Annotated in this window: 60 protein-coding genes, 3 tRNA genes and 1 riboswitch (2 of these 64 running past the window's edge); of the genes, 32 read left to right on the top strand and 31 right to left on the bottom strand. The window is 60.6% G+C overall.

Annotated features, from left to right (window positions below; translation table 11 throughout):
• The 19 genes in view from pduV to pduA are tightly spaced (at most 19 nt apart) and all read right to left on the bottom strand, a layout consistent with a single transcriptional unit that may run on beyond the window.
• A protein-coding gene (gene pduV, locus ACOI7D_RS12735; RefSeq protein WP_109546972.1) for a propanediol utilization protein PduV crosses the window boundary here: on the bottom strand, positions 1–67 show its 5' portion. It extends 374 nt beyond the left edge of the window; the window shows 67 of its 441 coding nt (coding positions 1–67); its start codon is at positions 65–67; the stop codon falls past the left edge of the window.
• Positions 68–71: 4 nt separating this feature from the next.
• Positions 72–422, bottom strand: coding sequence for a propanediol utilization microcompartment protein PduU (gene pduU / locus ACOI7D_RS12730; RefSeq protein ID WP_109546973.1), 351 nt, complete (start codon positions 420–422; stop codon positions 72–74).
• Positions 422–976 carry a propanediol utilization microcompartment protein PduT gene (gene pduT / locus ACOI7D_RS12725; RefSeq protein ID WP_060592022.1) on the bottom strand — a complete coding sequence of 185 codons (555 nt, stop codon included), beginning with the start codon at positions 974–976 and terminating at the stop codon, positions 422–424. Before pduT ends, pduU begins: the two co-directional genes overlap by 1 nt.
• 2 nt (positions 977–978) lie before the next feature.
• Positions 979–2,334, bottom strand: coding sequence for a cobalamin reductase PduS (gene pduS / locus ACOI7D_RS12720; protein ID WP_109546974.1), 1,356 nt, complete (start codon positions 2,332–2,334; stop codon positions 979–981).
• Positions 2,331–3,443 (bottom strand): 1-propanol dehydrogenase PduQ, encoded by a 1,113-nt coding sequence (pduQ, locus tag ACOI7D_RS12715; RefSeq protein WP_117140784.1) that lies wholly within the window; start codon positions 3,441–3,443, stop codon positions 2,331–2,333. The genes pduS and pduQ overlap by 4 nt, the downstream gene beginning before the upstream one ends.
• Positions 3,444–3,454: 11 nt before the next feature.
• Positions 3,455–4,846: a CoA-acylating propionaldehyde dehydrogenase PduP gene (gene pduP / locus ACOI7D_RS12710; protein ID WP_101976250.1), complete on the bottom strand. Its 1,392-nt coding sequence runs from the start codon at positions 4,844–4,846 to the stop codon at positions 3,455–3,457.
• On the bottom strand, positions 4,843–5,853 hold the full coding sequence (gene pduO, locus ACOI7D_RS12705; RefSeq protein ID WP_109546976.1) for a two-domain cob(I)yrinic acid a,c-diamide adenosyltransferase PduO: 1,011 nt from the start codon (positions 5,851–5,853) through the stop codon (positions 4,843–4,845). The genes pduP and pduO overlap by 4 nt, the downstream gene beginning before the upstream one ends.
• Before the next feature lie 9 nt (positions 5,854–5,862).
• On the bottom strand, positions 5,863–6,138 hold the full coding sequence (gene pduN / locus ACOI7D_RS12700) for a propanediol utilization microcompartment protein PduN (protein ID WP_000549823.1): 276 nt from the start codon (positions 6,136–6,138) through the stop codon (positions 5,863–5,865).
• A 3-nt stretch (positions 6,139–6,141) separates the two neighbouring features.
• On the bottom strand, positions 6,142–6,633 hold the full coding sequence (pduM, locus tag ACOI7D_RS12695) for a microcompartment protein PduM (protein WP_087849646.1): 492 nt from the start codon (positions 6,631–6,633) through the stop codon (positions 6,142–6,144).
• A complete protein-coding gene (locus tag ACOI7D_RS12690; RefSeq protein ID WP_087826576.1) occupies positions 6,630–7,262 on the bottom strand; it encodes a phosphate propanoyltransferase in 633 nt (210 codons plus the stop codon). The genes pduM and ACOI7D_RS12690 overlap by 4 nt, the downstream gene beginning before the upstream one ends.
• Complete coding sequence (locus tag ACOI7D_RS12685; protein WP_087775372.1) at positions 7,262–7,744, bottom strand: BMC domain-containing protein; 483 nt, start codon at positions 7,742–7,744, stop codon at positions 7,262–7,264. The genes ACOI7D_RS12690 and ACOI7D_RS12685 overlap by 1 nt, the downstream gene beginning before the upstream one ends.
• Positions 7,745–7,747: 3 nt before the next feature.
• A complete protein-coding gene (pduJ, locus tag ACOI7D_RS12680) occupies positions 7,748–8,023 on the bottom strand; it encodes a propanediol utilization microcompartment protein PduJ (RefSeq protein ID WP_001057755.1) in 276 nt (91 codons plus the stop codon).
• A 19-nt stretch (positions 8,024–8,042) separates the two neighbouring features.
• Positions 8,043–8,393: a propanediol dehydratase reactivase beta subunit PduH gene (gene pduH / locus ACOI7D_RS12675; protein ID WP_050533537.1), complete on the bottom strand. Its 351-nt coding sequence runs from the start codon at positions 8,391–8,393 to the stop codon at positions 8,043–8,045.
• Complete coding sequence (gene pduG / locus ACOI7D_RS12670; RefSeq protein WP_101976248.1) at positions 8,383–10,215, bottom strand: propanediol dehydratase reactivase alpha subunit PduG; 1,833 nt, start codon at positions 10,213–10,215, stop codon at positions 8,383–8,385. Before pduG ends, pduH begins: the two co-directional genes overlap by 11 nt.
• 9 nt (positions 10,216–10,224) lie before the next feature.
• Positions 10,225–10,746 (bottom strand): propanediol dehydratase small subunit PduE, encoded by a 522-nt coding sequence (pduE, locus tag ACOI7D_RS12665; protein WP_032453956.1) that lies wholly within the window; start codon positions 10,744–10,746, stop codon positions 10,225–10,227.
• A gap of 14 nt (positions 10,747–10,760) precedes the next feature.
• The gene (gene pduD / locus ACOI7D_RS12660; RefSeq protein WP_023290878.1) at positions 10,761–11,435 is read right to left on the bottom strand and encodes a propanediol dehydratase medium subunit PduD; all 675 of its coding nucleotides are present in this window, start codon (positions 11,433–11,435) and stop codon (positions 10,761–10,763) included.
• A 10-nt stretch (positions 11,436–11,445) separates the two neighbouring features.
• Positions 11,446–13,110 carry a propanediol dehydratase large subunit PduC gene (pduC, locus tag ACOI7D_RS12655; protein WP_004105132.1) on the bottom strand — a complete coding sequence of 555 codons (1,665 nt, stop codon included), beginning with the start codon at positions 13,108–13,110 and terminating at the stop codon, positions 11,446–11,448.
• Positions 13,111–13,128: 18 nt separating this feature from the next.
• Positions 13,129–13,941, bottom strand: coding sequence for a propanediol utilization microcompartment protein PduB (gene pduB, locus ACOI7D_RS12650; protein WP_281166484.1), 813 nt, complete (start codon positions 13,939–13,941; stop codon positions 13,129–13,131).
• On the bottom strand, positions 13,938–14,222 hold the full coding sequence (pduA, locus tag ACOI7D_RS12645; RefSeq protein WP_001183618.1) for a propanediol utilization microcompartment protein PduA: 285 nt from the start codon (positions 14,220–14,222) through the stop codon (positions 13,938–13,940). The genes pduB and pduA overlap by 4 nt, the downstream gene beginning before the upstream one ends.
• A 525-nt stretch (positions 14,223–14,747) precedes the next feature.
• Between pduA and pduF the strand changes: the two genes are divergently transcribed.
• The 21 genes from pduF (at position 14,748) to cobT (ending at position 33,119) form a co-directional block, all read left to right on the top strand.
• Positions 14,748–15,548, top strand: coding sequence for a propanediol diffusion facilitator PduF (gene pduF, locus ACOI7D_RS12640; protein WP_004105118.1), 801 nt, complete (start codon positions 14,748–14,750; stop codon positions 15,546–15,548).
• A 188-nt stretch (positions 15,549–15,736) separates the two neighbouring features.
• Positions 15,737–16,648, top strand: a complete 912-nt coding sequence (gene pocR, locus ACOI7D_RS12635; protein WP_023290877.1) for a transcriptional regulator PocR — start codon at positions 15,737–15,739, stop codon at positions 16,646–16,648.
• A gap of 301 nt (positions 16,649–16,949) precedes the next feature.
• Positions 16,950–17,241: riboswitch (cobalamin riboswitch) on the top strand.
• Between the two features lie 87 nt (positions 17,242–17,328).
• Positions 17,329–18,708 carry a cobyrinate a,c-diamide synthase gene (locus ACOI7D_RS12630; protein WP_109546977.1) on the top strand — a complete coding sequence of 460 codons (1,380 nt, stop codon included), beginning with the start codon at positions 17,329–17,331 and terminating at the stop codon, positions 18,706–18,708.
• Positions 18,705–19,664, top strand: coding sequence for an adenosylcobinamide-phosphate synthase CbiB (gene cbiB / locus ACOI7D_RS12625; RefSeq protein WP_109546978.1), 960 nt, complete (start codon positions 18,705–18,707; stop codon positions 19,662–19,664). The genes ACOI7D_RS12630 and cbiB overlap by 4 nt, the downstream gene beginning before the upstream one ends.
• A 10-nt stretch (positions 19,665–19,674) precedes the next feature.
• The gene (locus tag ACOI7D_RS12620; protein WP_004105109.1) at positions 19,675–20,307 is read left to right on the top strand and encodes a cobalt-precorrin-8 methylmutase; all 633 of its coding nucleotides are present in this window, start codon (positions 19,675–19,677) and stop codon (positions 20,305–20,307) included.
• A complete protein-coding gene (gene cbiD / locus ACOI7D_RS12615; RefSeq protein WP_050533543.1) occupies positions 20,304–21,443 on the top strand; it encodes a cobalt-precorrin-5B (C(1))-methyltransferase CbiD in 1,140 nt (379 codons plus the stop codon). The genes ACOI7D_RS12620 and cbiD overlap by 4 nt, the downstream gene beginning before the upstream one ends.
• Positions 21,437–22,042 carry a cobalt-precorrin-7 (C(5))-methyltransferase gene (locus tag ACOI7D_RS12610; RefSeq protein ID WP_050533544.1) on the top strand — a complete coding sequence of 202 codons (606 nt, stop codon included), beginning with the start codon at positions 21,437–21,439 and terminating at the stop codon, positions 22,040–22,042. Before cbiD ends, ACOI7D_RS12610 begins: the two co-directional genes overlap by 7 nt.
• Positions 22,032–22,601 carry a decarboxylating cobalt-precorrin-6B (C(15))-methyltransferase gene (locus tag ACOI7D_RS12605; protein ID WP_109546979.1) on the top strand — a complete coding sequence of 190 codons (570 nt, stop codon included), beginning with the start codon at positions 22,032–22,034 and terminating at the stop codon, positions 22,599–22,601. Before ACOI7D_RS12610 ends, ACOI7D_RS12605 begins: the two co-directional genes overlap by 11 nt.
• Positions 22,594–23,367 (top strand): cobalt-precorrin-4 methyltransferase, encoded by a 774-nt coding sequence (locus ACOI7D_RS12600; protein ID WP_109546980.1) that lies wholly within the window; start codon positions 22,594–22,596, stop codon positions 23,365–23,367. The genes ACOI7D_RS12605 and ACOI7D_RS12600 overlap by 8 nt, the downstream gene beginning before the upstream one ends.
• A complete protein-coding gene (cbiG, locus tag ACOI7D_RS12595; protein WP_109546981.1) occupies positions 23,348–24,403 on the top strand; it encodes a cobalt-precorrin 5A hydrolase in 1,056 nt (351 codons plus the stop codon). The genes ACOI7D_RS12600 and cbiG overlap by 20 nt, the downstream gene beginning before the upstream one ends.
• Complete coding sequence (locus ACOI7D_RS12590; RefSeq protein WP_004105101.1) at positions 24,403–25,128, top strand: precorrin-3B C(17)-methyltransferase; 726 nt, start codon at positions 24,403–24,405, stop codon at positions 25,126–25,128. Before cbiG ends, ACOI7D_RS12590 begins: the two co-directional genes overlap by 1 nt.
• Positions 25,125–25,910 carry a cobalt-precorrin-6A reductase gene (locus ACOI7D_RS12585; RefSeq protein ID WP_101995788.1) on the top strand — a complete coding sequence of 262 codons (786 nt, stop codon included), beginning with the start codon at positions 25,125–25,127 and terminating at the stop codon, positions 25,908–25,910. Before ACOI7D_RS12590 ends, ACOI7D_RS12585 begins: the two co-directional genes overlap by 4 nt.
• Positions 25,911–25,920: 10 nt before the next feature.
• The gene (cbiK, locus tag ACOI7D_RS12580; protein WP_109546982.1) at positions 25,921–26,715 is read left to right on the top strand and encodes a sirohydrochlorin cobaltochelatase; all 795 of its coding nucleotides are present in this window, start codon (positions 25,921–25,923) and stop codon (positions 26,713–26,715) included.
• Positions 26,712–27,425: a cobalt-factor II C(20)-methyltransferase gene (locus ACOI7D_RS12575; RefSeq protein ID WP_109546983.1), complete on the top strand. Its 714-nt coding sequence runs from the start codon at positions 26,712–26,714 to the stop codon at positions 27,423–27,425. The genes cbiK and ACOI7D_RS12575 overlap by 4 nt, the downstream gene beginning before the upstream one ends.
• Positions 27,422–28,159, top strand: coding sequence for a cobalt ECF transporter S component CbiM (gene cbiM / locus ACOI7D_RS12570; RefSeq protein ID WP_109546984.1), 738 nt, complete (start codon positions 27,422–27,424; stop codon positions 28,157–28,159). Before ACOI7D_RS12575 ends, cbiM begins: the two co-directional genes overlap by 4 nt.
• A gap of 1 nt (position 28,160) precedes the next feature.
• A complete protein-coding gene (locus tag ACOI7D_RS12565; protein ID WP_004105092.1) occupies positions 28,161–28,442 on the top strand; it encodes an energy-coupling factor ABC transporter substrate-binding protein in 282 nt (93 codons plus the stop codon).
• On the top strand, positions 28,429–29,106 hold the full coding sequence (locus ACOI7D_RS12560; RefSeq protein ID WP_109546985.1) for an energy-coupling factor ABC transporter transmembrane protein: 678 nt from the start codon (positions 28,429–28,431) through the stop codon (positions 29,104–29,106). Before ACOI7D_RS12565 ends, ACOI7D_RS12560 begins: the two co-directional genes overlap by 14 nt.
• An 8-nt stretch (positions 29,107–29,114) precedes the next feature.
• Positions 29,115–29,930, top strand: coding sequence for an energy-coupling factor ABC transporter ATP-binding protein (locus tag ACOI7D_RS12555; RefSeq protein ID WP_109546986.1), 816 nt, complete (start codon positions 29,115–29,117; stop codon positions 29,928–29,930).
• Positions 29,927–31,450, top strand: coding sequence for a cobyric acid synthase (locus ACOI7D_RS12550; RefSeq protein WP_109546987.1), 1,524 nt, complete (start codon positions 29,927–29,929; stop codon positions 31,448–31,450). Before ACOI7D_RS12555 ends, ACOI7D_RS12550 begins: the two co-directional genes overlap by 4 nt.
• Positions 31,444–31,989 carry a bifunctional adenosylcobinamide kinase/adenosylcobinamide-phosphate guanylyltransferase gene (gene cobU / locus ACOI7D_RS12545; protein WP_044524577.1) on the top strand — a complete coding sequence of 182 codons (546 nt, stop codon included), beginning with the start codon at positions 31,444–31,446 and terminating at the stop codon, positions 31,987–31,989. The genes ACOI7D_RS12550 and cobU overlap by 7 nt, the downstream gene beginning before the upstream one ends.
• A gap of 74 nt (positions 31,990–32,063) precedes the next feature.
• Positions 32,064–33,119, top strand: coding sequence for a nicotinate-nucleotide--dimethylbenzimidazole phosphoribosyltransferase (gene cobT, locus ACOI7D_RS12540; RefSeq protein WP_109546988.1), 1,056 nt, complete (start codon positions 32,064–32,066; stop codon positions 33,117–33,119).
• Positions 33,120–33,215: 96 nt separating this feature from the next.
• Here cobT and ACOI7D_RS12535 read toward each other — a convergent pair.
• The 3 genes from ACOI7D_RS12535 to ACOI7D_RS12525 form a co-directional block, all read right to left on the bottom strand.
• Positions 33,216–33,292, bottom strand: a tRNA-Met gene (locus ACOI7D_RS12535).
• Between the two features lie 32 nt (positions 33,293–33,324).
• Positions 33,325–33,401 (bottom strand) — tRNA-Met (locus tag ACOI7D_RS12530).
• Between the two features lie 33 nt (positions 33,402–33,434).
• A tRNA-Met gene (locus ACOI7D_RS12525) sits at positions 33,435–33,511 on the bottom strand.
• Between the two features lie 210 nt (positions 33,512–33,721).
• Between ACOI7D_RS12525 and mltA the strand changes: the two genes are divergently transcribed.
• Together mltA and tcdA are read left to right on the top strand one after the other, a co-directional pair.
• Positions 33,722–34,819: a murein transglycosylase A gene (mltA, locus tag ACOI7D_RS12520; RefSeq protein WP_008806279.1), complete on the top strand. Its 1,098-nt coding sequence runs from the start codon at positions 33,722–33,724 to the stop codon at positions 34,817–34,819.
• A gap of 100 nt (positions 34,820–34,919) precedes the next feature.
• Positions 34,920–35,729, top strand: coding sequence for a tRNA cyclic N6-threonylcarbamoyladenosine(37) synthase TcdA (gene tcdA, locus ACOI7D_RS12515; RefSeq protein ID WP_109546989.1), 810 nt, complete (start codon positions 34,920–34,922; stop codon positions 35,727–35,729).
• Between the two features lie 131 nt (positions 35,730–35,860).
• On the opposite strand, the gene csdE is transcribed toward tcdA, so the two are convergent.
• Positions 35,861–36,298: a cysteine desulfurase sulfur acceptor subunit CsdE gene (gene csdE / locus ACOI7D_RS12510; protein WP_023290863.1), complete on the bottom strand. Its 438-nt coding sequence runs from the start codon at positions 36,296–36,298 to the stop codon at positions 35,861–35,863.
• Complete coding sequence (csdA, locus tag ACOI7D_RS12505; RefSeq protein WP_109546990.1) at positions 36,298–37,503, bottom strand: cysteine desulfurase CsdA; 1,206 nt, start codon at positions 37,501–37,503, stop codon at positions 36,298–36,300. Before csdA ends, csdE begins: the two co-directional genes overlap by 1 nt.
• Before the next feature lie 197 nt (positions 37,504–37,700).
• On the opposite strand from csdA, the gene ACOI7D_RS12500 reads away from it, so the two are divergent.
• The 4 genes from ACOI7D_RS12500 (at position 37,701) to rlmM (ending at position 40,702) form a co-directional block, all read left to right on the top strand.
• Entirely contained in the window at positions 37,701–37,925 is a 225-nt protein-coding gene (locus ACOI7D_RS12500; protein ID WP_002915549.1) for a YgdI/YgdR family lipoprotein, read from the top strand.
• Positions 37,926–38,276: 351 nt separating this feature from the next.
• Positions 38,277–39,194: a glycine cleavage system transcriptional regulator GcvA gene (gcvA, locus tag ACOI7D_RS12495; RefSeq protein ID WP_002915545.1), complete on the top strand. Its 918-nt coding sequence runs from the start codon at positions 38,277–38,279 to the stop codon at positions 39,192–39,194.
• A gap of 19 nt (positions 39,195–39,213) precedes the next feature.
• Positions 39,214–39,609, top strand: coding sequence for a DUF423 domain-containing protein (locus ACOI7D_RS12490; RefSeq protein ID WP_002915543.1), 396 nt, complete (start codon positions 39,214–39,216; stop codon positions 39,607–39,609).
• On the top strand, positions 39,602–40,702 hold the full coding sequence (rlmM, locus tag ACOI7D_RS12485; RefSeq protein WP_023290861.1) for a 23S rRNA (cytidine(2498)-2'-O)-methyltransferase RlmM: 1,101 nt from the start codon (positions 39,602–39,604) through the stop codon (positions 40,700–40,702). Before ACOI7D_RS12490 ends, rlmM begins: the two co-directional genes overlap by 8 nt.
• A gap of 54 nt (positions 40,703–40,756) precedes the next feature.
• Here the strand turns inward: rlmM and fucR are convergent, their stop codons facing one another.
• The 5 genes from fucR to fucP all read right to left on the bottom strand — a co-directional run bounded on the left by fucR (position 40,757) and on the right by fucP (position 46,593).
• Positions 40,757–41,467, bottom strand: coding sequence for an L-fucose operon activator (gene fucR, locus ACOI7D_RS12480; protein WP_023290860.1), 711 nt, complete (start codon positions 41,465–41,467; stop codon positions 40,757–40,759).
• A gap of 58 nt (positions 41,468–41,525) precedes the next feature.
• Positions 41,526–41,948, bottom strand: coding sequence for an L-fucose mutarotase (gene fucU / locus ACOI7D_RS12475; RefSeq protein WP_023290859.1), 423 nt, complete (start codon positions 41,946–41,948; stop codon positions 41,526–41,528).
• Position 41,949: 1 nt separating this feature from the next.
• On the bottom strand, positions 41,950–43,368 hold the full coding sequence (gene fucK, locus ACOI7D_RS12470; RefSeq protein WP_109546991.1) for an L-fuculokinase: 1,419 nt from the start codon (positions 43,366–43,368) through the stop codon (positions 41,950–41,952).
• A 106-nt stretch (positions 43,369–43,474) separates the two neighbouring features.
• On the bottom strand, positions 43,475–45,250 hold the full coding sequence (gene fucI / locus ACOI7D_RS12465) for an L-fucose isomerase (protein ID WP_023290857.1): 1,776 nt from the start codon (positions 45,248–45,250) through the stop codon (positions 43,475–43,477).
• A 32-nt stretch (positions 45,251–45,282) separates the two neighbouring features.
• Positions 45,283–46,593, bottom strand: a complete 1,311-nt coding sequence (fucP, locus tag ACOI7D_RS12460; RefSeq protein ID WP_085551559.1) for an L-fucose:H+ symporter permease — start codon at positions 46,591–46,593, stop codon at positions 45,283–45,285.
• Positions 46,594–47,159: 566 nt separating this feature from the next.
• On the opposite strand from fucP, the gene fucA reads away from it, so the two are divergent.
• The gene (gene fucA, locus ACOI7D_RS12455) at positions 47,160–47,807 is read left to right on the top strand and encodes an L-fuculose-phosphate aldolase (RefSeq protein ID WP_109546992.1); all 648 of its coding nucleotides are present in this window, start codon (positions 47,160–47,162) and stop codon (positions 47,805–47,807) included.
• Between the two features lie 27 nt (positions 47,808–47,834).
• Positions 47,835–48,983 (top strand): lactaldehyde reductase, encoded by a 1,149-nt coding sequence (fucO, locus tag ACOI7D_RS12450; RefSeq protein ID WP_044524556.1) that lies wholly within the window; start codon positions 47,835–47,837, stop codon positions 48,981–48,983.
• A 58-nt stretch (positions 48,984–49,041) separates the two neighbouring features.
• On the opposite strand, the gene xni is transcribed toward fucO, so the two are convergent.
• On the bottom strand, positions 49,042–49,797 hold the full coding sequence (xni, locus tag ACOI7D_RS12445; RefSeq protein ID WP_044524555.1) for a flap endonuclease Xni: 756 nt from the start codon (positions 49,795–49,797) through the stop codon (positions 49,042–49,044).
• Between the two features lie 96 nt (positions 49,798–49,893).
• Positions 49,894–51,837, bottom strand: a complete 1,944-nt coding sequence (locus ACOI7D_RS12440) for a sigma-54-dependent Fis family transcriptional regulator (protein ID WP_109546993.1) — start codon at positions 51,835–51,837, stop codon at positions 49,894–49,896.
• 77 nt (positions 51,838–51,914) lie between these two features.
• Here ACOI7D_RS12440 and ACOI7D_RS12435 point away from each other — a divergent pair, with 77 nt between their 5' ends.
• The 3 genes from ACOI7D_RS12435 to ACOI7D_RS12425 form a co-directional block, all read left to right on the top strand.
• Positions 51,915–52,031 carry a hypothetical protein gene (locus ACOI7D_RS12435; RefSeq protein WP_032428970.1) on the top strand — a complete coding sequence of 39 codons (117 nt, stop codon included), beginning with the start codon at positions 51,915–51,917 and terminating at the stop codon, positions 52,029–52,031.
• A 77-nt stretch (positions 52,032–52,108) separates the two neighbouring features.
• Positions 52,109–53,281: an FMNH2-dependent alkanesulfonate monooxygenase gene (gene ssuD, locus ACOI7D_RS12430; RefSeq protein WP_023290851.1), complete on the top strand. Its 1,173-nt coding sequence runs from the start codon at positions 52,109–52,111 to the stop codon at positions 53,279–53,281.
• Positions 53,282–53,327: 46 nt separating this feature from the next.
• Positions 53,328–54,544, top strand: the 5' portion of a protein-coding gene (locus tag ACOI7D_RS12425) for an FAD/NAD(P)-binding protein (RefSeq protein ID WP_109546994.1). The gene runs 181 nt beyond the window's last position; the window shows 1,217 of its 1,398 coding nt (coding positions 1–1,217); the start codon lies at positions 53,328–53,330; its stop codon lies off the right edge, out of view.

The raw sequence follows: 54,544 nt of genomic DNA, 5'->3' as shown, positions 1-54,544 counted from the left end.
CGCGCAGACCCTGGGTAAGCGAGGTTTTCCCGCACTGGCTGGGGCCGATAAGCATCAGACGTTTCATTGCGCTACGTCCGGGTGATCGTGCAGGTAGTGAACTGCATCATTTCGCCCAGCGTGCGCGTCACCTGCCTGAGGGCATACTCGACGGCGGAAACGTCGCCGGTCAGCACCACAGCGCCGGTAAAGCGGTCAAGAAAACCAATCTCTACCGCGCCGGATTTGGTGGCGATATCGCAGGCGATAATCGACGCTTCGCTGGGCGTAATGGTGAGGATGCCAATGGCGGATACCGCATCCTGCAGGCCCAGCTTCTTAAAGAGATCTTTCCCTGGATTGGCAATCAGGTGCGCGAGGGTCACCTGTTTTCCGGGAACATATTCCTGAATCATGCGATCCGTTGTTGGCTGCCTTTCCATTATCCCTCCACCATCTGTCGCCACATCGCTTCATGCGGGCGCGGGATCACCGAACGATAAACCAGCAGCCCTTTTTCACCCGCGCTTTCGCTGGCTACCGTAACCGCGTTGTTGACGTCGGAAACGTCGCCCGCCACCACCATGTAGCATTTACCGCCGATGCCGAAGGCCATATGCACCCGTACCAGGGTGACGTTGGAGCCTTTCACCGCCCGGTCCGCGGCGCTGATGCAGGCCGCAACGCTCCAGGTTTCAACGATGCCGACCGCCTGGCGTCGGTCTACGCTGTTCAGGCCGCTGATGGCCGGGAGTACGCTGGGATGGATATTCGCCAGCACCAGGCTGTCGACGAGCATTTCGCCGGCCTGCGAAGTGCCGGTTTCAATGGCCTGCTGGATAGCGCCAATATCCCCGCCGAGCATCAGTAAAAACTTACCCGGGCAGATAGTTTTGCTGACCAGCAGATTGACGTTGGCGCTTTTCAGCATCGCATCGCCGAGTTCCATTCCTTTGGCAATGCTGGTGAGTTCTAAAATTCCTATAGCCTGAGACATGGTTAACCTCTTACCACCGTGATGGCCTGTTCGCTGATGGCCGCAACCACGCCGTCGATGCTGGCGTGAACCGGCGCGCCTAATGCGCCTGCCGGGATATCGGCAACGCATTGCCCGCGGGTAACGCGGTCGCCCACTGCAACGTTCGCTACCGCGCTGGCGCCGATATGCTGGCGCAATTGCAAAGTCACTGTTTCTACTGCCGGTTCGTCTTCCACCAGCGGCGCCTCCTGATACCAGGGGCTCAGCCCCAGTTTGGCGATCAGTCGCTTCACCGGCACGAGGCGATATTTCGCCATTTCGTCGGCCGGATAGAGCGGCCCTTCATAGCGCTGGTTTTGCGCGCGCAGCTCGCGTTTCAGCATGCGGTTGATGCGCATCGGCGAGATCCCCACCGGACAGGCCACGCTTTCGCAGACGTTGCATTCCGAGCAGGTGAGGGCGCTCAGCAGCAGCTGGGGCGTGGCGGCCTGATGAAAGTTCACCGCCCGCACCAGCAGGTGCGGGGAGAGTTCGTGGCCGATCAGATGCCGTGGGCAGAGATCGGTACACAGTCGGCACTGCTCGCAGACGGTACGGGCCACGGAAAGCACCGTGCGCTCGTCCTGCATCCGCCGCTGGATAAGCGGATGGCTTTTGGGCAGCACCAGCAGGCCGCCGGTAGTTTTGGTTACCGGGCTATCGAGAGCAGTCATCAGGCCGCCCATCATCGGGCCACCGTTAATAAAACCGGGGTCGTCGACCGTCGCGCCGCCCGCCAGCGCCAGCACTTCGCGCAGCGACATGCCGATGGGGACGGTGACGGTCAGCGGTCGGGCGACCGCGCCGTTAACGGTTAGCGTGCGGCGGGTCACCGGAAACTGCTTCTCAACCGCACGGGCAATATTGAGCACCGTTTGTACGTTATTCACCACGACCCCAACGCTGGCCGGCAGCGCGGCGGGTGCGACCCGGCGACCGGTAGCTAACCAGATAGTCAGCACCTCATCGCCTGCGGGATAGACATCCGGCAGAATATGCAGGCGAATACCGGCAGGCAGCAGCGGGGTGAGGGCGTCGATAGCCCGGCGGTACTTCTCTTTCAGGGCAATCACCCCTTCGCGCGCGCCGGTTGCCGTCATCGCGTACTGCACGCCGCGGACCAGACGTGCAGCCTGCTGCCACATCAGCTGCTGATCGACCTTGAGCATCGGTTCGCACTCGGCGGCGTTAACCAGAAAGATCTCCACCTGCGCCTGCAGCTTCACGTGGGCGGGAAAACCCGCTCCACCCGCGCCGACTACGCCCGCAGCGCGCACGCGCTCGCGGATCTCCTCGGCGCTTCTGGCCATTTCAACAGCGTTGACGGCGGTACTCATAGCAGTTCCTCCAGCAGTTCCTGAATTTCCCCGGCGCTGGCCGGGCGAGGATTCGTACGCAAGGTCACGTCAGCCAGTGCGGCCTGCACCATGGCCGGAATGCGCGCTGAGTACGCGGCACGTCCCTCTTTCAGCGCGACCGCCAGTGACGGCAGCGCACAGCGCTGCTTGAGCCGTTCGATTTGCTGGATCAGCGCATTGATCGCCGTACTATCGCTGGCGTCTGCCGGACAAAAGCCGCAGGCTTTGGCCAGCCGCGCGTAGCGTTTTCCGGCGCGCGGATGACCGGCGTTAAAGCGGATAACCGCGGTTAACAGCAGCGCGTTGGCCAGCCCGTGCGGCAGATGAAACTGCCCGCCAAGCTGGTGGGCGATAGCATGGTTAAGCCCCAGCCCCGCCTGGCTGAACGCCATCCCGGCAAGCGTTGAGGCATTGTGCATTTTCCCGCGCGTCGCCACGCAGTCGCCTTTTTCCACCGCCGTGGGCAGATACTGGAACACCAGCCTGGCGGCTTTTTCCGCCAGCGCGTCGGTAAAGTCGCTGGCGTGCGGAGAGACCCACGCCTCCAGCGCGTGGGTCAGCACGTCCATGCCGGTGTTGGCCGTAATCTGCGGCGGCACGCTGACCACCAGATCCGGGTCAAGGATCGCCATATCGGGATAGAGCGCATTGTCGAACAGCGGATACTTGATGCCTTTATCCGGGTCGCTAATCACGCAGGCGCTGGTCACTTCCGAACCGGTACCGCTGGTGGTTGGTATCGCCACGCAGGTTTCGATATTGATGCCGCTCTGCTGACTGAACCAGACGATGGCTTTCGCCGCGTCCATCGCCGATCCGCCGCCGAAGCCGATGACCACCTGCGGTTGCAGGGCCTGCATTTGCGCAATGCCCTGCACCACGGTATGGATAGTGGGGTCCGGGGTTATCTCGCTAAAGACGCTAATGTGGTTATCTGCGGGCAATGCATTACGCAGGGTTTCCAGCAGTGGCGAGCGCGCCAGAAAGCCATCGCAGATAATCCAGATGTGCTTGTTGGTAAAGCGCTTGAGCACCGCCAGGCTACCCTGACCGCTGTACAACCGCGTTTGTAGTGAGAAAGTCTTCATCGCGACCTCGGTTAGCGAATGGAAAAGCCGTTGGTCAGCACGCAGCGACGGGAGCGGGCAAACGTGCGCGCCGAGGTTGTCCCTTCACCGGTCGGCGTGGCGATAGTAAAGGTGGTAAAGCCTTCGCCGCCGACGCCGATCCCGGCATAAGAGGGGCCGTTCTTGACGAATATCGAGGTTTGCAGGGTGCGGGCCGCGAGGTTCAGGCGCGACACGTTCTGCGAGTGCATAATGGCGGTATGATGCAGTCCCTCTTCAACCTTCAGCGCCAGGGCCAGCGCGCTATCGAAATCGATAACTTTCACTATCGGCAGCATCGGCATCAGCTGCTCGCTGGTAACCCACGGATCGTCGGCGTTAACCAGCGCTATCAGTAGACGCGGCGCTTTCGCCGGAACGGCGATCCCGGCCGCTTCGAGCATGGCCGATGGGCTTTTTCCGACCAGCTTCTTATTGGCCTGGCCTTCCGGCAGGCAGGCGGCGCGGAGCTTGTCGGTATCGGCCGGGCTCAGCAGCAGCGCGCCGAAGGTTTGCATTTGCTGTACCAGACGTTCAGCGACGCTCTCCACCACAATCAGGCTCTTCTCGGCAATGCAGGGCAGGTTGTAATCGAACGAGGCGCCGTTGATGATATCTTCCGCCGCTTTAACCAGATCCGCCGTTTCATCAACGATGCAGGGCGGGTTACCCGCACCGGCGCCAATGACTTTCTTACCGCTCTTCATGCCCATCGCCACAATGCCCGGGCCGCCGGTGATAGCGAGGACCGCAATGCGCGGATGGGCCATCATCTGCTGGGTGGCTTCGAAAGTGGGTTCTGCTACGGTAACCACCAGATTGCGGATGCCGCAGCAGCGGAAAACAATCTCTTCAATCATGCTAATCAGCTTCAGTGAGACCTTTTTTGCTCCCGGATGCGGGCTGAAGTAGACGCTATTACCCGCCGCCAGCATGCTGATGCTGTTATTAATGATGGTTTCCGTCGGGTTGGTGCTCGGTGCGACCGACCCGATAACGCCAAATGGCGAATACTCAAACAGCACCATGCCGCCGTCGCCGGTCAGCGCCGTGGTGGTGAGATCTTCCACGCCCGGCGTGTTGTCCAGCGCAGCTTTGTTTTTCAAAAATTTATCTTCTTTGTTGCCCATCCCCGTTTCATTGGCGCTCTCTTCCGCCAGGGCGGCCAGATGCGGCGTCAGCTCCTGACGCATTGCGCTAATGATGGCGCTGCGGGTTTTTAGCGGGCACTGCTGATAACGTAAGAACGCCTGATGCGCGGCATCAATGGCCTCGCTCACGGACTGAAAAATCCCTTTGCCCTGCGCCGGGTTTGGCGTTTGGGCTGGGGTTAACTGTTCGCTAAGAATGGTGCGAATAAGCGTTTCGAGTTCAGAAGTATTCATTGATGAGTTCCCACGTTAATGGCCGCGATGGCGGTCTGTGCGATATCCATGTCCTGTTCAACGCTGCCGCCGCTGATGCCAAGACCCCCAATTAATGAGCCGTCGCGCCACAGGGCGTAACCGCCGCCAAAGGTCACCACTTTTCCCTGCAAATGCGTTTCGAGGCCATAAAGCGCGGCGCCCGGCTGAACGGCCTCGCTCAGCTCATGGGTCGCCGTTTTCATCGCCACCGCGGTCCAGGCTTTTTTCGGCGCCAGTTCGCTGCTGACCAGCAGGGCGTCCGGCATCCGCCAGGTCACGGTTTCGGTGCCGTGTGCGTCAACGATGCTGATCACCACCGGCACCTGAAGCTGCTGCGCGCGCTCAACGGCGGCGCGGGTGAGCTGGTGCAGATCGTGGAATGAGAGGGCCACGGGCGTCTTCTCCTTGCTGCGGCTCGGCAGAGTGGCGACCAGATAGCGCCGGCTCACTTCACGAATGATGTTGTTCTGGTGCGCATCGCTATCTTCCGCGCGCGCCAGGGCGTACAGGCAGTCTGACAAGCGATTGATGTAGCGCATCAGCACCTGGCGCACGCTGACTTCCGCCGCCAGCTCAACCAGTCGCCGTTCGGCCCGGCGGGCCAGCGTGCGGGCAAAATGCAGGCGGCTCGCGGCTTCGCAACGGCCGGGTAAAATAAAACTGTGCAGCGGTTCGACGCGGGCCATGGCCCGATCGATGGCGGCTTCCAGAGCGGAAATCTCTTCGCTGCTGATGTAGCGCTGTTTCGGCGACGGCCGTTCGCTGTCGCTGGCCAGTTCTGCGCTAAACCAAAAAAGCTGCTGCTGGATGGCCTCAAGTAAGGCGCGGTGATTTTCATCCGCGGCGGCGCAGGCGCACAGGCTCAGCGAGGCGTTCAGCTCATCCAGCGTGCCGTAGGCTTCAACCCGCGGGTGGGTTTTACTCACCCGCTGGCCGGTAAAGAGTGAGGTGGTGCCAGCGTCGCCCGTTCGGGTATAAATCGCCATATTCGCTCCTTAACGTGAAAGCGTATCGACAATGCCGACAACGGCGAGGTCGATGGCCTCGTTTGGCCCGGAAAAAACGTGCCTGGCGCTGGAGCCGCCGCTGAGCAGAACCAGCTCGCCGATCCCCGCGCCGACGGAATCCACGGCGACTTCATCACCGGAGGTCGGCGAGGCGGGAAGCTCGCCATCGGCGCTGACCCGCCGCACCAGCAGCAGCTTTTTGCCGATCAGGGAAGGCGATTTTTGCGTGGAGACAACCGCGCCCGTGACTCGTGCCAGATGCATGATTTACTCCTGCTTAATTAATTGAACATGCCGCGCCTGTGCCGCTTCGCGCGCCAGCGCGGTCACGATGCATTTGCGGTGGATAACCAGGCGACCCTGACCCAGCTGCGCGACGTCGCGATAGCTCAGCACCGATCCTGCGTGCAGGATCAGCGGCAGCCCGCGCTCGTCGGTGAAGATCGCCGGCAGGCGCGCCAGTTTTTTGACCGGGATAACCGGCAGCAGCTGGCTGTGCAGGGTGAGCTGCACGCGGATGCCGAAAGCCAGCGCGTCGTGAATTTTCCGGGCCGCAGGATCGTCGGTTTCCGCCTCCGTCAGCTGGCCCAGCAGCGGCAGGTCGACAAGCAGGATGCGCAGCGAGGCGTGCTGGCTGAACAGCACGGGGCAGTCGGCATCGCGCAGCTGCGCCACGCTCAGCGTCGCCGTGCTATGGGCGCGACGCTGCAGCCTGGAGACGATTTCCTCCACGATGCGCTGCAGAACTTCGCCGTTCATCGCGGGCCTACCAGCCGGGCAAAGGCCTGCGGATTATCGGCGCCGGCGGCGTTGGCTTCATCGGTATCAATGTGCATTTCGAGACGCATATCCGGTGAAACGCGAATCGCCACGTTGTTGAAAATCAGCCCGCGCTCGTCGCCTTCAATGGCCACGGAGACCCTATCGCCGTGGGAAACCCGCAGGATCAGCGCATCGAGCGGCGACATATGAATATGCCGCTGCGCGACGATAACCCCTGACGAGAGCGTCAGTTCGCCATAGGGGCTGACCAGACGGATGCCCGGCGTCCCTTTCAGATCGCCGGACATTCTTAGCGGCGCCGCAACCCCCAGGGTTCGGGCATCGGTACGCGATATTTCCACCTGGCTTACCGAACGCAGTGGGCCGAGCAGGCGCACATTTTTAAGCTGCCCCTTCGGCCCTACCAGGGTGACGGTTTGCTCCGCAGCGTACTGTCCCGGCTGCAGCAGCGCTTTTTTCTCGCTGATGGGATGGCCAGGAAACAGGCGTTCATAATCCGACGCCGACAGGTGGATATGACGATTTGAAACCCCCAGCGGAATGGGCCGCACACGCATCTCGTCGAGGACTTTACTGACCGTTGATTCGAGAAGCTGTTTATCCATTACGCTTCACCTCGCTTGCCGGGATGAATGCAAAGGGTGCGCGGCTCGCCCTTCTGGCGCGGACATTTGGGATCCAGGCACAGGTTGCAGCTGACCACGCCTTGTTGCTGGAGGGGCTCTTCTGCTGGCGCTTCAGAAACGACATTAGCCGTCTCTGACTCTTCAGGCTCAGGTTCCATAACGGAGGGTGGGGGAGCCTCTGCGGGCAGGATCCCTTCTCCGGGTCTGGCGATGACTTTATGAGCCACCAGACCGTTTCGCTGTTCGGCAAACAGTGCACCGGTGGTGATGGCCGCCTGTACTGAGGCCACATCACCGGTAATTTTAATGACCGTCCAGCCTGAACCATTGGTCTTTTCGAGGGCGACCAGCGTGATAGAAGCGGATTTCGCCATGATATCGGCGCAGCTAATAGCCAGTGCCAGACCACAAACTTCAAGTAATCCCAGTGATTGCTTCACGCGGTGCTCCTTATTCGCCATCAATCAGGCTGATTTCGGTAAAATGGCCTCAACGTCGCTGTGCGGACGCGGGATCACGTGGCAGGATTTCACTTCGCCTACGACGCTTGCCGCCGCGCTGCCCGCATCTACCGCCGCTTTGACCGCGCCGACATCGCCGCGAACCATGACGGTCACCAGACCCGAGCCAATTTTTTCGTAGCCGACCAGCTGCACGTTGGCCGATTTCACCATCGCATCGGCGGCCTCAATGGCGCCTACTAACCCTTTTGTTTCAACCAGTCCCAGTGCGTTATTCATACTGCTGTTCTCCTGTTGCTTAGCTATTCAGATCCCGGAACGGGATCCCTTTGACCAGCCGTGCCGCGTTATTACCGGTGTTACGTTGGGCCTGACTGTCCTGATGATGCATCAGCGTAAAAAGCGGCGCCGATGCGGGTAAATTCTTGTAGTGCACGACCAGCGTATGGCGGTCGCAGGCGATGCCCACCAGTAGCGGCGAGCTGCGCGCCGCCTGCCAGGCGCTGTCCACGACATCCCCGGCCGGGTGATGCTGGAGCAGGAAAGGAATGCCTTCCTCTTCGATACCCAGCAGCACGTCGCGCCACAGGCCGTCGCAGCCGTCGATGGCGGCGATCACAATAGCCGGGGCGCTGTGATTACTGTCCATGCGCGAACTCCTTATGCCAGGAGAGAATCAGGCCGGTGGCCACCGCGTTTCTGGGACCCTCGCTGCCGCGAATATTTCCCCGCCCGGCAACCAGGCGGTAGTGCGCCAGCGCATCGGTGACCAGCTGCGGGACCTCGAAATCCAGCGACGAACCGCCGACCAGCACCACGAACGGAATATCGCGAATGTTGCCGGTGGGGCTGACCTGACGCAGTGCGCGCAGGGCGTTGGTGACAAAGACTCGCTCTTTGGCGCTGCGGCGAATGGCGCGCACTTTTTCCAGCGCTAAGTCGCCGGGTAGCGGCACCAGTTCGTCCGGTTTCACCACGCAGACGCGGGCGAATACGGCGGGGGGCAGCGGCGTGGAGAAGAACTGCACGCTGCCGTCCTCGTGGCGTAAATGGAACAGACTTTCCACCTTGGCCAGCGGATACTTCTTGATCTCTTCCGCCAGATAGCGGTCTTCCAGCCCCAGCTCGCGGGCAATAATCATCGTCACCATATCGCCAGCTCCGGCGAGGTGAGTGGCGATGATGTCGCCTTTGGGGTTGATGATGGAGGCATCGGTGGAGCCTGCGCCGAGGTCGAGGATCGCCAGCGGTCGGGTGGTACCCGGCGTTGTCAGCGCGCCCAGAATGGCGGCTTCGGCCTCGGCGCCGCCGATCTGCACGTCGATATTGAGCTTCTGCTCGATTTCGCGGGCAATCATCGCCATCTGCAAACGATCCGATTTCACCATTGAGGCGATGCCCACTGCCTGCTCCAGCGAGAACTCCCCGGCAAGACCGCCTGTGACGCTCACCGGCACCGAGGTATCGACGGCCAGCAGGTCCTGAATGAATATTTCGCTGCTGGGCTTGTTGGTCAGCTCGGCCATGGTCTGGCGCACGTGTTCCAGCATGCCGCCGATATTGGTCCCCGACTCGCCGGTGACGTTATCGAGCTTGCCGCAGCCATCGACCGCTTTCATGATGGCTTCGGCGCCAGCGGCAACGTCTACGCGTACGCTCCGGCCCTGGGCCAGCAGCTCAAGGTTACCGGCGGGTATCGCACGCGCTTTGACGTCACCGGATGGCGTTTTGACCACCACGGCGGAACGGTTGCCAATCAGCGCGCGAGCCATCGGGACGATGTTTTTCGTCTCCTCGGCGTTGAGGTGGAATACGGTGGCGATGCCGTAGGGGTTAGAGAGCGTTTCGATGACCTTCCCCGGGACGGCGACCTCAATTGCCGCCAGCATTCCCAGCGGAATGCGGTCGATGTACAGCACTTCGTCAACAATCGGCAGCGGTTTTTCCAGCCGGTTGCTGACCAGCACGCCATCGTCACGTTGCAAAATGACGCCGGTAATCTGATATCCGGCGCGCAGGGAAGCGTTAATCACGCTGGCGATATCGGCAAAATCGAACGCCGACGACACCACCAGGATATAGGGCGCGTCCGCCGGGCGGGTTAACAGCTCCTGCGGCGTAATGGTGATGCCCACGCCAAGCCCCGCGCCGCCGGGCGTTTTCGGGTTATGGCCGATCATGGTCGATTCGGTGATGATGGTCTCGGTAATGGTTTCCATCGCCACATCGCCAATCACCGGCGTGGCTTCGTTAATGCGGATGAGCGAGATATCGCTGACATTGATCCCCGCGCGCTTTGCGACGAGGGCGAGCGCCTCCTGAATACCGAACACGTTACGCAACGTGCCTTTGATCCCGGTGGTTTCCGCCAGCGCGCTGTGGGTGATTGTCAGCGCGCCAGCCTCATTCAGAGTCGCCAGGGCGACTTCCGTCGATGAGTTGCCGATATCAATGCCAGCTATATATCGCATACGAAATCCTTAATCGTCGCCTTTGAGTTTTTTACGCTCGACGTACAGCGTTGCCGCTTCGCGAACGAAAGCGGCGCAAATCTTCGCCTGATAGCGGCTTTCGAGATCGTCGGCGATCGCCAGCAGCTCCTCTTTCGTCGAGCGATAGGGGCGGAGGGCGTTGTAGATTTCAAGAATGCGATCGTCCGGTACCGCGGTCAGTTCGGCGGCGCGTTCGAAGTTCATCGCCAGCCGGTCGCGGCCCGCGTCCCTGGCGATAGAAGCCTGTAAGCGCAGGGTTTCCGGGGTGATACGCATATCCTGGGCGGTGACTTTATTGCTCAGCACGTTTTCCAGCGTAAAGTCGTCCAGCGTTTTATTGGTGGCGGTTTTCACCCATTCCGGGTGCTTGTTCGCCAGCGGGTAGTCGCTGACCTTTGCGCTACGGGACGCGCCGCCTGCCGCCGGAGCCGCCGTCGGCGCCTCGCCCTGCAGGCTGTTCATGCGGCTTAATACGTCGCGCACCATCGATTCAATTGCGTCGGTATTCATGGAGTTATCCTTTATCAAAGCGCCACGCGCAGTTCCTGCGGGTTTTTGCCCGTCACCACGTACTTGGTCTCTTTAATGTGCAAAATGGCCGATTTCGCCTGGTACTTCGGGCGCGCCATCTGGTCGTTCAGCGTCGGGACCGGCTGCGGCGATTCGCGTTTCGCATAGCGGGCGGCGTTTTTACCAATCTGGCGATAGGTTTCCAGGGTCAGCAGTGGCGCCTGGGGGAACAGTTCCAGGTTAGAGAGCGGCGGCAGCCCCTGCTGGTGGATCACCGTGGTGCCTTTTGACTGGATGCCGATAGAGATGCCGGAACCGCTCAGGCGATTGCCTTCAACGGCGACGAAGGCCACGTCGGAGGATTTAAAGCAGCGAATCACGCGCGCCTTAATGCCTTCTTCTTCAATACCGGCAATGACTTCGCGCAAAATGCTCTTATGCGGTATGCCGACGATATTGACGGTCTGCGCCAGGCCGAAAGCCGGGCCGACGGCGATAATCACTTCGTCCTGCTGGGTTCCCTGACGCGCTTCGCCCACTTCCGTCAGGAAGCCGTCGCCGGCGGGCGGCGTGGCCTGGGGCGCTGCGGAGGCCGCTGGCGCAGTAAACGAGACGGGTTTATCGCTGCCCTTCATCTCGCTGAGCACGTCTTCAATTATCTGGCGCAGCAATTTTTCATTAATTTCCATTTCTCACCCCTTAATCAATCTCGTTGGGATCAAGAGCGCCAGGGATGTTTTTAATCTCTTCCCAGCGTTCGCCCTGCAGGCGATAGCCCGTTGCCGGACCGGCATAGTCGTTAACATCGTTGACGGCTGACAGCACCTGCCCATCGCCGACGATAATTGCGGAGGTATGCAGATAGTCTCCGGTCAGCTTGGCTTTCTGGATGTTGAGCATGTCCTGGGCCACGTCGGTGAACCCGCCCTGCGCCAGCGCTTTCACTACTTCCAGGCCGTTGCGGTTTTTATTGATGATTTCCTGGGCGAACTTGATGTCTTCGACGATGTTGCGCTCCGGCATATCTTTCGAACCGTGGGCGTAGGTCGCGGCTTCAACTTCTTCATCGGTAATCGGCGGCAGCCCCATTCCGGCAAAAACGGCCTGCAGCGCGCGGGCAGCCTTATTACGGATGGCAATAACATCTTCTTCGCGAACCGGACGCAGACCGCCGTCCACCTTCAGGTCGCGCTGGATGACGTTGTAGTCGTCAAAGTCTTCGGCATCTTCGTTGGAACCGGCGAACATGTTGTCGTAGTTCGGCACCGCGGAATAACCGGAAGAGATAAAGTCGGTCCCCGGCAGAAACTGCATCAGCAGGCGCGCGGTACGACGCATATCGGAGTGGGTGAAGGTCTGGTCGTTACTGGAGGCGCACTCCAGATCCAGCGACGAACAGATCAGGTTTTCCGCCAGCACCGCGCGAATGCCGGAAGGCACCGCAGACGGCACGCCGATGCAGCTAACGGAGCCGTTTTGCAGCCCCTGTACGCCCGCGGCTTTGGTGATGTAGATGCAGCGCGCTTCCAGGTAAAGCATGGATTTGCCTTCGGCGTAGCCCATCTGCACTTCGGAGCCGGAGCCGGAGGTGAAGCGCATTTTCAGACCGCGAGAGGCGTAGGAGGAGGCTAAGAAACCCTTCGACCACGGCGTGTCGTCGCCGTCGGTAAAGACCGGTTCGGTACCGTAGACGGAGATGGTTTCGGCGTAGCAGGTGTGGCCCAGCATGCCGAGCTTCAGCTCGGTGGCTTCTTCCAGCGAGCACTGAGTCAGTACGCCCGGACGGCCTACCTGCGAGCCGACCAGCAGCGCGATGGCGTTGAACGGCGCGTAGCGCGCTACCGCAACGGTGGTTTCCTGTTCGTCAAATCCGCGCCATGCGCCTTCGGCGGCGTCGGCGGCAATCTGTACCGGGTTATCTTTGACGTTGGTGACGTGCGCCTGCTGGGATGGGGTGCGGCGGGCGCGCATTTTCTGCATCGCCATCATCATCTCAACGACGTTCATATGCGAAACCACTTCGACAATTTTTGCCGGCGTCATCGCGGTGGTCAGCGGGACGATTTCGCTGCGTTTAACGTTCGGATCGCACAGCATGTTGGCCAGCTTAACCGAATCCATCGCCATCACTTCTTCGGCGCGATTCAGGTTGATACCGTAGCGGGCGATAAAGTGGTCGATCAGGTCAAAATCGCTCACCGGTTTCCCGTCCAGCTCGGTCACCGCGCCGTTAACGATTTTTATCGACGGTTTCGGATCGTTCGGGCTTTCCATCGCGATAAAGCCTTCTTCGATCCACTCCTTAACGAAGCCGTCCTGATTCACAGGGCGTTTCGCCAGTGCTTCAAATCTTTTCGATCTCATGAATCAGCCTCGTGGGTATCAGATGTAGGACGGGCGATCGTTTTTCGGTTCAGAACCGAGGGTCGCAAGGACGGTTTTACCGATTTCGCGCGCGGAGGTGACTGCCTGGCGGACCGCGCCGGAGTCGCCGGAAATCACCAGGATGGCTTCGTTACTGAAGCTGGTGCCGTGCGCCGGAGAGCTATACGCCACGACTTCCACGTTGGCTGACTTCAGGGCGGTATCGGCCATCAGCACGCCAACGGAGGCCGGTGCGCCGACGATAATGCCGCAGGCGCGGCCAATCGGCGTGCCGAAGGCTTTTTCCAGGGCGTAGCTGGCGCGGGCGGTGTACTGCAGCTCGATATGTCCGGCTTCATTGCCGTAAACATCGCCGAAGGTGCGGTCGAGCTCTTTCAGCGCCACTTCAATCCCGCGCTTAACGTCGGAAACGTCGTTGCCGCCTAAAATAATCAGCGAACCGTGGCCCGCGCCGCCTTTGGTATCGCGCGGAAGCTCAATGCTGACCACTTCGGTGTTGGTGGCTTTCACCGCTTCGTCCGCCGCCATAATGTGCGGGCCAGCGCCGGTGCGGGCGCCGAGAATGCCGATGGAGCGATAGCGCTTTTCAAGCTTCATCGCGTCCAGCAGGGCGGTATCGACGTTGGCGATAACCAGACCCAGGGTGTCGCCAATGGCGGTCCCGACAAATTCCGTTAAACTGCAGCTTTTTTCTGCCATAGCCGTCTCTCGTATTGGATGGTTTTCAGTAGGGATGGCCTGCTGTTCCGGCGTTGCCACGCGGGCAATCACCTGAGCCATGATCTGTTCAACCAGCTCATTGCTGCTCATTGGCTAATTCCCTTCGGTAAGATTTTTTCTACATCGGTGTGAGGGCGTGGGATGACGTGTACGGCTTTCACTTCACCCACGTTACGTGCGGCGGCGGCGCCCGCATCGGTGGCCGCTTTTACCGCGCCAACATCGCCGCGCACGATGACGGTTACCAGCCCGGAGCCAATCTTTTCATAGCCCACTAACATCACATTGGCTGACTTAACCATTGCATCAGCGGCCTCTATGGCTGCGGTTAAGCCTTTGGTTTCTACCATTCCTAGTGCTTCTTGTTGCATAAAGACCTCGCATGGAGTGTTCCGATAGTGGGGACTATAAGAAGATGCGAGGAAAAAGAATGGCTGACTTCAATTTGATGGTGAAAAAATAGTGGGTATTGGATAATATAAAATTGTCGTTTATTTATTTAACTGTTTGATGTTATTTGTTATTTTTATTTGTTCTGATGTGATTATCTTGTTTTGTATATTCCATATTTACAAATTTGTTCATGACGGTTTTAATTTAATCTGCTATGCGCGAGAAACTAATTTGTGATGTTTGTTGGAAAACGTTGAACTGGTTTTAGCAATATTTTTGCATGCCATGGCGGTGGCATAATGGCGAAAGCCGCGCGTGAGCAATGCAATTCTGCGTTATTTAATGACAATAATTTGTTATTGATGCCCGAATTTTCCGGAGGCTGCCGTCAGCAGGTTGCCAACAATTTGCGGACGGGAGTTCATATAGTGGTGCCCGTTGTACTCTACTGCCAGCAGGAGGTTGGCTGGTCAGGACACGAACTCTGCTAAGAAGGTGTCACCATGAATGATTCGTTAAAAGCGCAATGTACCGCCGAGTTTCTGGGCACCGGGCTGTTTTTGTTTTTCGGCATCGGCTGCCTGAGCGCGTTAAAGGTGGCGGGCGCCAGCCTCGGACTGTGGGAGATATGCATTATCTGGGGGTTGGGGATCTCGCTTGCCGTCTATCTGACGTCGGGGATCTCCGGCGGGCATCTTAACCCGGCGGTGACCGTCGCGTTATGGCTGTTTGCCTGCTTTCCCGGCCGAAAAGTTTTCCCCTATATCGTTTCACAGGTTGCCGGCGCCTTCGGCGGCGCGGTGCTGGCCTATGTGCTGTACAGCACGATGTTTACCGAGTTTGAATCCGCCCACCATATCGCGCGCGGCAGCGTAGAGAGCCTGCAGCTGGCGAGTATTTTCAGCACCTACCCGGCGGCATCGCTGAGCATCTGGCATGCGGCGCTGGTTGAAGTGGTGATCACCTCCATGCTGATGGGGATGATTATGGCGCTGACCGACGACGGCAACGGCGTACCGAAAGGACCGTTGGCCCCGCTGCTGATCGGCCTGCTGGTGGCGGTCATTGGCGCTTCAACCGGGCCGCTGACCGGCTTTGCGATGAATCCGGCGCGTGATTTTGGGCCGAAGCTGTTTACGTGGATGGCGGGTTGGGGCGATATCGCGATGACCGGCGGAAGGGATATTCCGTACTTTATTGTGCCGATTATTGCGCCACTGATCGGCGCTTGTCTCGGCGCGGCCATCTATCGTTATCTGATTGGTAATAATCTACCGTGTAATACCTGTAAATTAGAGGATTAAGGTCACGGCTGAAATAGCCAAAAATTTTCATGAACCGGTATCACGAACTGGCCAAAAACGTCTCCCACGGATGGGAGACTTTTGCTATCGTATTATTCTTTTATCGTTGGCGGCAATGGATGATGAAAGGAAGTAAATATTAAAGAAATGTTTTATTTATAACAAAAAATTAACTGAGAGGTTTTATCATGATTTCTGCGAGCACACTGAACTCAGAACTCATTAATAAAATCGCACAGGATTTTGCGCAGGCCACCAGTCTGGCGGTGGTGGTCGTCAATATTCATGGTGATGAAATATCTGAACTGTTTAACTTCACACCTTTTTGCCAGCTGATGCGCCAGCATCCCCAGCACAGCACCCGCTGTCGAATGAGCGACCGCTGCGGCGGGCTTGAGGCGTCTAAAACCGATCAGCTCTGTATCTACCGCTGCCACGCCGGGTTAACCGATTTCTCCATTCCTCTGGTCATTGCCGGTCACCTTGTGGGCTTTGTGCTTTGCGGCCAGGTGCGCTTAAGCAACGATGTTGAACTGGTCGATATCCTCAACGTGGATGACCGCTGGCAGGCCGACCCCGAGCTGCTTAAAGCGTTTCGCGACGTGCCGGAAATGGACTACGCCAGAGTGATTGCTTCTGCTGATTTACTGAAGCTTATCGTCGAAAACTGCCTGAAAAAACAGCTCAACTTTGTGGTGATTAAAGATAATCCCCAGCAGCCGGAACCTGCGCGCGCCAGCCGGGTCGCCAGCCCTCATGACAGCAAAATGAAGAAGGCGCTGCGCTACATTGACGCCCATTTATCCGACGAGCTTCGCCTGGAAGACGTCGCCGCTCACGTTTATCTCAGCCCCTATTACTTCAGTAAGCTGTTCAAAAAATATCAGGGTATCGGCTTTAATGCCTGGGTGAACCATCAGCGGATGGTGAGCGCCAAAGAGCTGCTATGCCACAGCGACTGGAGCATCGCCAGCATTGCGCGGAATTTAGGATTTTCGCAAACCAGCTATTTTTGCAAAGTTTTTCGCCAGGCCTATCAGGTGACTCCGCAGGCCTATCGTCAGCAAATTAACGCCAGATCACAAACTGAGTCAGTTTAAATGACAATAATTTGTTATCGCCGGTTTTTGTTATACCCGCGTATCCTGCTCATTCTAAAATGAAAATATCTCATTCACAGCAATAAATTGTCATAGCGCAACAAAATAATAATGAGAGAACGATAAACTGCACCAGTTTTTATTTATTTGATGGGATAGAGTGATATCCGAAATGGCTTTCAGCGCGCCATCGGCGTAATGAAACGGCTTTGGTAATTAAAAATTAAACACGACGGGAGCCATCCAGCTTCCGTAAAATGTTCCGGGAATCATTCGAGTGGGTTTCATCCCCCTCGAATCATGACGGACTAAACCGACAGGCGCCAGGGAAGGGGGTGTGAATCCCCCGCAGCCCCCGCTGCTGTGATGCTGACGAACCCATATATACGCTAAATAATTCGCGTTGTAGGAAGGCGGCAAGCGAGTGAATCCCCAGGAGCTTACACAGGTAAGTGACTGGGGTGAACAAGTTAAGCCAACGCACATACAACGTGAAGTATGACGGGTATGACCACTGATCTGCTTAGCGGATTGGGAAGGATGGGGAAGGACGACGCTAAGCCAGAAGACCTGCCTGTCGGTAATAATCAACAACTTCGGTGGGAAGTGGGTTGCTCAGATGCGTACAGTCGAAAGACTGGGAATGCACGCAGCCCTACCACCCGGCACAGGATCGGGGTATGGCAGCCAGGCAGCACGCATTTATTCTCGCAGGTACCGGCAGCGGTTGTGGTAAAACTACGGTCACGCTTGGCCTGCTCAGCCTGTTGAAGCAGCGCGGCATGCGGGTTCAGCCCTGCAAAGTCGGCCCGGACTACCTCGACACCGGCTGGCACACCGCCGTCAGCGGCGTCGCTTCCCGCAACCTCGACAGCTTTATGCTCCCGGAACCGGTGCTTAACGCGCTATTTTGCGAACAGATGCAGCGGGCGGATATCGCGGTCATTGAGGGCGTGATGGGGCTGTATGACGGCTTCGGTACCGACCCTGGCTACTGCAGCACCGCCGCGATGGCTAAACAGCTCGGCTGTCCGGTCATTTTGCTGGTAGATGGCAAAGCGGTTTCCACCTCCATCGCCGCCACGGTGATGGGATTTCAACACTTCGACCCCAGCCTCAACATTGCCGGCGTTATCGTCAACCGCGTCAACAGCGAATCCCATTATCAGCTTCTCAAAGGCGCCATTGAACGCTATTGCGGGCTGCCGGTGCTCGGCTACGTACCGCGAATGGAAGGGGTGTCGTTACCCGAACGCCATCTGGGGCTGGTTACCGCTCGCGAGTCGCTGGTTAACCAGCAGCCGTGGCGCGATTTTGCCCACACGCTGGCGCAAACGCTGGATATTGAACGGCTTCTTACCCTCAGCCAGCTCTCCATTCTGCCCACCGGGGAGTGGCCGGCGCTGCCGTCCCCTGATGCTGGCGCGGGCCTGACGCTGGCGCTGGCCGACGACGAGGCCTTCAACTTTTACTACCCGGATAACCTCTCGCTGCTTGAACGCTGCGGAGTGAATATCGTGCGCTTCAGCCCGCTGCGCGATAGCGAGCTGCCACCGTGCCAGATGATTTGGCTCGGCGGCGGCTATCCGGAAATTCATGCTGCCGCGCTGGCGGCCAATACGCCGATGCTGGCGCAGCTGCGGGAGGCGCACCGGCGCGGGGTGGCGATTTACGCCGAGTGCGGCGGTTTGATGTATCTCGGCAGCTCCCTGGAAGACGCCAGCGGCGACATCTATCCGATGGCCAACCTGATCCCCGGCCACAGCAAGATGGGCAAACGGCTTACCCGCTTTGGCTACTGCGAGGCGCGGGCGATGCGGCAAACGCTGCTGGCGGCGCCCGGCGAAACCCTGCGCGGGCATGAATTTCACTACTCGGATTTTACTCCCGAGTCCCCGGCGGTTCTGGCCTGCCGCAAGGTCCGCGACGGTATGACCCTTCAGCAGTGGTCCGGCGGCTGGCAGGTGGGCAACACGTTCGCCAGCTATCTGCACCTGCACTTTGCGCAGCGCCCCACCATGCTCAACCACTGGCTGGCTGCGGCAAGGAGCGCGCTATGACGCTGCTGGCATGGGGCGTTGCCTGGCTCCTCGATTTTATCATCGGCGATCCGCAGAGCTGGCCGCATCCGGTGCGCTGGATTGGCAGCCTGATCGCCGCCGTTCAGCGCGGCGTGCGCCGCTATTGCCGCAGCGATGTCGCCCTGCGCGTCGGCGGCGGGGTGATGTGGCTGGTGGTGGTCGGGCTAACGTGGAGCATCTGCTGGGGCGTGCTGACGCTGGCGCAGAGGATTCATCCGTGGCTTGGCTGGCTGGCTGAGGTCTGGATGATTTTCACCGTGCTGGCCGGACGCTGCCTGGCGCAGTCGGCGCGGGACGTCGAGCGACCGCTGCGCGCGGGGGATCTGGCGGAAAGCCGCGTCAAACTCTCATGGATTGTCGGCCGCGACACGACGCAGCTTGCGCCGCAGCAGATTAATCGCGCGGTTGTTGAGACGGTGGCGGAGAACACCGTTGACGGGATTATCGCGCCGCTCTTCTTCCTGCTGCTCGGCGGCGCGCCGCTGGCGATGGCCTATAAAGCGGTCAACACCCTGGATTCGATGGTCGGCTATAAGCACGAAAAATACCGGGCCATCGGCATGGTCAGCGCCCGCCTTGATGATGTCGCCAACTTTATCCCCGCTCGCCTGAGCTGGCTGCTTATCATCCTCGCCGCGCTCCTCTGCGGTGAAGCGAGTGGCCGCGCGCTGCGCATCGGCTGGCGCGATCGCTACAACCACAGCAGCCCAAACTGCGGATGGTCGGAGGCCGCCGTCGCCGGGGCGCTCGGCATCCGGCTTGGCGGCCCTAACGATTACTTTGGTCAGCGCGTGGAGAAGCCGTGGATTGGCGAGGCGACGCGCGATATTTCCGTAGACGATATTTCCCGAACGATTCGACTGATGTGGGTGTCTTCGACCCTGGCGCTGGCGCTGTTTATGGCGGTCCGGTTCTGGCTGGTCGGCGCAGCCTGAGGACAAATGAATGCACTATATCCAGCAACCGCAGGCGATTGAGGCGAAAAGCTTCGACATTATTGGCGACATTATTGCGCAGACCCGCCCGGACTACCGCTTTGCCAGCCCGCTACACGAAGCCATTATCAAGCGGGTGATCCACACCACCGCCGATTTTGACTGGCTGGATATCCTGTGGTTTTCGCCCGACGTGCTTCCTCGCTTAAGCGCCGCCCTGAGCCAGCCCTGCACGCTTTATACCGATACCACCATGGCCCTTTCCGGGATCAATAAAACTCTGCTGGCGAAATTCGGCGGCGAGTGCCGCTGCTATATCAGCGATCCGCGGGTGGTGGCGGAGGCCAAAGCGCAGGGGATGACCCGCTCGATGGCGGCGGTCGATATTGCGGTTGCCGAAGAGGGCGAGAAGGTGTTTGTTTTCGGCAATGCGCCCACCGCGCTGTTTCGTCTGCTGGAGCATGATGTCGCGGTCAACGGCGTGATTGGCGTGCCGGTCGGCTTCGTCGGCGCGGCGGAGTCGAAAGACGCCCTGACGCAGAGCGGCCTGCCGGGCATTGCCGCGCTGGGTCGTAAAGGCGGCAGCAACGTCGCCGCCGCTATCGTCAACGCCATTCTGTACCACTTACAGGGGGCGAGATGAGCGAGCAATCCTTCGACGCCCCGGTATGGCACAACGGCAAGGCGCTGCGTAAAGGCTATACCACCGGATCCTGCGCCACGGCGGCGGCAAAGGTCGCGGCGCTGATGGTGATGCGCCAGCACCTCATTCATCAGGTCTCCATCGTGACTCCTTCCGGCGTCACCCTGTGTCTTAACGTCGAATCGCCGCACGTCGAAGGGCAGCAGGCGATCGCCGCGATTCGTAAAGACGGCGGCGATGACGTTGACGCCACCCACGGCATGCTGATTTTCGCCCGCGTGACGCTCGACGACTCCGGCGAGATAACCCTGCGCGGCGGCGAAGGTATTGGCACAGTCACCCGCAAAGGGATCGGCCTGCCCATCGGCAGCCCGGCGATTAACCGCACCCCGCGCCACACCATTGAGTCGGCGGTGCGCGAAGCGATAGGCCCGTCGCGCGGGGCTGAAGTAGAAATTTTCGCCCCGGAGGGCGAGGCGCGGGCGCAGAAAACCTATAACTCGCGGCTCGGGATCCTGGGTGGTATCTCGATTATCGGCACCACCGGTATCGTGACGCCGATGTCGGAAGAGAGCTGGAAGCGTTCGCTGTCGCTGGAGCTGGAAATTAAGCGCGCGGCGGGGCTGGAGCGGGTGGTGCTGGTGCCGGGCAACCACGGTGAACGCTTCGTACGCGAGCAGATGGGCATCGACTCGCAGGTGGTGGTCACCATGAGCAACTTCGTCGGCTACATGATTGAAGAGGCCGTCCGCCTCGGGTTCCGTCAGATCGTGCTGATTGGCCATCCCGGCAAGCTGATTAAAGTCGCCGCCGGGATCTTCCACACCCACAGCCATATCGCCGATGCGCGGATGGAAACCCTGGTCGCGCATCTGGCGCTGCTGGGCGCGCCGCTGGCGCTGCTGCATCTGGTAAGCGAATGCGATACCACCGAAGCGGCGATGGAGCACATCGACGCGTACGGTTTTCAGCCTATCTATAACCATCTTGCTGAACGCATCTGCCTGCGGGTGATGCAGATGCTGCGCTTTACCAAAACGCCGCCCGTCTGCGACGCCATCATGTTCTCCTTTGATAACAAGGTCCTCGGCAGCAATCGCCCGGTGGCCGAGATTGCGCGGGAGATGTCATGTTAACGGTGGTCGGCATGGGCCCGTCAGGCCTGCATTTGATGACGCCGGCGGCGCGGGACGCGGTCGCCAGCGCGGACGCGCTGGTGGGCGGCAAGCGGCATTTGCAGCAATTCCCTGAGTTTGACGGCGAACGGTTTGCGCTGGGTGCCAATATCGCCGAACTGCTGGAGTGGATCGGTGAGCGTGACGCGCAGAAGGTGGTGGTGCTGGCCTCCGGCGACCCGCTGTTTTACGGCATCGGTACGCGGCTGATCGCCCACTTTGGCATCGAGCGCGTGCGCATTATCCCCGGCATCAGCGCGGTGCAGTATCTCTGCGCGAAGGCCGGTATCGATATGAACGATATCTGGTTGACCAGCAGCCACGGGCGGGACGTCTGTTTTGATGAGCTGGCGCGCCAGCGCAAGGTGGCGATGGTGACCGACGGGCGCTGCGGGCCGCGGGAAATCGCCGCCCAGCTGGCGGCGCGGGGTAAAGGGTATCGCTGGATGGTGATTGGCGAAAATCTGGCGATGGATAACGAGCGGATCCACTGGCTACCGGTCAGTGAGGTCGATGCCGAATATGAGATGAACGCGGTGGTGATCCTCGATGAAAGATGAGCTTTTTCTGCGCGGCGAGAAGGTGCCGATGACCAAAGAGGCGGTTCGCGCGCTGGCGCTGGCCAAACTTGAACTGCACCGGGCAAGCCACCTGATTGATATCGGCGCCGGTACCGGCAGCGTGTCGATTGAGGCGGCGCTGCAGTATCCCTCTTTGCAGGTAACCGCCATCGAACGCAACCCCGCGGCTCTCCGGCTGCTGGACGAAAATCGCCAGCATTTCACCTGCGGCAATATTGAGATCCTGCCCGGCGAAGCGCCGATGGTGATTACCGGGCGGGCCGACGCCATTTTTATGGGCGGCAGCGGCGGCCGTCTCGACGAACTGATTGACTGGTCGTGGCAGCAGCTCTATCCCGGCGGCCGTCTGGTGATGACTTTTATCCTGCAGGAGAACCTGAACGCGGCTCTCGACTATCTGCAGCAGCGGGGGATTACACAGATTGATTGCCTGCAGCTGAACGTCTCATCGCTGACCGCGCTGGGCAGCGGCCACTATTTCAAACCGAATAATCCCGTTTTTGTTATCGCCTGTCAGAAGGAAGAAAACCATGGCTGAGACATTTGACCCCCGTAGTGTGTGGTTCGTTGGCGCAGGGCCGGGCGACCGTGAGCTAATTACCCTCAAGGGCTACCGCTTGCTGCAGCAGGCCCAGGTGGTGATCTACGCCGGGTCGCTGATAAACACCGCGCTGCTGGAGTACTGCCCGCCTGGGGCGGAGTGTCACGACAGCGCCGAACTGCATCTGGAGCAAATTCTCGACCTGATGGAAGCCGGCGTTAAAGCCGGGAAAACGGTGGTGCGTTTACAGACCGGGGACGTGTCGCTGTACGGCTCGGTCCGCGAGCAGGGCGAAGAGCTGACCAAACGCGGTATCGACTGGCAGGTGGTGCCGGGCGTCAGCGCGTTTCTGGGCGCGGCGGCGGAGCTGGGCGTCGAGTACACCGTGCCGGAAGTCTCCCAGAGCCTGATCATCACCCGCCTTGAAGGGCGCACGCCGGTACCGGCGCGCGAGCAGCTTGAATCATTTGCCAGCCACCAGACTTCAATGGCGATTTACCTTTCCGTGCAGCGCATTCACCGGGTAGCGGAGCGCCTGATGGAAGGCGGCTATCCGGCAACCACGCCGGTGGCGGTGATCTATAAAGCGACCTGGCCGGAAAGCCAGACCGTACGCGGTACGCTGGCGGATATCGGCGACAAGGTACGCGAGGCGGGGATCCGCAAAACGGCGCTCATTCTGGTCGGGAATTTCCTGGGCGCTGAGTATCACTACTCAAAACTCTACGCGGCGGACTTTAGCCATGAATACCGTAAAGCCTGAATCAATCGCGCTTTTCTGCCTGACGCCAGGGGGCGTTCGGCTGGCGAAACGGCTGGCGGCGATGCTGCCGTTAACCTGCTTTACCAGCGAGAAGCTGCTGGAAGAGGGGTTTCTTCCCTTTGAAAACGGTTTTGCCAGCGCCGCGCGCGAGGCCTTCAGCAGCTATTCGGCGCTGATTTTCATCGGCGCCACCGGGATCGCGGTACGCGTGCTGGCCCCGCTGGTGAATGATAAGTTCAGCGACCCGGCGGTGGTGGTGATCGACGAACGCGGCCAGCACGTTATTAGCCTGCTTTCCGGCCATGCGGGGGGCGCGAATGCCCTGAGCCGCTATCTGGCCGGGATGCTCGGCGCCGACCCGGTGATCACCACCGCCACCGACGTCAACGAGTTGGCGGCCCTGGATACGCTGGCATTCCAGCTTAATGCCCGGATGAGCGACTTTCGCGCGGCGGTGAAAACCGTCAACCAGATGCTGGTCAGCCATCAGCGCGTCGGTCTGTGGTGGGACGACGAGCTGGATGAAGACGTCCGCCACTGCGACCGGCGGGGGTTTATCACCGTGACCGATCTGCACCAGCTTCCCGAGCTGGATGCGCTGGTCTGCGTCACGCTGCGCAACGAACTGCCGCCGATCGCCGTCCCGCACTGGAAGCTGGTGCCGCAGCGGGTGGTCGCCGGCATTGGCTGCCGCCGCGATACGCCATTCCCGCTATTAGCGGCGCTGCTGGCGCGCCAGCTTGAGGCGCAGCGCCTGGATCCGCTGGCGCTGAAAGCTATCGGCAGCGTCACGTTGAAGCAGCACGAGCAGGGGCTGATTCAGCTGGCTTCCTGCTGTCGCGTACCGTTCGAAACCTTTCCCGCTGATGCCCTGCGCGAGCATGAGCATCACTTTCCCGCTTCATCGTTCGTCAGAAAAACCGTCGGCGTGGGGAGCGTATCCGGTCCGGCGGCCTGGCTGCTGAGCCATGGGCAACTGTTAGGCGAAACCCTGCGCGAACAGGGCGTCACTATTACTTTGGGAGTTTCACACTGATGTTAAGCGTAATCGGAATCGGCCCTGGCTCGCAGTCCATGATGACCATGGAGGCCATTGAAGCGCTGCAGGCGGCGGAAATCGTCGTTGGCTATAAGACCTACACGCACCTGGTGAAAGCCTTTACCGGCGATAAGCAGGTGATCAAAACCGGAATGTGCAAAGAGATTGAGCGCTGCCAGGCGGCGATTGAGCTGGCGCAGGCCGGGCATAACGTGGCGCTGATCAGCAGCGGCGATGCCGGTATTTACGGCATGGCCGGACTGGTGCTCGAACTGGTCAGCAAGCAGAAGCTGGATGTGGAAGTCCGCCTGATCCCGGGGATGACCGCCAGCATTGCCGCCGCCTCGCTGCTGGGCGCGCCGCTGATGCACGACTTCTGCCATATCAGCCTCAGCGACCTGCTGACCCCGTGGCCGGTGATTGAAAAACGCATTGTCGCCGCCGGGGAAGCCGACTTCGTCATCTGTTTTTACAATCCGCGCAGCCGCGGCCGCGAGGGCCATCTGGCGCGCGCCTTTGAGCTGCTGTCGGCCAGTAAAAGCGCGCAGACCCCGGTGGGAGTCGTGAAATCCGCCGGACGTAAAAAACAGGAGAAATGGCTGACCACCCTGGGGGAGATGGATTTTGCACCGGTCGATATGACCAGCCTGGTGATCGTCGGCAACAAAGCGACGTATATCCAGGATGGCCTGATGATCACGCCGCGAGGCTACGTGCTGTGAGCCACGGCGAGGTGCTGGTGATGGGCGGAACCAGCGACGCGAGGGCGCTGTGTCAGCAGCTTGACGCGGCGCAGGTCCCCTACACCCTGTCGGTGGCGACGCCCACCGGTCAGCAGCTGGCGGGGGATATTCGCGGCCAGGTGCGCTGCGGGCGCCTCGAGCTGGAGGAGATGATCGCCTGGCTGAAAGCTAACCGGACCCGCTGGGTGATCGATGCTTCGCACCCCTACGCCGAAGCGGTAAGCCGCAATATCGTCCGGGCCTGTGAAACCGCCGGCGTGCTGCTGAGCCGCTATCAGCGCCCAGAGCAGCTGAGCGGCCTGACGCATCCGCTGCTCTATACCGTGGAGAGCATTGAACAAGCCTGCGAGGTGGCGCGGCGTTTCGGCCAGCGCGTGCTACTCACCACGGGAAGTAAAGATCTGGCGCGCTGGCGGGCGGGATTAGGCGACAAAACGCTGCTGGCCCGGGTGTTGCCGGTCGCCGATGTCATCGCCCAATGCGCCGCGCTGGGGTTTGGCGTTGGCGAGATTTTCGCCCTGTGCGGGCCGTTCAGCGCCGAATTCAACGCCGCTTTCTACCGCCAGTGCCGGGCCGACGTGGTGATCACCAAAGCCTCCGGCGCCGAAGGCGGCTATCAGGAAAAAGTACAACCCTGTCTGGATGCCGGTATCCCCTGCATCGTGATTACGCGCCCGGCGCCGCTGGTGACGGGTGAAGAGTTACTGGAAAGTCAGGCTGCCTTTGCCCGGCGCTTATCGCGCTGGCTGGCCGCTGCTTAAGGAGTCAGAAATGAAAAAAGCGCTTCTGGTGGTCAGTTTTGGCACCAGCTATCCCGACACCTGTGAAAAGAACATCGTCGCCTGCGAGCGCGAGCTGGCGGCCAGCTGTCCGGACCGCGACACCTTTCGCGCCTTCACCTCCGGGATGATTATCCGCAAGCTCAAACAGCGCGACGGTATCGAGATTGATACGCCGCTGCAGGCATTGCAGAAGCTGGCCGAGCAGGGCTACCAGGATGTGGCGATTCAGTCGCTGCACATTATCAACGGCGATGAGTATGAAAAGATCGTCCGCGAAGTGCAAAGCCTGCGCCCGCTGTTCCTCCGCCTGACGCTGGGGGCGCCGCTGCTGAGCAGCCATCACGATTATGTCCAGCTGATGCAGGCGCTGCGCCAGCAGATGCCGCCGCTTGCTGCCGATGAAACGGTGGTCTTTATGGGCCACGGCGCCAGCCATCACGCTTTCGCCGCCTACGCCTGTCTGGATCATATGATGACGGCGAAGGGATTTCCGGCGCGGGTCGGCGCGGTCGAGAGCTATCCGGAAGTCGATATTCTTATCGATAGCCTGCGCCAGCAGGGGGTGAAGGGCGTACACCTGATGCCGCTGATGCTGGTGGCCGGCGATCACGCCATTAACGATATGGCCTCGGACGAAGAGGACTCCTGGAAAACGCTGTTCAACGCCGCTGGTATTCCGGCAACGCCGTGGCTGAACGGGCTGGGAGAGAATCCGGCGGTGCGCGCAATGTTCGTCGCTCACCTGCAGCAGGCGCTGAGCCTGGCAATGGAGGAGGCGGCATGAGCGGCAAACTGTATGCCTTAAGTACCGGTCCTGGCGCCGCCGACCTGATCACCGTGCGCGCGGCGCGGGTGCTGAGCACGCTGGACATTCTCTACGCGCCCGCCGGACGTAAAGGCGGCGACAGCCTCGCGCTCTCCATCGTGCGCGAGTATATCGGCGAACGGACCGAAGTGCGCTGCTGCCATTTCCCGATGAGCGCCGACAGCGCGGAAAAAGAGGCGGTGTGGGATGAGGTTGCCGCCGCGCTGGTTCAGGAAGTGGAAGCGGGCAAGCAGGTCGGGTTTATTACCCTCGGCGACGCCATGCTGTTCAGCACCTGGGTGTTCTTACTCCAGCGTATCGGCTGCCCGGAGTGGCTGGAGATTGTTCCTGGCGTCACCTCTTTTGCCGCCATTGCCGCGCGTTCAAAAACGCCGCTGGCCATGGAGCAGCAATCGCTGGCGGTGATCTCCTGCACCGCGCCGGAAACGGAAATCGAGCAGGCGCTGCGCCAGCATGAAAGCCTGGTGCTGATGAAAGTGTACGGGCGGTTTCCCCGCATCAAAGCGCTGCTGGCGAAAAACGGTCTGCTGGATGCCGCGCTGATGATGTCTGAAGCCACGCTGCCGGGCGAGCAGTGCTGGCGCCATCTCAATGACGTCAGCGACGACCAGCCGCTGCCCTATTTCTCGACCATTCTGGTCAATAAACAGTGGGAGTATGCAGAATGAAACTTGAACAACAGCTAAAACAGCTGTCTTTCAGCGGGTTAGCTGCGGCGCTATTGCTGATAGCGGTTCCCGAAAAGGCTTTCGCGATGCACATCATGGAGGGGTTTTTACCGCCGATGTGGGCCCTGGCATGGTGGCTGCTGTTTTTACCCTGCCTGTGGTACGGGCTGGTGCGCCTGCGCCGCATTGTGCAGGAAGATAACAATCAGAAGGTGCTGCTGGCGCTGTGCGGGGCGTTTATTTTTGTCCTCTCGGCGCTGAAAATTCCTTCCGTCACCGGCAGCTGTTCCCACCCGACCGGCGTCGGCCTGGCGGTGATTCTCTTCGGGCCTGGCGTGGTGGCGATCCTTGGCGCCATCGTACTGCTGTTCCAGGCGCTGCTGCTGGCGCACGGCGGGCTGACGACGCTCGGCGCGAACGGGATGTCGATGGCGGTCATCGGGCCGGTGGTCGGCTATATGGTGTGGAAAATGGCCTGCCGCGCGGGCATTCGCCGCGACGTCGGGGTGTTTCTCTGCGCGATGCTGGCGGATCTGATGACCTACTTTGTCACCTCCGTACAGCTCGGCGTGGCCTTTCCGGATCCCGCCGCCGGCGCGAGCGGATCGATCGTCAAGTTTATGGGGATCTTCTGCCTGACGCAGATCCCGATCGCCATTGCTGAAGGGCTGTTAACCGTCATGATCTACGACCAGTTGACCAAACGTCAGCTGATTACCGCACAGGGGCATTAACATGAAAAAAACGCTGATATTGTTCGCCATGGTGGTGGCGCTGGTGATCCTGCCGTTCTTTGTCGATCACGGCGGCGAATTCGGCGGTTCGGACGGCGAGGCGGAGAGCCAGATTCAGGTGGTCGCGCCGCATTATGAGCCGTGGTTCCAGCCGCTGTACGAACCGGCGAGCGGAGAAATTGAGAGCCTGCTGTTTACGCTCCAGGGCTCTCTCGGCGCGGCGGTCATTTTCTATATTCTGGGCTACAGCAAAGGCAGACAGCGCCGTGATGACCGGGTTTGACCGACTCAGCTATCAGAGCCGCTGGTTTCACGTCGCGCCGGAGCGCAAGTTCCTGTTCTGGCTGCTGCTGATGGTGCTGGCTTTTACCCTGCCTCCGTGGGGGCAGGGTATCGAAATGGCGCTGATTGCCGCCTTAACCTGCTGGCTGCTGCGGGTCTCGCCGTGGCGCTGGTGCCGTTGGATGGCGCTGCCGTTTGGCTTCCTGCTGATCGGTGTGCTGACCATTCTGTTTAGCGTTAGCCGCAATCCGCAGGATCTGCTGGTGAGCCTGCCTCTGGGCAGCGTCTGGCTGGGCATCACATCGGAGGGGCTGACGACCGCCAATCAGACCTTCTGGCGCAGCCTGGCGGCGCTGGCGTCCACCTTCTGGCTGGTGCTGAATCTGCCGTTCCCGCAGCTTATTGTGCTGCTCAAGCGCGGGCGGGTGCCGCGGCTGCTGACCGAGCAAATCCTGCTAACCTGGCGCTTTATTTTTATTCTGTTAGACGAAGCGCTGGCGATTCACCGTGCGCAAACATTACGTTTTGGCTACCGTAGCGTGCCGAAGGGCTATCGTTCGCTGGCGATGCTGGTAGGACTGCTGTTTACCCGGGTGATGATCCGCTACCAGCAGATGAGCACCACGCTGGATATCAAACTGTATCAGGGTGATTTTCACCTTTAAGGATAAGTATGCTTGCCACGACCGATCTCTGGTTTCGCTATCAGGACGAGCCGGTGCTGAAGGGGCTGACGCTGGATTTTTCCCATCACGCCGTGACCGGACTGGTAGGGGCGAACGGCTGCGGAAAATCCACGCTGTTTATGAACCTGAGCGGTCTGCTGCGCCCGCAGAGCGGGGCGGTGCTATGGCAGGGAAAACCGCTGGACTACAGCAAGCGCGGCCTGCTGGCGCTGCGTCAGCAAGTGGCGACCGTTTTCCAGGACCCTGACCAGCAGATTTTCTATACCGATATCGACAGCGATATCGCCTTTAGCCTGAGGAACCTGGGGGTTGCGGAAGAGGAAATTGCCCGCCGGGTGGACGATGCCCTGACTCTCGTCGATGCCCAGGGGTTTCGTCACCAGCCGATTCAGTGCCTGAGCCACGGGCAGAAAAAGCGCGTGGCGATAGCCGGCGCGCTGGTGCTGCAGGCGCGCTATTTACTGCTCGACGAGCCGACGGCGGGTCTCGATCCTTCGGGACGCGCGCAGATGATCGACATCATTAAGCGTATTGCCGATCGGGGCAACCACGTGGCGATCTCCAGCCACGATATCGATCTGATCTATGAAATCAGCGATGCGGTTTACGTGTTACGCCGCGGCGAAGTGCTGGCGCACGGCGAACCCGGGGAGGTGTTTGCCCGCAGCGAACTGATGGCCCGGGCCGGGCTCACCCAGCCGTGGCTGGTGAAACTGCACGCGCAGCTCGGGCTGCCGCTGTGTAAAACCGAAGAAGAATTTTTTACGCGGATGCGAAGCAACGCGATGAAGGAGGCGTCATGACGCTGGCAATTATGTTACAGGGCACCGCTTCTGACGTCGGCAAAAGCGTGCTGGTCGCGGGGCTGTGCCGCATCTTTTATCAGGACGGGCAGCGCACCGCGCCGTTTAAATCGCAGAATATGGCGCTTAATTCCGGTATCACGCCGGATGGCAAAGAGATGGGCCGCGCGCAGATTTTCCAGGCCGAAGCGGCGGGTATTATCCCGGATGTGCGCATGAACCCGGTGCTGCTTAAGCCAACCAGCGACCGTAAAGCGCAGGTGGTGCTGATGGGCAAAGTGGCGACCGATATGGACGCGGTGAGCTATCACGAATATAAACCGCGCCTGCGGGAACAGATCCTCGCGGTTTATAACAGCCTGGCCGCCGAACATGATGTGCTGGTGCTGGAAGGGGCGGGCAGTCCGGCGGAGATCAATCTGCGCGATCGCGATATCGTCAATATGGGCATGGCCGAGATGGCCCAGTGCCCGGTGATCCTCGTGGCGGATATCGATCGCGGCGGCGTATTCGCCTCTATCTACGGCACGCTCGCGCTGCTGCACGATCGCGAGCGCGCGCGGGTCAAGGGCGTGATTATCAATAAATTTCGCGGCGACGTGGCGCTGCTGTATTCCGGGATCGAGCAGATAGAAGCGCTCACCGGCGTCCCGGTGCTCGGCGTCATGCCGTGGCTGGACGTCGATCTTGAAGATGAGGACGGCGTCGCGCTGCAAAAAGGGAAATATCTGCGCACCGACAGGCGCGATATTGAGATTGCCGTGGTCCAGGTGCCGCATATCTCTAATTTTACCGATTTCAACGCGCTGGCGGCGCAGCCGGACGTCCGCGTCCGCTATGTTCGCCAGCCGCAGGAGCTGGCGGGCGTGGATATGGTGATCCTGCCGGGCAGTAAAAATACGCTCGGCGATCTGGGCTGGCTGCGCGAGAGCGGCATGGCGCATGCGGTACTGCAGGCCCGGCGTCAGGGCGTACCGGTGCTGGGGATCTGCGGCGGCTATCAGATGCTCGGCGAAACCATAATCGATGAGGTGGAGTCGGGGCTTGGCACCCAGCCGGGGCTGGGATTGCTTAATACCGTCACCCACTTTGCGCACAGCAAAACGACGACCCAGGTCACGGCGACTCTGGCTCCGGCGCTGCCGGCGTGGCTGGCGGCAACGGCGGGGCTGGCGGTAAGCGGCTACGAAATTCATATGGGCGAAACCGAGTTGCGCGACGGCTGTCGTTCGCTGATGCAATTACATAAAGGCGGCCTGAGCGTGGCGGACGGCGCGGTCAGCGATGACGGCCTGGCGTTTGGCACCTATCTGCACGGCCTGTTCGATAGCGATGCCTTTACCCGCGCGCTGGTTAACGGCCTGCGCCAGCGTAAAGGGCTGGCGGCGCTGGATAGCGATTTCGAGTATGCACAGTATAAATCGCGCCAGTTCGATCTGCTGGCGGACGCGATGCGTCAGCATATCGATATCGAAAAAATCTACGCCATCATGCGTCAACATCAGGAGCCCGTATGCTGACTTTAGTGACCGGCGGGGCGCGCAGCGGTAAAAGCCGCCATGCCGAAGCGCTGATCGCCCATGCGCCGCAGGTACTCTATATCGCCACCTCGCAGGTCTTTGATGACGAGATGGCGGCGAGGATCCAGCACCACCGCGACGGCAGGCCCGCGCACTGGCGCACCGCCGAGCGCTGGCAGCAGCTTGATGAGCTGATCACCCCGGATATCGCCCCGGAGGAGGCGATTTTGCTGGAATGCATCACCACCCTGGTGACCAACCTGCTGTTTGCGCTGGGGGGCGACAGCTCGCCGGACGGCTGGGATTATGCGGCGATGGAGCGGGCGATCGACGCCGAAATCGCGGTACTGATTGCCGCCTGCCAGCGCTGCCCGGCCCGCGTGGTGCTGGTGACCAACGAGGTAGGGATGGGGATTGTGCCGGAAAACCGTCTTGCCCGTCATTTCCGCGATATCGCCGGACGCGTCAACCAGCGCCTGGCGGCGGCGGCAGACGAGGTGTGGCTGGTGGTGTCGGGCATTGGCGTAAAAATCAAATAGGCCAGGCGCGCCGTAACGGGCGTTATTCTTCCTGCTGGCTCTGCTATGAGTCAGCCAACAAGACGAGAACCTCTATGCAAAGCTTAACCTCTCTACTGGGCGCGATCCCTGCGCCTGATGAAAACGCGATGGCGCGCGCCCGGCTTCATATTGATGGTCTGCTGAAACCGCCCGGCAGCCTTGGACGCCTTGAAGATCTTGCCGTGCAGCTGGCGGGCATGCCCGGTCTTGGAGGTGTGCCGCAGGTGAAAAAAAAGGCGCTGCTGGTGATGTGCGCCGACCACGGCGTGTGGGACGAAGGGGTCGCCATTTCGCCAAAAGCGGTGACCGCAATTCAGGCGGCGAATATGACGCTGGGCAAAACCGGCGTTTGCGTACTGGCGGCGCAGGCGGGCGCGAAGATGCACGTGATTGATGTTGGAATCGATGCCGAGCTGATACCGGGCGTCATCAACATGCGAGTGGCGCGCGGCTGCGGCAATATCGCCGTCGGTCCGGCAATGCGCCGCAGCCAGGCGGAAGAGCTGCTGCTGGAGGTGATGCGCTATACCCGGGGGCTGGCGGAGGATGGCGTCACGCTGTTTGGCGTCGGGGAGCTCGGAATGGCCAATACCACCCCGGCGGCGGCAATCGTCAGCGTCCTGACCGGCAGCGATGCCCAGGAGGTGGTGGGCATTGGCGCTAATCTGCCGTTGGCGAAGGTTGGCAATAAAGTTGAGGTGGTACGACGGGCCATCGCCGTTAACCGCCCCGATCCGCATGATGGTCTGGACGTGCTGGCGAAAGTGGGCGGTTTTGATTTATTGGGGATGACGGGGGTGATGCTGGGCGCGGCCTCCTGCGGTCTGCCGGTGGTGCTCGATGGCTTCCTCTCCTACGCCGCGGCGCTGGCGGCGTGCCGAATGGCGCCGCAGGTGAAACCCTATCTTATCCCGTCGCACTATTCGGCGGAGAAGGGGGCGCGTATCGCGCTGGCGCACCTGGAGCTGGAGCCGTATCTCAACATGGGGATGCGCCTGGGCGAAGGCAGCGGCGCGGCGCTGGCGATGCCGATCGTGGAAGCGGCCTGCGCGATGTATCACGAAATGGGGATGCTGGCGGCGAGCAATATTGTGTTGCCGAAGGGCTGAGAAGGTGGGGGAGCGGCGCTGCGCCGTTCCCGGAATTCTGTAGCGGATTCGCGGAGCGCAGAAACAAAAAAACACCCTGGAGGGTGTTTGTAATGTTGGTTGCGGGGGCCGGATTTGAACCGACGACCTTCGGGTTATGAGCCCGACGAGCTACCAGGCTGCTCCACCCCGCGTCACCGTACTGCTTCACATTGTCAAATTTGATTGGTTGCGGGGGCCGGATTTGAACCGACGACCTTCGGGTTATGAGCCCGACGAGCTACCAGGCTGCTCCACCCCGCGTCACCGTACTGCTTTACTTCATCAAATTTTAATTGGTTGCGGGGGCCAGATTTGAACTGACGACCTTCGGGTTATGAGCCCGACGAGCTACCAGGCTGCTCCACCCCGCGTCCGTGGAAGCGCACTATACTCCGCTAGCGAGATGATGCAACCTTTTTTCGACCAAATCGACATTTTTGTAAGAATTAGCTTATAAAACGCCATGTTGTGGTGTTTTTTTACACAAATCTGTGCCATCGATGAGATCGCGCATTTCAATAGCCCCGGCGCTTTGTTATCTTCAACACGCACTAAGGCTTCGCAGCAAAAGATGAGACACCATGAAAGGACGTTGGGCAAAATATGTAGCGACGGGGGCAATGCTGGCCATGCTCGCCGCCTGTTCCTCAAAACCGACCGACCGCGGTCAGCAATATAGCGATGGCAAGTTCACCCAGCCGTTTTCACTGGTAAACCAGCCGGATGCCGTCGGGGCGCCGATCAATGCCGGCGACTTCTCCGAGCAGGTTAATCAAATTCGTAACGCTTCGCCGCGCCTCTATAACAGCCAAAGCAACGTCTATAACGCGCTGCAGGAGTGGCTGCGCGCCGGCGGCGACACCCGTACGCTGCGCCAGTTTGGCATCGACGCCTGGCAGATGCAGGGTACCGACAACTATGGCAACGTCCAGTTTACCGGCTACTACACGCCGGTGGTGCAGGCGCGCCACACCCGCCAGGGCGAATTCCAGTACCCCATTTACCGGATGCCGCCGAAGCGCGGCAAGCTGCCGTCCCGCGCCAGCATTTATGCCGGCGCGCTGAGCGATAACTATGTGCTGGCGTACAGCAACTCGCTGATGGATAACTTCATCATGGACGTGCAGGGCAGCGGTTATATCGACTTTGGCGATGGTTCGCCGCTCAACTTCTTTAGCTATGCCGGGAAAAACGGCTGGCCCTATCGCAGCATCGGCAAAGTGCTGATCGACCGCGGGGAAGTGAAGAAAGAAGATATGTCGATGCAGGCGATCCGCGAGTGGGGTGAAAAGCACAGCGAAGCGGAAGTGCGTGAGCTGCTGGAGCAGAACCCGTCGTTCGTGTTCTTTAAACCGCAGTCTTTCGCGCCGGTGAAAGGGGCCAGCGCCGTGCCGCTGATTGGCCGCGCCTCGGTGGCCTCCGACCGGTCGATTATTCCGCCGGGAACCACCTTGCTGGCCGAGGTGCCTCTGCTGGATAATAACGGCAAGTTTAACGGCCAATACGAACTGCGACTGATGGTCGCCCTCGATGTCGGCGGGGCCATCAAAGGCCAGCATTTCGACATTTATCAGGGCATTGGGCCTGACGCAGGCCACCGTGCCGGCTGGTATAACCACTATGGCCGCGTATGGGTGCTGAAAAACGCCCCGGGCGCGGGCAACGTCTTTAGCGGCTAGTACTCACGTTCTTTTCCCCGGTCGCGCTGCGCTTACCGGGGCTACGGTAGCCCGGGTAAGCGCAGCGCGACCCGGGAATGTCCACTAATTCTGAGGTTCTATGTCTGTTGTAATCAGCGATGCCTGGCGCCAGCGTTTTGGCGGTACGGCACGTTTATATGGTGAAAAAGCGCTGCAATGTTTTGCCGACGCCCACGTCTGCGTGGTCGGCATCGGCGGGGTCGGCTCGTGGGCGGCGGAAGCGCTGGCGCGAACCGGCATCGGGGCAATCACCCTTATCGATATGGACGATGTCTGCGTCACCAATACCAACCGCCAGATCCACGCCCTCAGCGGCAACGTCGGGCTGGCGAAAGCCGAAGTGATGGCGGAGCGTATTCGCCTGATCAACCCGGAGTGTCGGGTGACGGTAGTGGATGATTTCGTGACCCCGGAAAACGTGGCGGAATACCTGGACGCCGGCTTCAGCTACGTCATCGACGCCATCGATAGCGTCCGGCCGAAAGCGGCGTTAATCGCTTACTGTCGTCGCCATAAGGTGCCGCTGGTCACCACCGGCGGCGCGGGCGGACAAATCGATCCGACGCAAATCCAGGTCGCCGATCTGGCGAAAACCATCCAGGATCCGCTGGCGGCCAAACTGCGCGAGCGGCTGAAAAGCCAGTTTGGGGTGGTGAAGAACAGCAAAGGCAAGCTCGGCGTGGACTGCGTCTTCTCTACCGAAGCGCTGGTCTACCCGCAGGCGGACGGCAGCGTCTGCGCGATGAAGAGCACGGCGGAAGGGCCGAAGCGGATGGACTGCGCATCCGGGTTTGGCGCGGCGACGATGGTGACCGCGACCTTTGGCTTTGTCGCGGTATCCCATGCGCTGAGGAAAATGCTGGCGAAGGCGGAGCGGCAGACGGCGTAAATTCCCGGGTCGCGGCGCAGGCGCCTTACCCGGGCTACAAGACAATTCTCCGGAGGCACCTGTCCGGGCGACAAAACCGCGCGAACCCGTAGCCCGGGCAAGGCGCGTCAAGCGCCGCCCCCGGGATGAGCTTAAACCTCAACCTCGCGGGCGGCGGCGAGCACCGCTTCGCTCAGGGCGCTGAGCCCCTGGCTGCGCGAGGCGCTCAGCTGGCCGCGCAGCCCCAGCTCGTCGAACAGCGCCAGCGGATCCTCGGCCAGGATCCCGGCGCGGGTTTTTCCTTCCACGGCGGTTAAGAGTACGGCCAAAAGACCGCGCACAATCCGTCCTTCGCTGTCGCCAAAGAAGTGCAGCCTGCCTTCGGCATCCTCCTCATAGCCCAGCCAGACGCGGTTTTCACACCCGGCAATCTCCCGGGCCTGCGCTTTGCGCTCATCGGTCAGCGTCGGCAGCTTTTTGCCCAATAAAATCAGCTGCCGATATTTATCCTCCCACTGGTTCAGCGGGGCAAAGGTCTGGCGCAGCGTGGCGTCGGTAATGGTCGTGCCGAAGGGATGCAGAGTTGTCATTAATCCACCAGAATTTCCAGAGCGCGATCCACCGCGTGGACCAGCGCCGCAACATCGTCTTGGGTATTGTAGGGGGCGAAAGAGGCCCGCAGCGTGCCGCTGACCCCTAAGGCCGCCAGCAGCGGCTGGGCGCAGTGTTGCCCGGCGCGCAGGGCAATGCCGGACTCCGCCAGCAGCGTCACCAGATCGCTGTGATGAATACCGTCGAACTCAAAGGCGAGCAGGCTTGATTGCTGGCAGCGGAAAGAGCGGAAGCCCGGCCGTTTCGCCAGCGCCTCTTCCGCCAGGCTCGCCAGACTGCGGCTCCAGTTTTCCGCCTGGCCGATATCGCTCTGCGCCAGCCACTCCAGCGCGGCGCTCAGGCCGATCACCCCGGCGACATTGGGCGTACCGGCCTCAAGGCCATAGGGCGCCGGCTGCGGCGTAAAGCCGTCAAAGCTGACCTCGGCGATCATCTTCCCGCCGCCGAGCCAGGGCGACATCGCCGCCAGCCGTTCGCTTTTGCCATACAGCGCGCCGATGCCGGTCGGCCCGTAGAGCTTATGGCCCGAAAAAGCATAAAAGTCGATATCCAGCGTCTGAACGTCCGCCGGGAAATGCACCGCCCCCTGCGCGCCGTCGACCATTACCACCATCCCGGCATCGTGGGCCAGGCGAATCGCCTGCGCCAAATCCGGACAACCGCCGGTGACGTTGGACATCTGGCCAATCGCCAGCACCCGGCTGCGCGGGGTGATGAGCGCGCCGAGGCTGGCGATATCCGGCAGCCGGTCGGCGCCAAGCGGCAGCTTGACCACTCTGGCGCCGGTCTGCCCGGCCACCATCAGCCAGGGCACGAGGTTGGCATGATGCTCGGCTTCGCTGACGATAATTTCATCGCCAGGCTGCAGGCGCGGCCGGACGTAGCTCTGCGCCACCATATTGATGGCCTCCGTGGTCCCCCGCGTCCAGACGATATCTTTGCCGGAGGGGGCGTTCAGCCACGCCGCCACGCGCTCGCGGGACGCCTCATAGCGCTCGGTCAGCCGCTGGGCGGCGGCGAATTGACTGCGGTGGACGTTGCCGGCGCTCAGGCGATAAAACTGGTCGCTGGCGTCGATCACCGCCAGCGGTTTGAGCGCCGTCGCCGCGCTGTCGAGATAGACGCCGGCGTCGGCCAGAGCCGGAAACTGCGCGCGAAAGTGCGCAGGGTTGAATGCGTTCATGGAATTCCTCGTATCAATACCGCGATCGTCGCGCAATTTGCCGGGCGTGACAAGGCCTCTGCGTCCTGTGGAATTGTCCGAATGTGACTCCACATGGGTCAAAGAGGGTTATGCTGAAAAGTGTTGGGTTTGTGTTTTAACCTATTACTTAACGAGTCACGAATAGTATAAATAGCCGTAAGGAGAGAAAAATGAAAATGACTAAGGCCGCTGCGATTATCTCTGCCTGTATGCTGACTCTGGGCCTGAGCGCCTGTTCCTCTAACTATGTGATGCATACCAATGATGGGCGGACCATCGTCACCGACGGGAAACCGCAAACCGATAATGATACTGGCATGATCTCGTATAAGGACGCGTGGGGCAACAAACAGCAGATCAATCGCTCTGACGTGAAACAGCTGGGTGAGCTGGACGAGTAAGGCAGTAAAAAGGCAAAAAAAAGCACCGCGCGTTGCGGTGCTACATTAAATCACTATGGACAGACAGGGTAAATGTACAGGAAGTGAAAAGGGGTAGCCTGGCTACCAGGGTCTGCAAAGACAGACCAATTGCAAACACAACAACACAACATCACAACCGTAAGCCAAAAGCTTGATGGAACACGCATTCCAAAAAAAGCTTCTCGTTCCGGCTCAGGAAGTGCCGCCACTATAGGTATTTGCTGGTAGAACCTCAACGGACAATTTATAATGGCTCAGATAAAAAAAACTAATAGGTTAACCGTTGTTTCCTATTTGTTAAATTGAGTTAACATCTAAGCCAGAATAACCATGTCGAAGCGATTACCTCCTCTGAATGCATTACGTGTTTTTGATGCAGCCGCACGCCATCTCAGCTTCACTCGGGCAGCCGATGAGCTTTTTGTGACGCAGGCCGCAGTCAGCCACCAAATCAAGTCTCTCGAGGATTTTCTGGGCCTTAAGCTGTTCCGTCGGCGCAATCGTTCGCTGCTGTTAACGGAAGAAGGGCAAAGCTATTTTCAGGATATTAAAGAGATTTTTTCGCAACTGACGGAAGCGACGCGTAAACTGCAGGCGCGCAGCGCCAAAGGGGCCTTAACGGTCAGTTTATTGCCAAGTTTCGCCATCCAGTGGCTGGTGCCGAGACTCACAAGCTTTAACTCAGCTTATCCGGGAATCGACGTCAGGATCCAGGCGGTGGACCGTCAGGAGGATAAGCTGGCGGACGATGTCGACGTGGCGATTTTTTACGGTCGCGGCAACTGGCCGGGCCTGCGTGTGGAAAAACTGTACGCCGAGTATCTGCTGCCGGTCTGTTCCCCGCTGCTGCTCACCGGCGACAAGGCATTGAAAACGCCTGCCGATCTGGCGCAACATACGCTGCTTCACGATGCGTCCCGCCGCGACTGGCAAACTTATACCCGCCAGCTGGGTCTAAGCCATATTAATGTGCAGCAGGGGCCGATTTTCAGCCACAGCGCGATGGTGCTGCAGGCGGCCATTCATGGGCAGGGCGTGGCGCTAGCCAACAACGTCATGGCGCAGTCCGAAATTGAGGCCGGTCGCCTGGTGTGTCCGTTTAATGATGTTCTGGTCAGTAAGAATGCGTTTTACCTTGTTTGCCATGACAGTCAGGCAGAACTGGGTAAAATAGCCGCTTTCCGGCAGTGGATTCTGGCGAAAGCGGCAAGTGAACAAGAAAAATTCCGCTTTCGTTATGAACAATAATTACTTGTAGGGTAACAACATGACCAGCCGTTTTATGCTGATATTCGCCGCGATTAGCGGCTTTATCTTTGTGGCTCTGGGTGCCTTCGGCGCGCATGTCTTAAGTCAATCGCTCGGCGCGGCGGAGATGGCCTGGATCCATACCGGCCTGGAGTATCAGGCCTTCCATACCCTGGCGATTTTTGGTCTGGCGGTGGCGATGCAGCGTCGGATCAGTATCTGGTTCTACTGGAGCAGCGTGTTTCTGGCGTTAGGGACCGTGCTGTTCAGCGGCAGCCTCTACTGCCTGGCGCTCTCTCATTTACGCCTGTGGGCGTTCGTGACCCCGGTGGGCGGCGTGAGCTTCCTCGCCGGCTGGGTTTTAATGTTAATTGGTGCAATTCGTCTGAAACGTAAGGGCGTTGTTCATGAATAAGGTTGTCCTCTATTGTCGCCCTGGGTTTGAGAAAGAGTGCGCAGCAGAAATTACCGATAAGGCAGCCCGCCTTGAGGTGTTTGGTTTTGCCCGGGTCAAAGAAGACTCTGGTTATGTGATTTTTGAAGGCTATCAGCAGGATGATGGCGAGAAGCTGGTGCGCGATCTGCCGTTCAGCTCGTTGATCTTCGCCCGCCAGATGTTTGTGGTCGGCGAACTGCTGCGCGACCTGCCGCCGGAGGATCGCATCACGCCGATCGTCGGCATGCTGCAGGGCGTGGTGGAGAAGGGCGGCGATCTGCGCGTCGAGGTGGCGGACACTAACGAAAGCAAAGAGCTGATGAAGTTCTGCCGCAAGTTTACCGTGCCGCTGCGCGCGGCGCTGCGCGAAGCCGGCGTCCTGACCCGCTATGAAACGCCGAAGCGTCCGGTGGTGCATGTGTTCTTTATCGCCCCGGGCTGCTGCTATACCGGCTACTCGTACAGCAACAACAACTCGCCGTTCTATATGGGCATTCCGCGGCTGAAGTTTCCGTCCGACGCCCCGAGCCGCTCCACCCTCAAGCTGGAAGAGGCGTTCCACGTCTTTATTCCGGCAGACGAGTGGGACGAGCGCCTGGCGAACGGCATGTATGCCGTCGACCTTGGCGCCTGCCCGGGCGGCTGGACCTATCAGCTGGTGAAGCGCAACATGTGGGTCTCTTCGGTCGATAACGGTCCGATGGCCCAGAGCCTGATGGATACCGGCCAGGTGACCTGGCTGCGCGAAGACGGTTTCCGCTATCGTCCGAACCGCAACAACATCTCGTGGATGGTCTGCGATATGGTGGAGAAGCCGGCGAAAGTGGCGGCGCTGATGGCGCAGTGGCTGGTCAACGGCTGGTGCCGGGAGACCATCTTCAACCTCAAGCTGCCGATGAAAAAGCGCTACGAAGAGGTGTCGCAGAACCTGGCCTACATTCAGGCCCAGCTGGACGAGCACGGGATTAACGCCCAGATCCAGGCGCGTCAGCTGTACCACGATCGTGAAGAGGTGACCGTTCACGTGCGTCGCCTGTGGGCCGCCGTCGGCGGACGTCGCGACGAGCGTTAATCTCTCACCCTCAGGCCGGAGACGTGTGCTTGTCCTCCGGCCTTCGCCGCATGCTTAAGGCTGCGGCGCATCCGACACAATATGCGTCACGTCATCCAGATGACCAATTCTCGCCTCGCCGGAACGGTTGAACTTACTTTTATCGATCAGCAGCAGCGACTGCGCCGCCCGCTTAAGCAGGATCGATTTGAAGTCGGCATTGAACGCATTGGAGTCCCACAGCGCGCCCTGCGGGTCGATGCCTTCGCAGGAAAAAATAAACAGATCGATCTCCAGCGATTTCAGCTGGGAAATCAGCGCCGGGTTAACGTAGCAGCCATATTTCCGCTGCAGGGTGCCGCCGGAGCAGGTGAGGGCGATCTGATCGCGTTTGGCCAGCTCCTGGCAGATGGGCTGGCTGTTGGTAAAAACGTGCAGCGGGCGGTCCGGCAGCTGGCGGGCGAGGTACCAGCAGGTGGAGCTGGCATCGAGGGCGATGACCATGCCTTCGTCAATCCAGGCCAGCGCTTCGCGGGCGATGTCGGCTTTATGCGCGTAATGGCTTTTCAGGCGCATGTGGAAAGGGTCGCCGCTGTCCTGGCTGCGCTGGTGGATCACTTTGGCCCGGCCGTGGTTGCGCAGCACTTTGCCCTGCGCCTGCAGCTCGCTGAGATCGCGGCGAATGGTTTCCCTGCTGACGTTGAGCTGTTTTGACAACGTTTCGGTGGTCAGGCTGCTGTGGTTGATCAGGAGATCGACGATCGCCTGCTGGCGGGCCGCTTTCATTTATTCTCACCCCATCATTGATTGAGCGTCTGCATCAGGCAGACGCTCCGGCATGAGATTACGGCGTGACTCCTTTTTTTAAAAGGATATTTCCGTACTTAGCGCACTCTCCTGTGATAACGATCGCAAAGGCTTTTTGCGCCCGCTCGTAGAAGGCAAAGCGGTCAATCCGCACGATGTCCGGGCAGGGGGCCTGCGCCGATAGCGCCTGCCGATAGCGCTGTTCCACCGTCGGGTCGAGGGCATCGCCTTCGACGGCGGCCATCATCACCAGCGGCGGCGCGTAGCTGTCTAACTCGAACAGCGGGATAATCGCCTGCAGCAGGTCGCTGACCCGCAGGCCATCGGCGCGGATCACCTGCGGACCCATGCTGTGCGCCGGGAAGTGGGCATCGGAAAAAATAATTTCATCCCCATGGCCCATTTCGGCCAGCACTTTCAGCAGTTCCGGCGATATCAGCGGGGAAATGGTTTTGAGCATCTCAGGCTTCCTCTGTGAATTCAGGTTCAGTTTGCGGCCAAAAATAGCGGTAGCGGTACGCGACCTGCGCTCTGGCCTGCTCCGGCGAAGAGAACTCGCCCACGCCATACCAGCCAAACATCGCCGCGCCGGCCACCGTGGTTTCGGCATCGTCGAGCACTTTGATCGGTATTCCCAGCCGGTCGGCCTTGATCTGGTTCCACAGCGCGTTGCGGCTGCCGCCGCCGACCAGCAGCAGCTCTTTCGCCCGGAAGCGGCCGATGTTTTCCAGGGTTTGCAGATGCTGCGCCAGCTGGTCGCTTAACCCCTCCAGCGCGGCACGGTAAAAATGGCCGCGGGTGGTGTTGAGCGTGACGCCCTGCCAGCCGGCGTGCTGGCTGGCGAGCAGGTCGCACTGCATCCTGACGCCCTCGGCGCCGGGCGGGATCGCCTGGGCTTCGTCAATCAGAGTTTGCCACGGCGTGTCGGCGCTCCACAGCAGCTTACGCACCCATTCGAGCACGCCGGAGGCCAGCCACTGCATCCCCGGGTTATAGCGCCCCGGCTGGCTGTCCAGTTCGCAGGTGGAGCCGCTGTAGTCGCCGAGCAGCGAGGTGTCGACCTGCGCGCTGCGCACCATCAGGATCTCCCAGGTCCCGGAGGAGAGCACCGGCTCATCCTGCCCGGCGCCGGCGCCAAACAGGGCGAACTGGGTGTCGTGCCCGGCCGAGATAACCGGGATCCCGACGGGAAGGCCCAACAGCGCAGCGGCCTTCGGCAGCAGGCCGCCGATCGGCTGGCCCGCTTCAACCAGCCGTGGGAACAGGCGGCGCGGCAGGCCGGTCGCCTGCAGGATCGGCGCGCTGAAATCGCGCTGCCGGAGATCGAGCATCTGGCTGGTGCCCGCCATGGTGAGGTCGGTGGTGAACTCCCCGGTCAGCCGATGGTTGATCAGCGACGAAATGAACAGCCAGGCATGGGCCTGCGCCAGCAGCTGCGGGTGGTTCTCTTTCAGCCAGATCAGCTTATACAGGGTGTTGAACGCAAAGGCGCCGACGCCGGCGATTTGCTGCAGCTGGCGCGCGGGCATATACCGGCTGATGGTGTCCATCACCGCCGCGGTGCGCGGGCATTTCCAGCTGATGATCGGATACAGCAGCGCACCCTGCTCATCCACCAGCGCGCCATCGACGCCAAAGGTCGTGACGGCGATGCCGCGTACCGTGCAGGAGGCCAGCGGGTCGTGGATCTGCCGACAGCAATCGGCAAAGCGCTGCATAATGGCCTCCAGCGACCACTGGTGCCAGTCGCTGCGCTCGGCGGCGATGTCGCTGGCGTTTGCCGTGGCGGCGCGGGCGACAATGTTCCCCTGTCGGTCAACGGCCATCGCCCGCACGTTGGTGGCGCCGCAGTCGAGGACCAGGATAACGTCTTGCTTCATAGTGACTCCCGAAACAACATTGCCGAATGGCGCGGCGCTTATCCGGCCTACAAACAGCGCGCGTCTGTAGGCCCGGTAAGCCTGCGCCACCGGCTAAACCCACCAGTTAACGCTTATACAGCGGCCCGTAGTTCTGGCAGGCGCGATAGTCCTGGCCTTCGATGTCCATGCCGTGCGCGGCCCAGGCGGAGGGGCGGTAGATTTTCGCCGCTTCCACGTTGTGCATGCAGACCGGAATGCGCAGCATGGCGGCGAGGGTAATGAAATCCGCGCCGACATGGCCGATGGTCAGCACGCCGTGGTTGGCGCCCCAGTTGGCCATGACCGAGTACACATCGCTGAACGGGCCCTTGCCGGTGAGGCGCGGGGCAAACCAGGTGGTGGGCCAGGTGGAGTTGGTGCGGGCGTCGAGCTGGTCGTGCATCGCTTTGGGCAGCGCCACGCTCCAGCCTTCGGCAATTTGCAGCACCGGTCCCAGACCTTTGATGATGTTCACCCGGGTCATGGTGAACGGCACGCCGCCTTCGGTCAGGAAGCGGGAAGAGAAGCCGCCGCCGCGGAAGTATTCATGGATCGCCGGGCACCATTCGGTGGCCGCGAGGCAGGCATCCGCCTCGTTCTGTTCAATCTCCCAGTGAGGTTTCATCGTCGGGTTGCCCTGCGCGTCGCGCTGCTGGCAGGAGCCGTCCAGCGCCGCGGAGCCGGAGTTAATCAGGTGAATAATGCCGTGCTCCGCCCGGCCGGTGAGCGGCTGCCCGGTGACGCGCTCAACGGCGTCCGGCGACCAGTAGGTGCGCACGTCGGCAAACACCTGGGCGGTGCCGGTGAGCTGGTGGCCCATCAGCATTGCCACGCCGTTGAGGCTGTCGTTTTCGGTGGCGACGACGAACGGCTCGCGCACGCCGTTCCAGTCAAAAGAGCTGTTGAGCAGCGCTTCGGCGGTATCGCCATTGGGGTATTGATCGGTCCAGTGGCGCTGGCCCTGGAAGCCGGCGGCGATGGCGTTGTAGCCCAGCGACTCCTCCACCAGCCCTTTTTCCGCGAGCTTCGCGTTGCCCTGCATCATATCGCGGATGCACATCGCCATCAGCAGGCTCTCTTTCAGCACCGCGCGGCTCTGCGTTTCATTGCGCTTATACTGCTCGGCGTTCTGATCTTCGCCGTAGCGGAAATGTTTATCCGCCCACGCCAGCGCCATCTCCAGCTCGGTTTCATCATAGATTTTCTGATCGATTCGCCGGCGCAGCTCCGTCATGTCGACTGCCTGAACCTTCATCCCGAGCCAGGATTCAAAGAAGTTGTGGTCGACGATGGAGCCGGCGATGCCCATTGAGACGCCGCCCAGCGACAGATAGCTTTTCCCCTTCATACTGGCGACGGCCAGGCCGGCGCGAGCAAAGCGCAACAGTTTTTCTTCGACGTCCGCCGGGATGGAGGTGTCATCGGCATCCTGCACGTCATGCCCGTAGATGGAGAACGCCGGGATCCCTTTCTGGCTGTGGGCCGCCAGCGCGGCGGCCAGATAGACCGCCCCCGGACGTTCGGTGCCGTTAAAGCCCCAGATGGCCTTCGGGCGCAGCGGATCCATGTCGATGGTTTCACTGCCGTAGCACCAGCAGGGGGTGACGGTGATGGTGACGCCAACGTTCTGGCTGCTGAATTTCTCTTCACAGGCGGCCGACTCGGCCATGCCGGCGATGCAGGTATCGGCGATCACGCACTCCACCCGGGCGCCGCAGGCATGGCGCAGCTTCTCGCTGATAAGCGCGGCGGTGGCTTTCGCCATGTTCATGGTTTGCGCTTCCAGCGATTCGCGGACCCCCATGCGACGACCATCGATTACCGGGCGGATACCGATCTTCGGTAAGCTGATTTTTTTCATTACAGATCCCTCAGGTTATGCGGATAACAGGTTTAGTTCGTCGCCGCTTGCGAGCGGAAACGGGCAAAAATAAAGATGATGGCGAAGCACAGCGCCGGGACCAGCTCAGCGGTCGGGATATTGCCGGCGGCATCGCTGACAAAGCCCATCACCGGGGTGACGATCCCGCCGCCGATGATGGTCATGACGATAAAGGACGAGCCATATTTGGTGTCCTGGCCCAGCTGCTTAATCCCCAACGAGAAGATGGTCGGGTACTGAATGGACATAAAGGCGCTGCACAGGGTAAGGGCCAGCAGGCCGACGTGGCCGCCGCTGAAGGCGGAGAGCAAACAGAGCAGCATGGCGATAAGCGCATAGACAGCCAGTACGTTATGCGGCGCGAAGCGGCGGATAAGCCAGGTGCCGGTGAAACGGCCAATGAAGAAACAGACCATGGTGCCGGTGAGGTAGTTGGCGGCGAAACCGGCCGTCATGCCCGGGATCTCTTCGACAGCGTAGCGAATCAGATAGCTCCAGCAGGCGGTCTGCGCGCCGACATAGCAGAACTGGGCCAGAACCGCCCAGCGCCAGTGGCGGATGCGCATCAGGCGCGACAGCGAGGCGAGAAAAGTGCTCTGCGCGCTGTCGCCGTGGTCATCGCTTTGCAGCGACGGGAAGCGGGTGCAGACGATCAGCAGGGCGACCAGCAGCACGATGGCCACGATAATCATATAGGGGGTTTGTACCGACAGAACCAGGCTGTGCTTCCAGGCGCCGAGCTGTTCTGGGGTCATGCTATCCAGCACCTCCTGCGGCTGATGCGGGACGTTGGACAAAATAAGGCTCTGGCCAAATACCACGGCGATAATGGCGCCAAATGAGTTAAAGGTCTGGGCCAGATTAAGACGGAAGTGACCGCCGCTTTCCGGACCGAGAACGGTGACAAACGGGTTGGCCGCGGTTTCCAGACAGCCAAGCCCGGCGGCGATAATAAATAATCCAATCAGAAATAGGGTGTAATTCATCACTTCGGCGGCAGGCCAGAACAGCGCGGCGCCGCAGGCATATAAAAACAGACCAGTAAGAATGCCTGCTTTATAGCTGAATTTTTTCATCAGCATCCCGGCGGGGATGGGAATAACAAAATAGCCAAAATAAAAAGCCGACTGGATTAATCCGGCCTGAAAGTTAGTCAGCGTAAAGGCCTGTTGAAATTGCGGTAATAAAATATCATTAAGATTATTGGCCACGGCCCACAGAAAAAAGAGGGAGCACAGCAGAGCAAAAGGAATAATATAGCTCTTACTCTGCCCGCTCTCCATGGCGCGGTAACTTTGCGTTGGTATCGTTGTGTTTCCCATAGCGTCCTCATCAGTTCAGAAGCAGTTACAACAGCATTCAGGGCGCAGTCTGGTGCTGCAGCAGACCGCAAAATTAAGTGAGCTCAGGTGACGCGCCGGTGAGTGAAATGAAAGTCACGGCGGAACTCATGGCTTCATTTTCAAATAAAAACCGCCTGTTAATATGATGAGGGTCACACTTAACGCTGTGTGGGCCATTTTATGTGATAATTGTCACTTTAATTTTTCAAAATCGCTGACCGTTTGAGAAAATAAATTCACAAAACCACAACGCCAATGACCGATTGAATATATATCGTGGAAAACGGGCAAATGTTACAGGAAAATAAAATGCCCGCTTGATGGAATATTTTTAAGAACGGGCATTTTAAATGGTCGATTAACCAGTCTGATCTCTTTTTTTGGGGCGGAATAATTGACGTGGTTCACAAAATATGGCGATGAAAATTCCCCTGTGATTATTCAGGCTGAAGATGGAGATCATTATTCAACCTATCCCACGGTAGCCGACAATAATTGCGTTGCCCTGCCGTTGACGGATGATGAGTCGCCAAAAGAGGAAAGCAATGGAAAGAAACAGACTGGCCCGGCAGATTATCGATACCTGCCTGGAAATGACCCGCCTGGGGTTAAATCAGGGGACCGCCGGCAATGTCAGCGTGCGCTATCAGGGGGGGATGCTGATCACGCCCACCGGCATCCCGTATGAAAAACTGACGGAAGAGAAGATCGTCTTTATTGATGCCGATGGCCAGCATGAGCAGGGAAAACTGCCCTCCAGCGAATGGCGTTTCCATCAGGCGGCCTACCAGACGCGGCACGATGCCCAGGCGGTGGTCCACAATCACGCTGTGCATTGTACGGCGGTGTCGATCCTCAACCGGCCCATTCCGGCCATCCACTATATGATCGCCGCGGCGGGCGGGAATTCGATCCCCTGCGCGCCCTATGCCACTTTCGGCACCCGCGAACTGTCTGAGCATGTCGCGGTGGCGCTGAAGCACCGCAAAGCCACGCTGCTGCAGCATCATGGCCTGATCGCCTGCGAGGCCAGCCTGGAGAAAGCGCTCTGGCTGGCGCATGAAGTGGAAGTCCTGGCCCAGCTCTATCTCAGCACGCTGGCGATTACCGACCCGGTACCGGTGCTGGATGACGAGGCGATCGCCATCGTGCTGGAGAAGTTCAAAACCTACGGATTACGCATTGAAGAGTGATGCCGCAACGCTAACAGGAGAGACGCGATGGCAAACCGAATGATCCTCAACGAAACGGCGTGGTTTGGCCGGGGGGCGATAAACGCATTAACCGATGAAGTGCTGCGGCGCGGTTATCGCAAGGCATTGATCGTGACCGACAGCACCCTCGCGCAGTGCGGCGTAGCGGCAAAAGTCACTGACAAACTGGACGCCGCCGGGCTGGCATGGGACATGTTCAGCGACGTGATCCCCAATCCCACCATCGCCGTGGTCCAGCAGGGGCTGCAGGCCTTTCAGCGCAGCGGGGCGGATTACCTGATCGCCATCGGCGGCGGTTCGCCGCAGGATACCTGTAAGGCGATCGGTATTATTCAGCGTAACCCGGCGTTCGCCGATGTCCGCAGCCTGGAGGGGCTGTCGCCCACCCGTCAGCCCAGCGTGCCGATCTTCGCGGTGCCGACCACCGCGGGTACCGCGGCGGAGGTGACGATTAACTATGTCATCACCGATGAAGAACAGCGGCGTAAGTTTGTCTGCGTCGACCCGCACGATATTCCGCAGGTGGCCTTTATCGATGCCGATATGATGGACGCCATGCCGCCGGCGCTGAAGGCGGCGACCGGCGTCGACGCCCTGACGCACGCTATCGAAGGGTACCTCACCCGCGGCGCCTGGGCTTTGACTGATGCGCTGCACCTCAAAGCCATCGAGATCATCGCCGGCGCGCTGCGCGGCTCGGTTGCCGGAGACGCCGGAGCGGGGGAAGCCATGGCGCTCGGCCAGTATGTGGCGGGGATGGGATTTTCCAACGTCGGGCTTGGCCTGGTGCACGGCATGGCGCATCCGCTCGGCGCTTTCTACAACACGCCGCACGGTGTGGCGAATGCCATCCTGCTGCCGCACGTGATGCGCTTTAATGCTGAGGCGACCGGGGAAAAATATCGCGATATCGCCAGGGCGATGGGCGTCAGGGTGGAAGCGTTAAGCCTGAGCGCCGCGCGCCTGGCGGCGGTGGAGGCGGTCTGCCAGCTCAACCGTGATGTCGGTATTCCCGGCCATCTGCGCGAGGTGGGCGTCAGGAAAGAGGATATTCCGGCGCTGGCCCAGGCGGCGCTGGCGGATGTGTGTACCGGCGGCAACCCGCGCGAGGCGAGCCTGGCCGATATCGTCGGGTTATATCAGGCGGCCTGGTGAGGGGCCGGCCCGGCCGAAGCAGGCGGTGCCGCCGCGCCGGCGCCGCGCTCGGGTAGGGTCAGCGCGTCAGCCGCAGCTGCTGCAGATTGCCGTCCAGCTGTAGGTCGGTCTGCAGGCGGGCGACTTCCCGGCAGGTGAAGGCCATGTCCTGATGCGTTGCCAGCTTTTTGCGCCACTTTTCCGGGACCTCGGCCAGGCGGGCATACAGCCCCTCCAGGTCCTGGAACTCGTTCAGCAGCTGGGCGGCGCTTTTGGGGCCAATGCCCGCTACGCCCGGCACCTTCGAGCTGCTGATCCCCGCCAGCCCCCAGTAATCCGCCAGCTGCTCCGGGGTGACGCCGAACTCGCTGGCGATGAAGGGGGCGTCCAGCCAGCGCTTCTGAAAGTAGTCGCGGATGCGGATGGTGGGCGACAGCAGCTGGCAATAGCCTTTGTCAGTGGAGACAATGGTGGCCTGATGGCCCGCCTGGGCCACCTTCACCGCCAGGGTGGCGGCGAGGTCGTCCGCTTCGCTGCCCGGCGAGGCCCAGCAGCGGATCCCCCGCTGCTCGAAGGCGGCCCGCAGCGCCGGCATCTCGGCGACCAGGGTCTCCGGCATCGGCGCGCGGCCGGCTTTGTACTCCGGCAGGCGCTGGTGGCGCCAGCCGTGGGCGCGATCCTCATCATCAAACACCGCCACCGCGTGGGTGGGCTGACTATGGACGATCAGCTGCTCCAGCGCATGCAGGCAGGTATCGACGCAGGGCGAGCCCTGTACCGCGTGGATACGGCGGATCAGATTTAACGCGTCGACGATTAACAGATGAACAGCCACAGATACCCCCTTATTCTCAGCGCCTTTAGGGTAACATCGCCATCGGATCGAGGCTATCTGCGCCTGAACAATCAGGAAGATAACGCGCAAATTTCGCTAACTGACCGCCATCAGCGGGTTGATGACGCCGGGCGCGGGTTCGCCGTACCACACCGCCTCCCGCACCGGGACCGGTTTGGCGATAAGTCCGAGGGCATAAAAGCGATCGGCGATGGTCTGCTGGGCGCGGATCACCGACAGATCCATCGGCCGCGGGCGATGGCTGCGGCGGGCGAGGGCGATGCGTAGCGACCGGGCGTCAATCCCCAGCTCAGCTGAGAGTAAGCGGGCCGCTTCGCCACGATGCGAGTCGATAAACTGCCCGGTGTGGGCCAGCTCCGTCAGTAGACGGCGCATGATATCGCCATGCTGAGCGAGGTAGTCCCGTCGCGAAAGATAAAACTGATGGTTGTTGACCCGTCCTTCGCCGCTGGCGACCACCCGCAGCTCGCCGGTGTGTTCGGCATCGCTGAGCAGCGGGTCCCACATCATCCAGGCGTCAACCGCCAGGTAGTCGCTGGCGGTCAGCGGGTATTTCGGCGGGGTATAGACTACCCGCACGTCGTTCAGCCCCAGCCCGGCGTCCTCGAGGATCTGCAGCAGCAGCCAGTGGACATTCGACCCTTTATTGAGCGCGATGCGTTTTCCGCGCAGATCGCTGAGCTGGCGGATGTCGCTCTCCTGCGGGACGACCATCGCCACGCTGCGCGGCGCCGGCGGCTCCCACGCCACGTACATCAGTTCGCTGTTGTTGGCCTGGGCAAACACCGGCGGCGCTTCCCCGGTGGTGCCAAAGTCGATCTCGTTGCAGGCGAGGGCGTGAAGGAGCTGCGGTCCGGCGGGAAACTCGCTCCATAGCACGTTGACGCCGAGGCTGGCGAAGGCAGTCTCCAGACTCTGGCGGGCTTTCAGGATCCCGAGGCTGCCGAAGCGCTGGTAGCCAATACGCAGTTCGCGATCGGCCCCGGCCGCGCTGGCGAACGCCCGCGGCGGCGCAGGGGGACGGCGACGGCTTTTGATGAGCCCGAGGTTAGCGAGCTGGGTGCGCAAGGTATGCCGACTGATCCCCAACAGCGCGGCCGCGTGGCTCTGGTTATCGTCGCAATGCGCCATGGCGTGGCGGATCAGGGCGCTGGTCACCCGCTGCCACAGCGGCTCGCCGGGAAGCGCCAGCTGGTGGCGAATAAAATCGTCCAGTTCATGATCGCTCGCCGGCGACGGGGCGTCGTTGAGCGTCGCCAGGCGCAGCTGGGCGGGGCTAATCTCCTCCTCTTTACTGAGCAGCACCGCGTTGTGCAGGGTGTTTTCCAGCTCGCGAATATTGCCCGGCCACGCATAGTCCATCAGCCGGGCCAGCGACTCAGGCGCCAGACGCAGGGTTGGCCGGCCGAGCCGGCGGGCATAGAGCGATAAAAAGTGGTGCGCCAGCAGCGGGATATCCTGCCGACGCTGGCGCAGCGGCGGCAGCGGCACCACCGCGATATTCAGCCGATAGTAGAGATCCTCGCGAAAGCGGCGCTCGCGGATCGCCAGGGCCAGGTCGACGTGGGTGGCGGCAATCACCCGAACATTCACTTTAATCGCTTTGCGTGAGCCGACGCGGGTAATTTCGCGCTCCTGCAGCACCCGCAACAGCTTGACCTGCAGCGGCAGGCTTAATTCGCCGATCTCGTCCAGCAGCAGCGTCCCCCCTTCCGCAGCTTCAAACCAGCCGGGCTGTCCCTGCTGCGCGCCGGTGAAGGCGCCTTTCTCATGGCCGAACAGTTCGGCTTCGGCAAGACTCTCGGTCAGCGCGCCGCAGTTAACGGCCAGAAACGGCTGCTGGCGGCGGGGGCTGTGGTGATGGAGATAGCGCGCTACCACCTCTTTGCCGGTGCCGGTTTCGCCCACGATCAGCACGGTAGCCTCCGTCGGCGCGAGCTTGTCCAGCAGGCTCTGGAAAGCCTTCGACGCCGGGTCGATCAGCGCGGGCGCGGTGGAAGGGGATTCTGGGTTCAGCATGGCGGGCCTCCGGTCGTTGACCTGCTGAACTTATCCTGCGGCGGCGGCAGAAACCAGAGGGGGAAGGTCGGCAGCTGTTGCAAATGCGCCAGCGGATGCGCGGCGGCTGCGGGATTTGCAACAGCGCGGCGCGGCGAAGTCTTTTTCAGTCCATTGATTTTAAAGAATTAATTTTTTATTCACCCTTGGCATGATTATCGCTAACACTCATATAACCAAATTAAAACATCTCTTCGATAAATATCGGATATGGTTATATAGGAAATAGATAATGACGCAGCAAGCTCCCGACAAGATCAATGTCTTCTGGTTCTTACCTACCCATGGCGATGGCCGCTATCTGGGCACTACCGAGGGCGGACGTCCGGTTGATTTACCTTATCTGCAGCAGGTGGCGCTGGCGGCCGACAGCCTGGGCTATTACGGCGTGCTGATCCCCACCGGTAAAAGCTGTGAGGATTCGTGGCTGGTGGCCTCGGCGCTGGCGCCGTTGACCCGCCGTCTGCGCTACCTGGTGGCGGTCAGACCGGGTCTGCAGCCGCCCACTTTGGCGGCGCGGATGGCAGCCACCCTCGACCGTTTATCGGAAGGGCGGCTGCTGATCAACGTCGTCACCGGCGGCGACCCGGTGGAAAACAAAGGCGATGGCATTTTTCTCAGCCACAGCGAACGCTACCAGGTGACTCGCGAATTTCTCGATGTTTACTCCCGCCTGCTGCGCGGGGAGAAAGTGGACTATCACGGGGAGCATATTCATGTCGAGGGGGCGGAGGTGCTGTTTCCGCCGGTTCAGGAGAATGGCCCGCCGCTGTACTTCGGCGGCTCTTCTGAGGCAGCTATCGATGTGGCGGCCGAACAGATCGACAGTTATCTGACGTGGGGCGAACCGCCGGAACTGGTGGCGGAGAAGCTGGCGGTGGTGCGCGAGCGCGCCGCGGCCCGCGGACGCACCCTCGAGTACGGCATTCGTCTGCACGTCATCGTGCGCGAAACGGAAGAAGAGGCATGGGCCGCCGCCGACCGGCTGATCGCCCATCTTGACGACGACACCATCGCCCAGGCGCAAAAGATCTTCGCCCGCATGGACTCGGCCGGCCAGGCGCGGATGAGCGCTCTGCATCAGGGATCGCGCGATAATCTGCGTATTGCCCCTAATCTGTGGGCCGGCGTCGGGCTGGTGCGCGGCGGCGCCGGAACCGCGCTGGTGGGTAATCCGCAGCAGGTGGCGGAACGTATCCGCGAATATCAGGCGCTCGGCATCAGCAACTTTATCTTTTCCGGCTATCCGCATCTGGAAGAGGCGCACCGCTTTGCTGAGCTGGTGATGCCTCTGCTGCCGCTGGAAAACGCGGCCTCGTCGAAGGCGCGCAGCGTGAACACCGGTCCCTTTGGCGAAACCATCGGCGGCGATAAGCGCCCGGTGCGCCAGGTCAGCGCCAGCTGATGGCCCGGAGCGCGACCATGAGACAGCATACCGGAGGAGGGCAGCGATGAGTGCAGAACCGCATATCGTGATTATCGGCGGCGGCTTCAGCGGCGCGGCGGTGGCGATTGAGCTGCTGCGCCTGGCGCCGAACGGGGTGCGCGTGACGCTGCTGGAGCCGCGCCAGACTCCCGGCGCCGGGGTGGCCTACTCCACCGCGGAGCCGACGCACCGGATTAACGTCCCGGCCGCCCGTATGCAGCTGACCGGTGATGAAGAGGGCGCCTTCGATCGCTGGTACCGACGTCAGCCTGCCTTTGCCGTCGATGCGCAGGCGCTGCGTCCGGACGGTTCCGTCTATCCTCAGCGCGGCCAGTTTGGTCGCTATGTGGCACAACGTTTTTCTGACGCCGCGGCAGCCAGCGGCGGACGGCTTCGCCACCTGCGCGATCGGGCGCTCGCTTTTCATCAGGGGACGGTGACCACCGACGGCGGCCTGCAGCTTAAGGCCGACCTGCTGGTGCTGGCGATCAGTCATCCACCGCCTTCGCTGCCGGCGGAGGCCGAAGCCTGGCGGCACCATCCGGCGCTGATTGCCAACCCGTGGCAGCCCGGCGCGCTCGACGCCATCGCCCCGCACGCCCGGGTGGCGGTGATGGGCACCGGATTAACCATGGCCGATACGGTCGCGACGCTGGACCGGTTGGGCCACCGCGGCAGTATCGTCGCCTTTTCGCGCCACGGCCTGCTGTCGCGCGGCAACCTCAGCGGCGCGGGAGCAGCCTGGCCTGGCGACTATCAGCAGGGCAGCCTGCGTCAGCGCCTGCGCCAGATCCGCCTCGACGTGGCGTATGCGGCGCAGCAGGGCCTGAGCTGGCAGGTGGTGCTGGATGCGGTCCGCCAACAGGGGCAGCGGATCTGGCAGGCGCTCAGCGACTCCGATCGCCAGCGTTTTCTGCGCCATCTGCGCCATTACTGGGATGTCCACCGCTACCGCGTGGCGCCGCAGGTCGCCGAGGTGCTGGAGGCGCGCCAGCGCACGGGCTGTCTGCAGGTTCAGGCGGCCAGGCTACTGTCGATGAGCGGCGAAGGCGAGACGCTGCATCTGACGCTGGCGCGGCGCGGCGGCGGCGTGCAGACGCTGAGGGTCGATCACCTGATCCTGACCACCGGACCCGCGCACCGCGCCCTGACCGACAGCCAGCCATTTTTACAGGACCTTGCCCGCCGCGGCCTTATTCGCGCCGATGCCCTCGGCATGGGCCTGGAGGTGGACAGCCGTTC

Origin of the sequence: Klebsiella sp. C360, assembly GCF_048822415.1 — a bacterium.
Lineage (GTDB): Bacteria > Pseudomonadota > Gammaproteobacteria > Enterobacterales > Enterobacteriaceae > Klebsiella > Klebsiella quasipneumoniae.
This window is presented reverse-complemented; position numbering and strand designations above follow the sequence as displayed.

Bases quoted from the DNA above. Each gene is read 5' to 3' on its own strand.
- pduU (WP_109546973.1), bottom strand. From the start codon at position 422: ATGGAAAGGCAGCCAACAACGGATCGCATGATTCAGGAATATGTTCCC.
- pduT (WP_060592022.1), bottom strand. From the start codon at position 976: ATGTCTCAGGCTATAGGAATTTTAGAACTCACCAGCATTGCCAAAGGA.
- pduS (WP_109546974.1), bottom strand. From the start codon at position 2,334: ATGAGTACCGCCGTCAACGCTGTTGAAATGGCCAGAAGCGCCGAGGAG.
- pduQ (WP_117140784.1), bottom strand. From the start codon at position 3,443: ATGAAGACTTTCTCACTACAAACGCGGTTGTACAGCGGTCAGGGTAGC.
- pduP (WP_101976250.1), bottom strand. From the start codon at position 4,846: ATGAATACTTCTGAACTCGAAACGCTTATTCGCACCATTCTTAGCGAA.
- pduO (WP_109546976.1), bottom strand. From the start codon at position 5,853: ATGGCGATTTATACCCGAACGGGCGACGCTGGCACCACCTCACTCTTT.
- pduN (WP_000549823.1), bottom strand. From the start codon at position 6,138: ATGCATCTGGCACGAGTCACGGGCGCGGTTGTCTCCACGCAAAAATCG.
- pduM (WP_087849646.1), bottom strand. From the start codon at position 6,633: ATGAACGGCGAAGTTCTGCAGCGCATCGTGGAGGAAATCGTCTCCAGG.
- ACOI7D_RS12690 (WP_087826576.1), bottom strand. From the start codon at position 7,262: ATGGATAAACAGCTTCTCGAATCAACGGTCAGTAAAGTCCTCGACGAG.
- ACOI7D_RS12685 (WP_087775372.1), bottom strand. From the start codon at position 7,744: ATGGCGAATAAGGAGCACCGCGTGAAGCAATCACTGGGATTACTTGAA.
- pduJ (WP_001057755.1), bottom strand. From the start codon at position 8,023: ATGAATAACGCACTGGGACTGGTTGAAACAAAAGGGTTAGTAGGCGCC.
- pduH (WP_050533537.1), bottom strand. From the start codon at position 8,393: ATGGACAGTAATCACAGCGCCCCGGCTATTGTGATCGCCGCCATCGAC.
- pduG (WP_101976248.1), bottom strand. From the start codon at position 10,215: ATGCGATATATAGCTGGCATTGATATCGGCAACTCATCGACGGAAGTC.
- pduE (WP_032453956.1), bottom strand. From the start codon at position 10,746: ATGAATACCGACGCAATTGAATCGATGGTGCGCGACGTATTAAGCCGC.
- pduD (WP_023290878.1), bottom strand. From the start codon at position 11,435: ATGGAAATTAATGAAAAATTGCTGCGCCAGATAATTGAAGACGTGCTC.
- pduC (WP_004105132.1), bottom strand. From the start codon at position 13,110: ATGAGATCGAAAAGATTTGAAGCACTGGCGAAACGCCCTGTGAATCAG.
- pduB (WP_281166484.1), bottom strand. From the start codon at position 13,941: ATGAGCAGCAATGAGCTGGTTGAACAGATCATGGCTCAGGTGATTGCC.
- pduA (WP_001183618.1), bottom strand. From the start codon at position 14,222: ATGCAACAAGAAGCACTAGGAATGGTAGAAACCAAAGGCTTAACCGCA.
- pduF (WP_004105118.1), top strand. From the start codon at position 14,748: ATGAATGATTCGTTAAAAGCGCAATGTACCGCCGAGTTTCTGGGCACC.
- pocR (WP_023290877.1), top strand. From the start codon at position 15,737: ATGATTTCTGCGAGCACACTGAACTCAGAACTCATTAATAAAATCGCA.
- ACOI7D_RS12630 (WP_109546977.1), top strand. From the start codon at position 17,329: ATGGCAGCCAGGCAGCACGCATTTATTCTCGCAGGTACCGGCAGCGGT.
- cbiB (WP_109546978.1), top strand. From the start codon at position 18,705: ATGACGCTGCTGGCATGGGGCGTTGCCTGGCTCCTCGATTTTATCATC.
- ACOI7D_RS12620 (WP_004105109.1), top strand. From the start codon at position 19,675: ATGCACTATATCCAGCAACCGCAGGCGATTGAGGCGAAAAGCTTCGAC.
- cbiD (WP_050533543.1), top strand. From the start codon at position 20,304: ATGAGCGAGCAATCCTTCGACGCCCCGGTATGGCACAACGGCAAGGCG.
- ACOI7D_RS12610 (WP_050533544.1), top strand. From the start codon at position 21,437: ATGTTAACGGTGGTCGGCATGGGCCCGTCAGGCCTGCATTTGATGACG.
- ACOI7D_RS12605 (WP_109546979.1), top strand. From the start codon at position 22,032: ATGAAAGATGAGCTTTTTCTGCGCGGCGAGAAGGTGCCGATGACCAAA.
- ACOI7D_RS12600 (WP_109546980.1), top strand. From the start codon at position 22,594: ATGGCTGAGACATTTGACCCCCGTAGTGTGTGGTTCGTTGGCGCAGGG.
- cbiG (WP_109546981.1), top strand. From the start codon at position 23,348: ATGAATACCGTAAAGCCTGAATCAATCGCGCTTTTCTGCCTGACGCCA.
- ACOI7D_RS12590 (WP_004105101.1), top strand. From the start codon at position 24,403: ATGTTAAGCGTAATCGGAATCGGCCCTGGCTCGCAGTCCATGATGACC.
- cbiK (WP_109546982.1), top strand. From the start codon at position 25,921: ATGAAAAAAGCGCTTCTGGTGGTCAGTTTTGGCACCAGCTATCCCGAC.
- ACOI7D_RS12575 (WP_109546983.1), top strand. From the start codon at position 26,712: ATGAGCGGCAAACTGTATGCCTTAAGTACCGGTCCTGGCGCCGCCGAC.
- cbiM (WP_109546984.1), top strand. From the start codon at position 27,422: ATGAAACTTGAACAACAGCTAAAACAGCTGTCTTTCAGCGGGTTAGCT.
- ACOI7D_RS12565 (WP_004105092.1), top strand. From the start codon at position 28,161: ATGAAAAAAACGCTGATATTGTTCGCCATGGTGGTGGCGCTGGTGATC.
- ACOI7D_RS12560 (WP_109546985.1), top strand. From the start codon at position 28,429: ATGACCGGGTTTGACCGACTCAGCTATCAGAGCCGCTGGTTTCACGTC.
- ACOI7D_RS12555 (WP_109546986.1), top strand. From the start codon at position 29,115: ATGCTTGCCACGACCGATCTCTGGTTTCGCTATCAGGACGAGCCGGTG.
- ACOI7D_RS12550 (WP_109546987.1), top strand. From the start codon at position 29,927: ATGACGCTGGCAATTATGTTACAGGGCACCGCTTCTGACGTCGGCAAA.
- cobU (WP_044524577.1), top strand. From the start codon at position 31,444: ATGCTGACTTTAGTGACCGGCGGGGCGCGCAGCGGTAAAAGCCGCCAT.
- cobT (WP_109546988.1), top strand. From the start codon at position 32,064: ATGCAAAGCTTAACCTCTCTACTGGGCGCGATCCCTGCGCCTGATGAA.
- mltA (WP_008806279.1), top strand. From the start codon at position 33,722: ATGAAAGGACGTTGGGCAAAATATGTAGCGACGGGGGCAATGCTGGCC.
- tcdA (WP_109546989.1), top strand. From the start codon at position 34,920: ATGTCTGTTGTAATCAGCGATGCCTGGCGCCAGCGTTTTGGCGGTACG.
- csdE (WP_023290863.1), bottom strand. From the start codon at position 36,298: ATGACAACTCTGCATCCCTTCGGCACGACCATTACCGACGCCACGCTG.
- csdA (WP_109546990.1), bottom strand. From the start codon at position 37,503: ATGAACGCATTCAACCCTGCGCACTTTCGCGCGCAGTTTCCGGCTCTG.
- ACOI7D_RS12500 (WP_002915549.1), top strand. From the start codon at position 37,701: ATGACTAAGGCCGCTGCGATTATCTCTGCCTGTATGCTGACTCTGGGC.
- gcvA (WP_002915545.1), top strand. From the start codon at position 38,277: ATGTCGAAGCGATTACCTCCTCTGAATGCATTACGTGTTTTTGATGCA.
- ACOI7D_RS12490 (WP_002915543.1), top strand. From the start codon at position 39,214: ATGACCAGCCGTTTTATGCTGATATTCGCCGCGATTAGCGGCTTTATC.
- rlmM (WP_023290861.1), top strand. From the start codon at position 39,602: ATGAATAAGGTTGTCCTCTATTGTCGCCCTGGGTTTGAGAAAGAGTGC.
- fucR (WP_023290860.1), bottom strand. From the start codon at position 41,467: ATGAAAGCGGCCCGCCAGCAGGCGATCGTCGATCTCCTGATCAACCAC.
- fucU (WP_023290859.1), bottom strand. From the start codon at position 41,948: ATGCTCAAAACCATTTCCCCGCTGATATCGCCGGAACTGCTGAAAGTG.
- fucK (WP_109546991.1), bottom strand. From the start codon at position 43,368: ATGAAGCAAGACGTTATCCTGGTCCTCGACTGCGGCGCCACCAACGTG.
- fucI (WP_023290857.1), bottom strand. From the start codon at position 45,250: ATGAAAAAAATCAGCTTACCGAAGATCGGTATCCGCCCGGTAATCGAT.
- fucP (WP_085551559.1), bottom strand. From the start codon at position 46,593: ATGGGAAACACAACGATACCAACGCAAAGTTACCGCGCCATGGAGAGC.
- fucA (WP_109546992.1), top strand. From the start codon at position 47,160: ATGGAAAGAAACAGACTGGCCCGGCAGATTATCGATACCTGCCTGGAA.
- fucO (WP_044524556.1), top strand. From the start codon at position 47,835: ATGGCAAACCGAATGATCCTCAACGAAACGGCGTGGTTTGGCCGGGGG.
- ACOI7D_RS12440 (WP_109546993.1), bottom strand. From the start codon at position 51,837: ATGCTGAACCCAGAATCCCCTTCCACCGCGCCCGCGCTGATCGACCCG.
- ssuD (WP_023290851.1), top strand. From the start codon at position 52,109: ATGACGCAGCAAGCTCCCGACAAGATCAATGTCTTCTGGTTCTTACCT.